The sequence below is a fragment of the Lentzea sp. genome, from assembly GCF_035525475.1.
Lineage (GTDB): Bacteria > Actinomycetota > Actinomycetes > Mycobacteriales > Pseudonocardiaceae > Lentzea.
In genome coordinates, this window is the sequence record NZ_DATLEC010000078.1 from 1 (window position 1) to 55,218 (window position 55,218).

Below are 55,218 nucleotides of genomic sequence, written 5' to 3' on the forward strand. Positions count from 1 at the left end.
GTCAAGCCGACCGCGACAACACCCCACGAGCCCCGTAATACCTGCGCACCAAGGCATCAACCACCAACGGATGCGCCCCGACAGGCCCGGCGACCACATCAGCGCCACAAGAGGCAAGCGAACCGTGAAAAGCCCCAGGCGCCAACAACCAGGAAGCAACCACAACCCGCCGCCCGACAATCCCGGCGACAACATCAGCGACCCGGGGCGAAGCGGTAGCCACGTACCCGACAGCAGAAGCCCCCACCAACGAAGCCGCCCGCCGAACGTCCGCCAACGCCCGAGCATCAGAAGACCCGGCCGCGGCCAACACAACGACATCCCCACGACGGAAACCGGCCTGACGCAACCGATCCCGAACGGCAGGCACAGCATCCAACCCCAACGGCGGGGTCACGACCACATCGGACCGCGCACCGATCTGCGCGGGAATGTCGACCCGAACGTGGTACCCGGCAGCCAGGAAAACGGGAACCACGACACAAGGTCCATCGACACCCGACCGGACATCAGGCTGCAGGACATCCGCATAGGCGACCACCACGGGAACATCCACAGCGGCGGCAACCATCGAAGCGATCTCCGAGCACACCGCGACCCCACGCGGGTCACGAGTGCCGTGAAAAGCCAGAACAAGCTTCACGCAGGCTCCATATCCAGCCGGTAACCACGCTTGACCACGGTGCACACCATCTGCGGCGATCCCAGGGCGGTCCGCAACCGCCCGATAGCGGTCTCCACGGCGTGCTCCTCACCGCCGGAAGGCAAGGCGGCCAGCAACTCCTGCCGGGACACAACCCGCCCGCGAGCGGCGACGAGCGAGCGCAACACGGCCATGGGCGCGGGAGCGACAGGCCGGAGCTCTCCATCGATCACCACGGCGGAAGCCCGCATCTCCATCTCACGCGAAGCAATCCGCAACCGGGTGGCGCGCGCGGGCAGCTCGACGGCGAGCTCCCGCACCATGGAACCGATCCGGGACCGGACAGGCTGCACGACGGGGATCCCGGCTGCGACCAGCGGGCCGGCGGTGATGGCACCGACGCCGACCACGAGAACGTTGCGCCGCAACGCCTCCACCAGCGCGGCGTGCCGAGCGCCGGCCGTCCGCAGCACCGAGACCGCGGCCGGCGCGCTGGTGAACGTCAGAGCGTCCACCTGGCCGCCGAGCACCGCGTCGATCAGGGACTCCAACGGCCGGACGTCGGCCGGTGGCTCCCACCGGTAGACCGGGATCTCCACAACCTCGGCGCCGGCGGCCGCGAGGGTGTTCACGAAGTCCGGCAACGGTTCGCCGTGCAGTTGCACGGCCACCCGCTTCCCGGCCACGCCCATCCGCAGCAGGTACTGCAGCAGTTCGGCGTTCGACTCCGACGACGGCGACCAGGTCTCCACCAGGCCCGCCGCGCGGACCGCCCCCTTGGCCTTGGGGCCGCGGGGCAGCACCACCGCCGACGACAGCGCGCGGTGCAGGCGGTTGGCCAGGCCCCAGCCCTCGGCTGCCTCGAACCAGCCGCGGAAGCCGATGGCGGTGGTGGCGACGACGACGTCCACCGGTGCGGCGACCAGTGCCGACGTGGCCTCGTGCAGCGATGCGTCGTCGGGCAGGGGCACGATCCGCAGTGCGGGTCCGTGCAGCACCGTGGCGCCTTTGCGTTCCAGCATGGCGATGAGCTCGTCGGCGCGGCGGGCCGCGGTGACGCCGATGGTGAAGCCCGCCAGCGGTCCCGTCATGTCAGCTCCACGACGCCGTCGCGCACGCGCACCCGGCGCACCGCGACGGACACCGACGGCTCTTCCAGGCACTTGCCGGTCGCCAGCTCGAAGGCCTGCTTGTACACCGGTGACACCACCACGGGGACGCCGCCGCGGTCGCCCACGATGCCGCGGGACAGCACCGCCGCGCCACTGAAGGGGTCGATGTTGTCCAGCGCGTGCACCGCCCCGTCCGCGGTCAGGAACACCGCCACCTGCGAGCCGTCGGGGAGCAGGGCCGCGACGCCCTGCTCGGGGCGCAGCACGTCGAAGTCACAGACGATCACCTGACGACCTCCGGGATGCCCAGGGAGACGGGAACGCGCTGGCCCCGTTCGTCGCGGAACGAGATCGAGGGGTCGGGGGTGCCGGGCGCGTTGACGAACGACGTGAACCGCGCCAGCTTCTCCGGGTCCTCCAGCACACCGCGCCACTCGTCGGCGTAGTCGGAGACGTGGGACTCCATCGCGGCCTCCAGCTCGGCGCAGATGCCGAGCTTGTCCTCGACCACGACCTCGCGCAGGTGGTCGAGCCCGCCGTCGAGCCCCTCCAGCCACACCGACGTGCGCTGCAACCGGTCCGCGGTGCGGATGTAGAACATCAGGAACCGGTCGATGACGCGGATCAGCTCCGCGGTGTCCACATCGGACACCAGCAGGTCCGCATGTCGCGGCGTGAAGCCGCCGTTGCCGCCCACGTAGAGGTTCCAGCCGTTCTCGGTGGCGATCACGCCGAAGTCCTTGCCGCGCGCCTCGGCACATTCGCGGGCACAGCCGGAGACGGCGGACTTGAGCTTGTGCGGCGACCGCAGGCCGCGGTAGCGCAGCTCCAGCTCGATGGCCAGCCCCACGGAGTCCTGCACGCCGTAGCGGCACCACGTCGTGCCGACGCAGGACTTCACCGTGCGCAACGACTTGCCGTACGCGTGCCCCGACTCGAAGCCTGCGTCCACCAGCCGCCGCCAGATCTCGGGCAGCTGGTCGACGGTCGCGCCGAACATGTCGATGCGCTGACCACCGGTGATCTTCGTGTAGAGGCCGTAGTCGCGGGCCACCTCGCCGATGACGATCAGCTTCTCCGGCGTGATCTCCCCGCCGGGGATGCGCGGCACGACCGAGTAGGTGCCGTTGCGCTGCAGGTTCGCGAGGTACCTGTCGTTGGTGTCCTGCAACGACACCTGCGTCTCGCCCAGGATGTGCCCGTTGCCCAGCGACGCCAGGATCGAGGCCACCGCGGGCTTGCAGATGTCGCAACCACGTCCGGTGCCGTGCTTCTCGATGAGCGACGAGAAGGTCGTGATGCGCGTCGCCCGGACGATCTCGAACAGCTCGGCCCGCGAGTGGCCGAAGTGCTCGCACAACGCCTTGGACTGCTCGACACCGCATTCGGTGAGCAGCTTCTTCAGCATCGGCACGCACGAGCCGCAGCCCGTGCCCGCCTTGGTGCACGCCTTCAGCTCGGCCACGTCGCACGCGACGCCGGCCTGGATCGCGTCGGTGATCGTCTGCTTGGTGACCGCGTGGCAGGAGCAGACCTGCGCGTCCGCGGGCATCTCGACGTCCACGGCGGCGCCCGGCTGCAACAGGGCGGCCGGAACCTCCTTGCCCACCAACGGCCGCAGTGACGGGTACGCCGAGGCGTCACCGACCAGCACACCGCCGAGCAACGTGCGTGCGTCGTCCGACACGACGAGCTTGCTGTAGGTGCCGGCGACGGCGTTGTTCACCACGACTTCCAGCGCGCCCTCGGTGGCGGCGTGCGCGTCGCCGAACGACGCCACGTCCACACCGAGCAGCTTCAGCTTCGTGGACATGTCAGCGCCCGGGAACACCCGAGTGCCGCCGGAGATCTGGTCCGCGACCACTTCTGCCATGGCGTACCCCGGCGCGACCAGCCCGTACGCCACGCCTTCCACGGAAGCGCACTCGCCGATCGCGAACACGTGCGGATCGGACGTCCGGCAGGCCGCGTCGACCAGGTAACCACCGCGCGGGCCCAGCTCCAGGCCCAGGTCGAGGTCGGTCCGGGGGCGGATGCCCGCGCTGAACACCACGACGTCGAGGTCGAGCTCCAGCCCGCTCGCGAGCTTGGCGATCAACCGCGTCCCGTCGCGTTCGATGGAGGAGGCGGAGGTCCCGGTGTGCACGGTCAGGTCGAGCTTCTCGACCAGGCGCTTGAGCAGCCCGGCACCGCCCTCGTCGACCTGGATCGGCATCAGCCGCGGCGCCAGCTCGACGACGTGCGGCGAGACTCCCATGCCGCGCAACGCGTTGGCGGCCTCCAGGCCGAGCAGGCCACCGCCGAGCACCATTCCGGACCGCCGGCCGGGCCGCGAGGCGGCCTCGACGGTGGCGCGGATGCCGTCCAGGTCGTCGACCGTCCGGTAGACGTGGCAGCCGGGCAGGTCGCGGCCGGGAACCGGCGGCACGAACGGCACCGACCCCGTGGCCAGCACCAGCACGTCGTACTCGACCTCGATGCCGGAGGCACCGACGACGACGCGGCGGTCGCGGTCGACCGAGACGGCCTTCTCGCCGAGGCGGAGCTCGCACCCCGTCAGCGGCGCCAGCTCGATGTCGGCGGTGCTCCACGTGTCCACGTAGGACGACAGCGCGACCCGGTCGTAGGCGGGGCGTGATTCCTCACCGAACACCACGATCCGCCAGGACGAGTCGCGAAGGATCTCGACGAGCCGGTGACCGACCATGCCGTTGCCGATCACGACCAGGGTCCCAGGAGTCGATTCAGCCATCGGGCATCCCTCCTTCCGCCCGGTATGCTCACCGGGCGGCGTGTCATCCCAAGGTCCGCGATATTTCGCGAGTGTTAAAGGAAACTCTCTCCGCAGATCAGAGCGGTGTGCGTCACACGCCCGCGTAGGCGAGCGACGGACGCGCCGCGAACACCTTGCGCCGCAGGTAGAACCACCACGTGGTGCCCAGGCAGAGCGCGTAGAAGACGAGGATCGCGGTCAGCGCGGGCGTCAGCGTCTTCGAGCCCTCCAGCGAGAACTTGAACACCAGGTTGACCAGCACCCCTCCGGCCGCGCCGACCGCGCCCGCGATGCCGACCACGGCGGCGGCCTGGCGCTTCGCGGACTTGTCGTCGTCCGACTGGGTGCGGAAGATCGCCGGGATCATCCGGTACGTCGAGCCGTTGCCCACGCCCGCCAGCACGAACAGCGCGATGAACGAGCCGAAGAACAGCCCGAAGTTCCGCGAGTCGACGCTGACCATCACGCCGATGGTGCCGATCGCGAGCCCGACGAACGTCCCGAGCGTCACCTTCGCGCCACCGACGCGGTCGGCGAGCCAGCCGCCGAACGGGCGGGCCACCGAGCCGATCAGCGCGCCGAGGAACGCGAGCGCCACCCAGCCCTTGTGGTCGACGAAGCTGAGCTTGATCAGCGACGGGAACGCGAACGAGTAGCCGATGAACGAGCCGAACGTGCCGATGTACAGGAACGACATCACCCACGTGTGCCTGTTCGACAGGGCGAGCTTGTACGACTGCCCGTCCGGCTTGGCCTGCGTGAGGCTGTCCATGAAGAACCACGCGAACGCCGTGGCGAGCACGATGAACGGCATCCAGATCAGCGCCGCGTAGGCGAGGTGGATCCCGGTACCGATCGTGATGACGAACGGCACGATGAGCTGCGTGATCGCGACGCCGAGGTTGCCGCCGGCGGCGTTCATGCCGAGCGCCAGGCCCTTCTTGCCCTCCGGGTAGAAGAACGAGATGTTCGCCATCGACGACGAGAAGTTGCCGCCGCCCAGGCCCATCGCGGCCGACGTGAGCAGGAAGAACCAGTACGGCGTGCCCGGCGTCGCCACCGCGTAGGCGAGCATCGTGCACGGGATCAGCAGCAGCCCGGCGCTGATGGTCGTCCACACCCGGCCGCCGAACCTCGGCACCGCGAACGTGTAGGGCACCCGCAGCAGCGAGCCGACCAGGTTCGGCACGATCAGCAGCCAGAACTGCTGGCCGACGCTGAAGTCGAAGCCGACGGAGCCGAGGCTCACGACGACGATGCTCATCAGCACCCACACGCTGAACCCGAGGTTCTCGGCGAAGATGCTCAACGCCAGGTTCTTGCGGGCGATCCGCTTCCCGGTGGACTCCCAGAACTCGGGCTTCTCCGGTTCCCAGTGGTCGATCCAGCTCATGAAACTTCCTCCGCGGGGTCGGCGACTGCGAACATCCTGGGCACCGGGCATTACCTCCCGGTTCTGGCCGGTGACGGCGGCGGCAACTCCGCCGCACATCACGCCGGCTGCGGCTGTGAGGCCCCGAGCCAGTCGAGCAGTCCGCACACCGCGTCCTTGCAGCCACCGCAGCCCGTCGTCGCGCGGGTGGCCTCCGCGATCTGGGGCATCGTCTCCGCGCCCGCGCGCCAGGCCGACACGATCTGTCCCTTGGAGACGGTGTTGCACCGGCAGATCACCGCGCTGGACGGCAGGTCGGCCGGTGACGCGGCCTCCGCGGGCAGGGCGCGGCCGAGCAGCAGCGCGAGCCGGTCGGTCGGCGCGGGGATCCCGCGGTCGTAGAGCTGGGTGATCGTGGCGGCGGCGTCCGGTGCGCCGATCACGATCGCGCCCGCCACCCGGTCGTCGCGCAGCACGAGCTTGGCGTACCGGCCGCGCGAGGGCTCCTGGAAGCACAGGACCTCCGAGTCGGGGCAGTCGACGTCGGTGTGGACGTCGCCCAACGCGGCGAGGTCGACGTCACGCGCCTTCAGCCGCGTCACGACGGACGTGCCCCGGTAGCGGGCGGCGGGGTTCGCGCCGGTCAGCCGGTCGGCGAGCACGGCGGCTTGGTCCCAGGCGGGTTGCACCAGGCCGGAGACGGTGCCGGGGTGCTGCGCGCAGTCGCCGATCGCGTGCACGCGCGGGTCGTTGGTGCGCAACGCGTCGTCGACGACGATGCCGCGGTCGACCGTCAGCCCGGCCTTCACGGCCAGGGACGTCTCGGCGCGCACACCGGCGGACACCACGACGAGGTCGGCGGGGACGTGCGTGCCGTCGTCGAGGACCAGGCCGTCGCCGGGGAGGTACTTGGCGGCCAGCGAGTTGAGCCGGAACTCGATGCCGAGCTTGCCCAGGGTGCGGGCGAGCACGCCGCCGGCGCCGGGGTCGAGCTGGCGTTCCATGAGGTGGCCGACGGGGTGGACGACCGTGACCAGGCACCCTCGTCCGGCCAGGCCGCGGGCGGCCTCGATACCGAGCAGGCCGCCGCCGAGGACGACGACGGGCATGCCCTTGCGGGCCCTGGCCTCGATCTGGGCGCAGTCGTCGAGGGTGCGGAAGGCGACGACGCCGGGCGCGAGCTTGCCGTCCTCGAGGAGGCCCTCGGCGGGCGGGACCCACGGGTTGCTGCCGGTGGCGAGGACGAGGGCGTCGTACGGAACGGTCTCACCGGCCTCGTCCGCCCTGCCGACCACGACCGTGCGCGACGCGCGGTCGATCTCCCGCACCTCGCTGCCCAGCCGCAGGTCGATGTCGTGCTCCGTTGCCCACGACTCGTCGTGCAGGCGCGTCGACTCCGGTGTCATCGCCCCCGCCACCACGGTCGAGAGCAGCACCCGGTTGTAGGCGGGGTGCGGTTCCGCACCCACGACGGTGATGGAGATGTCCGGGTCGCGGCGGCGCAGCTCGTCCGCCAGCCGCGCGCCCGCCATGCCGTAGCCAACGATCACGATTCGTCGCACACCTGCTCCAATCGCACCGCGCAGACCTTGAACTCGGGCATCCGGCTCGTGGGATCGAGCGCGGGGTTGGTGAGCAGGTTCGCCCGCCCGTCACCGGGGAAGTGGAACGGCAGGAACACCGCGTCGGCGCGCATGCTCGGCACGCACCGCACGACGGCCGTCACCCGTCCCCTCCTGGACACGACGTGCGCGGGAGCGCCGGGTTCGAGTCCCGCCCGCGCGGCCGTGTCCGGGTGCACTTCCACGTACATCTCGGGAACCGCTTTCATCAGCTCGCCGATCCGCCGCGTCTGCGCACCCGACTGGTAGTGCTGCAACACCCGTCCGGTGGTGGCCTGCAACGGGAACTCGTCGTCGGGCGGCTCGGCCGGGCCGCGGTGGTCGACCGGGACGAACCGCGCGAGGCCGTCGGGATGCGCGAACCGGTCGAGGAAGAGCCTCGGCGTGCCGGGGTGGCCGGTGGACGGCACCGGCCAGTGCAGCTGTTCGGTCTCCAGCCGCTCGTAGGTGATGCCCGAGTAGTCGGCGAGCCCGCCGGCGGACGCCCTGCGCAGCTCCTCGAAGACCTCCTGCGGCACCACGGGGAACCCGCTCGGGACGCCGAGCCGCGACGCGAGCCCGTTCAGCAGGTCGAGGTCGCTGCGGACCCCCGGCGGCGGGTCGAGCGCCTTGCGGCGGCGGAGGACCCGGCCTTCGAGGTTGGTCATCGTGCCGTCTTCCTCGGCCCACTGCGTCACCGGGAACACGACGTCGGCCATCGCGGCGGTCTCGGACATCACGAAGTCCGCGACCACCAGCAGGTCCAGCTCCTCGAACCGGTCGACGACCCCGGACGCCCGCGGCGCGGACACGACGGGGTTGCTGCCGAACACGAGCATCGCCTTGACGTCCTCGGCCATCAGCAGCTCGTACGCGCTGCGGCCCGGTCCCGGCAGCCACGAGACGCCCCAGACGTCCATGACGTGCTGGCGCGCGGCGGGATCGTCGATCTTGCGGTAACCGGGCAGCTGGTCGGCCTTCTGCCCGTGCTCACGGCCGCCCTGGCCGTTGCCCTGCCCGGTCAGGCAGCCGTACCCGGACCCGGCGCGGCCCGGCAGGCCCAGCGCCAGCGCCAGGTTGATCCACGCCGACACGGTGTCGGTGCCGGACGCGTGCTGCTCCGACCCGCGCCCGGTCAGGATGTACGACCGTCCGGCGAGCATCTCCACGGCGGCGCGCTGGTCGGCCGCCGAGACGCCCGTGACGCGTTCGGTGTGCTCGGGCCACCACTGCGCCGCGACCCGCCACGCGTCGTCGAAGCCGGTGGTGCGGGAGGAGATGTACTCCTTGTCGATCACGCCCTCGATGACCGCGGTGTGCAGCAGCCCCAGCGCCAGCGCCAGGTCCGTGCCCGGCGCGGGCTGCAGGTGCAGCGTCGCGCGCTCCGCGGTGGGCGTGCGGCGCGGGTCGATGACGATCAGCCGCGGCCCCTCCAGGTGCCGCAGGAACGGCGGCATCGTCTCGGCCGGGTTCGAGCCCGCGAGCAGCACGGTGTCCGCGGACCGCAGGTCGGTCAGCGGGAACGGCAGCCCCCGGTCCAGGCCGAACGCCTTGGTGCCCGCCGCCGCGGCCGACGACATGCAGAACCGGCCGTTGTAGTCGATCTGCGAGGTCCTCAGGGCGACGCGGGCGAACTTCCCGAGCGCGTAGGCCTTCTCGTTGGTCAGCCCGCCGCCGCCGAACACGGCGACCTCGTCGGGCTCGTAGGAGCGGATCCGCGCGGCGACGAAGTCCAGCGCCTCGTCCCACGAGACGGGCTCGCCGTGCAGGAGGGGCGTGGTCAGGCGGCCGGGGTGGCGCAGCAGCTCCCCCGCCGTCCAGCCCTTCTGGCACAGCCCACCGGGGCCAGGAGCCACCTGGCCGTCGATGACGCTCATGGAGCACTGCAGCGCGCAGTAAGGGCAATGGGTCACGCCGCTGACGCTAAGAAGCGCGCGTTAACCCGATGCTCCGCAATGTTTCGTGCCGGGAAATTGGGTCGCTCAGAGCAGGGAGGTGACGTGGTGAGCAGCTCGTTCCAAGCCCGCAAAGGACTGGGGCGTTGACAACGGGTGAAGCGCGTGCACGGCGAGGCGGAACAGCACCGCGCGCAGCAGCGACTGCTCCCACTCGGCCTGGTGGCTCCACCGGTGGAACAGCCCGGAGTCCGCGCCGCCCCACGCCACGGCGTCGACCGCGACCACGGCGGCGGCCCACTCGGCGGGACGCCAGTACGCGGTGAAGTCGATGACGGCCGGCTGGGCGTCGCCCGCGAACAGCACGTTGCCGAACAGGTCGCCGTGCACGACCTGCGGCTTGAGGTTGATCGGCTTCTGGTACTCCTTGAGCAGGTCGAACAGCCTGCCGCCGAGGTCGGCCTCGAGCGGCACGTCCTCCTCGCCCCACGCCAGGCGGTCGGCGACGGCGAACACGTCCGTGCGCGCTTCGAGGAAACGGGGCTTCGCCAGCTCGGCCGTGGCGTTGTGCAGGCGCTGGGCGACGGAGATGACCTCGTCGTGACGCGCCTCGGCACGACCGGCGAGGAACTTGGTGGCCGACCAGCCGCCGACGACGTACCGGCCGTCGGTGGATCTCAGCGGACGGCCGATGCGCACGTGCGGCACGTCGAGGCCGTCGAGGGTCTTCGCGATCCAGGTGGCCTCGGCCGGTTTGGGCGCGGGGCGGATCGTCGCGTCACCGCAACGCCACGCCGGGCCGCCGTCGATGAGCTCCGGGTCGGCGTCACGTGCCCCGAACGCCGCACGCACGTGCGCTGGGGGCGGTTCGGGGGTGCGGGTCACGGCTCGGCACGCTACCTGTTTAGGCCTTCTGGGTGGTGGACCATGACACGCCGTGATTCGCGCCGCCACCCGAAAAGCCGAACAGTTGATAGGTGCTTTCGAGTGCAACAGCACCCAAAAGCACCAGTGTTCGATGGCCACTGCTCCTCAGATGGCGGCGAGCTCGTCGAGAAGCCGGTCGTCCGGCCGAATCGTTTTCATCAAATCGGGCTACGCCGAATCCGACGAGAACGGTTGACCGGACGACCGGCACGAACTCGCGTTAGTACGTCGGCAGGCTCGGGTCCACCTCGCGGGCCCACGCCAGGACACCGCCACCGACGTGCACGGCGTCGGAGAAGCCCGCCTTGTGCAGCGCCGCGAGGGCCTCCGCCGACCGGGCGCCGGACTTGCAGTGCAGCACCAGCGGCTTGTCCTGCGGCAGCTGCGAGAACGCCTCACCCGAGAGGATCTTGTCCTTCGGGATGAGCACCGAGCCCGGGATCCTCACGATCTCGTACTCGTGCGGCTCGCGGACGTCCACCAGCAGGAAGTCCTCGCCGGACTCCTGCTTGTGCTTGAGCTCGAGCGGCGTGATCGTGTTGCCCGCCGCCGCCTGCTGCGCGTCCGTGGACACGACACCGCAGAACGCCTCGTAGTCGATCAGCTCGGTGATCTTCGGCGACTCCGGGTCCTTGCGGATCTTGATGGTCCGGTACGACATCTCCAGCGCGTCGTACACCATCAGGCGGCCCAGCAGCGGGTCGCCGATGCCCGTGAGCAGCTTGATCGCCTCGGTGACCATGATCGAGCCGATCGACGCGCACAGCACGCCCAGCACGCCGCCCTCGGCGCACGACGGGACCATGCCGGGGGGCGGCGGCTCCGGGTAGAGGTCGCGGTAGTTGAGGCCCTGGCCGTTCGGGGCGTCCTCCCAGAAGACGCTGACCTGGCCCTCGAACCGGAAGATCGAACCCCACACGTACGGCTTGCCCAGCAGCACCGCGGCGTCGTTCACCAGGTACCTGGTGGCGAAGTTGTCCGTGCCGTCGAGGATCAGGTCGTAGTCGCGGAAGATCTCCAGCGCGTTCTCGGAGTTCAGGTGCGTCTGGTGCAGGACGACCTTGACGAACGGGTTGATCTCGGCGACCGAGTCCCTGGCGGACTCCGCCTTGGGACGGCCGACGTCGGACTGACCGTGGATGACCTGGCGCTGCAGGTTCGACTCGTCCACGACGTCGAAGTCGACGACGCCGAGCGTGCCGACTCCGGCCGCGGCCAGGTAGAGCAGTGCCGGGCTGCCCAGGCCGCCCGCGCCGACGACGAGCACCTTCGCGTTCTTCAGCCGCTTCTGCCCGTCCACCCCGACGTCCGGGATGATCAGGTGACGGCTGTAGCGCGCGACTTCTTCCTTGGTCAGCTCCGCGGCTGGCTCAACGAGCGGCGGAAGCGCCATGCTGGTCCTCCTCGACGAATGTCTCCGTGTCCGAGACAACGTCTACCCTGCCTCGGCTCTTCCCGGTTGGAAAGCCGTCTCAGCCTGCGGGAAACGCGTTCGGCGTGCACACCTTGCCGTCGGTCGGCACGACGTCCTGGCCCGCGTTGAGCTGCGAGACGAAGTCGTTCGAGACGCCGAACGTCTGCTGCATCATCACCGGTGCCGGAGCGCCGGCCTCCGCGCAGGCCGCGTGGCCGCTGCCCAGGGCGTGGCCGACCTCGTGGTTGATCACGTACGTCCGGTATCCGGCCAGGTCGGAGCCGTAGACCATGGCTCCGCGCACCCAGCGGGCGACGTTGATGACCACGCGCTTCTGACCGGGGTTGAAGCAGGAGGTCTCGAACGGGATCTCCTTGCCGCAGAGCGTGTGCGTCGTCTTCGTGGTGGCCAGCGTCACGACGAAGTCGGGGTTCTGGTTCGCCTCGACCCTCTGCAACGCGACCTGCTTGGTGCCGATCCAGCTGCGCGGGTCGGACAGGATTCCCTCGACCGTGCGCCCGAACGCCGCCGCGTCGTCGTTGTAGTCGGCCGGCTTCACGCCGTCCTCGATCGCGATCGCGTACTTGCGGAACTTCGGCGCGTTCCCCTCGCCGACGCGCTGTCCGCTGCCACCGATCACCTTGAACGTGCCGACGCCGTCCTGCGAGAACTCGGGCCCTGCGGGCAGCTCGGCGGTCGGGATCTTCAGGTCCGGCTTCTTGCGCGGCAGCTCGGACGGGGGCGCCTCCGGCGTGCTCGCGGGCGTCTCGGCGGCGTTCGTGCTGCCGTTGTCACCGCCGATGCCCGGCGTCTTGGGCTGGACCGTGTCGAGGACCACGAGCGCGGTCAGCACGAGCAGCACCGGGATCGCGTAGATCCGCCAGCCGTAGCTGGCGACGAGCCGCTTCACGCCGCGGCGCTGCCGGGGCTTGCGCAGCGCGGCGGTGGCGTCGGGTTCCCAGGCGGCCGCGAGTGGTTCCGCGCTGGTCCGGCGCTCGCCGCGGCGGTAGCGGTCAGCGGGCGGAGCAGGACGTCCTCGCTCGGGGGCGCGATTCACGCCCACCAGGGTCCCACACGCGCCGTACGGCCTTCGTTCGTCACCATGTGCGCTCGTCCACCGCCTCCCACATGCCCAGCACCGCCCTGGCGACGGTCGCGGGCCGTTCCATCTGGGCGACGTGCCCGGTCCTGGGCAGCACGAGCAGTCGTCCCTTCGGCAGCAGCCGCGCCGTGCGCGGGCCCTTCCGCACGCTGACGAGCCTGTCGTTCTCGCCCCACAGCACCAGCGTGGGCGCCTTGACCAGCGGCAGCATCCGCCACAGCGACCTCGGGCCTGGCACGAGCCAGCTCTGCATGAGCCCGAACGTGCTGCGGTTGAGCGCCTGCCCCGCCCACCTCTGCCGGGCGCGCTCCTCGTTCTCGGCGATCGACTCCTCGATGCGGTTGTCGGGCACCACGCCGGGGTCGGCGAAGCACAGCTCGAGCATCTGGCGGGTGCGGTCGTGGGGACTCAGCTTGGCGAGCTCGCGGCGGACCCTGGCCCCGATGACAGGGAGGACCGTGAGCGCCATCCGCGGGTCGGACATGCGGTCGAGGCGCGGCCTGAGGTCGGGAACGGCCGGGCTCACGAGCGTGAGCGTCCTGACGAGGTCCGGCCTGGTGGCGGCGACGATGACGGAGATCGCGCCGCCCATCGAGTTGCCGAACAGGTGCACGGGCTCGCCGAGCGTCTCCAGGTACTTGACCACCGTGCGGGCGTGCGTGGTGAGGCTGAAGTCGTAGCCGGGGATCGGCTCCGACCGCCCGAAACCGGGCAGGTCCAGCGAGTACCCGCGGACGTGGCCGGTGAGCTGGGCGGCGAGGTCGGTCCAGTTGGTCGCGGAGCCGCCGAGGCCGTGGACGTAGACGGCGATCGGCCCGTCACCAGGCGTGACCCTGACGTGGACCTCGTGGTCGTCGATCCGGTGGAACTCGCCTGGCCACGGCGGCTGCGAGGTGTCCAGCGGCGGGAGTTCGGCCTGGGACAGCGGGGCGGGGATGAACGTGCTCACCGGACCAGGATGCGGGAAAGAAGGCTCGGATGGTTCCCGGATGTCGGCTACCAGCGAGTAAGGTTGGCTCACGCCCCGGTCCGGCAACCCCGCACCGACGGCCGGATCGATCGTGCTGGAGGCACCATGACGGAGACGGCGCAGAGCGCACCCGCTGGCAGGGGCGTTCGACTGCCGCGCACCGCCCGCCGTGCGCAACTGCTCGCGGCGGCGCAGGACGTGTTCGTCACCAACGGCTACCACGCCGCGGCGATGGACGAGATCGCGGAACGCGCGGGCGTGTCGAAGCCGGTGCTGTACCAGCACTTCCCCGGCAAGCTCGAGCTGTACATGGCCCTGCTCGAGTCCCATGTGGACGAACTGGTCGGCCGTGTCCGCACCGCCATCGGCTCCACGTCGGACAACAAGCTGCGCGTGCGCGCCGCCGTGGCCGCGTTCTACGACTTCGTGGACGGCGAGGGCCAGGCGTTCCGGATGGTCTTCGAGTCCGACCTGCGCTCCGAGCCCGCCGTGCAGCAGGCCGTCGAGCGCGCCACCACCGACTCCGTCGACGCCATCACCGACACCATCACCGCGGACGCCGGCCTGGACCCCGAACGGGCCCGCCTGCTGGCCGTCGGCCTCGTGGGGCTCTCGCAGGTCACGGCGCGGTCCTGGCTCGCCGACAACCGCCGGGTGCCGAAGGAGGACGCGGTCGCGCTGATCTCGAACCTCGCGTGGCGCGGCATCGGTGGCGGTTTCCCACTCCAGCACTGACGTTCCACGACGATGAGTAGCGTCTCCCCCTTGGCTCATCAGCCCGAGGGGGAAGCATGATTCTCGTTACCGGTGCCACGGGGAACGTCGGCGCGGAAGTGGTGGCGGCGCTCATCGCCGCCGGTGAGCCGGTGCGCGCACTCCAGCGCAACGGGGAGGCGCCGGCGGGCGCGGAGACCGTCGTCGGCGACCTGAACGAACCGGAAAGCCTCGAGCCCGCCCTCGACGGGGCCGGTGCGGTCTTCCTGCTGCCCGGCTACCGGAACATGCCGAAGTTGCTCGAGCTGGTGCGCCGGGCGGGGGTGGCACGGGTCGTGCTGCTGTCCGGTGGTTCCGCGGGCGACGGCGATCCGGACAACGCGGTTTCCCGTTACATGGCCGAGTCCGAGGCCGCGGTACGGGAGTCCGGTGTGCCGTGGACGTTCCTGCGGCCGAGCGCGTTCATGTCGAACACGCTCCGCTGGGCCCCGCAGGTGCGGGAGGGCGACGTGGTGCGGGAGCCGTTCGCGGACGTGCGCGTCGCGAACGTCGATCCGCACGACATCGCCGCGGTCGCCGTCCGGGCCCTGCTCACGTCCGCCCACGAGGGACGGATCCACCGCCTGAGCGGTCCGGAGTCGTTGCTGCCCGCCGACCGGCTGCGGGTGCTCGGCGAGGTGCTCGGCCGTGACCTCGTCCTGCACCCGCAGACGAACGACGAGGCGCGGGCCGAGATGAGTGCGGCGATGCCCGCCGAGTACGTCGACGCCTTCTTCCGCTTCTACGTCGACGGCACGCTCGACGAGTCGGAGGTCCTGCCGGCCGTCGAGGAGATCACCGGCCGGCCGCCGCGGACCTTCCGGCAGTGGGCCGCCGACCACGCGGGGGCATTCGCCTGAGGTCGAGGAGGGAGCTTTCCCCGACCTCAGGTCGGGGAAAGCTCCCCCGTCTCACATCAGCGCGGCGATTCGCCGGGCCACGTCCTCCGACCGCTCCAGCGGCAGCATGTGCCCGGTCTTCGGGTAGATCACGAACTGCGCGGACGGCAACGCCTCCGCCAGCACCCGCGAGTGCCGCATCGGCGTGAGCACGTCCCACGAGCCGGCCATCACGACGGCCGGGATGTCGGACAGCACCGCGAGAGCCTCCTTGCGCTGGTGCAGCGTCAGCTCCTCGCGGATCCCGACGAACGCGGCCCCAGCCGTGTTGCCCGCCATCGCCGCGGCTGCCCGCACGTCGGCCCACCGCGGCCGGCGGCCGAACGTCACCCGCAGGCCCGGCGCGATCACCCGGCCGAACCCGACCTTGGGCCGCTTGGCCAGCCACCGCGCGGCGAGCCGCTCCACCGCGCTCCGCGCGGGGAGGTTTCCGCACGACGTGGCGATCAGGGCCACGCCGGAGACGCGCGAGAAGATCTCGGGGTGCTGCTCGGCCAGCGCCATGATCGTCATGCCGCCCAGCGAGTGCCCCGCCAGCACGATCCGTCCTGTGGGAGCGTGTTCCTCCAGCACCGCCGCCAGGTCGTCGGCGAGGTCGGCGATCGTGCCGGTGCCGCCTTCCGACTTCCCGTGGCCGCGCACGTCGTAGCGGACCACGCGCCCCGGCAACGCCGAGGCCACGCGGTCCCACGTCGTGAGGTCCATGGTCCAGCCGTGCAGCAGGACCGCGGTCACGCCGGAGCTCTCCTGCCCCGACGTGACGACGTTCAGCCGATCAAGAACGAGCGGCGCCACGAGCGCATCCCCGGCTTTCCGACGAGTCCTGCCTCATCCAGGAACGACATGATCCGCTCCCCCGACCAGCGGATGGTCTCCTGGAACTTCGGGTTGGCCAGCGCCTGGCGGTGCGCCTCGCGCACGTCCAGCCCGACGGCCGCGTACACCCGCGGGTTGATGATCGCGCGCGTGATCATCATCGACACGAACCCGATGAGCCACTTCTGGTACGGCTTCTCGTACCCCTTCAGCTCCGCCATGCCGCGCTGCAGCTCCTCGCGGGCGAACCGCACGTGACGGGCCTCCTCCAGCACGTGGATGCGGTTCACCATCCGCACGAGCGGCTGGACGGTGTCGTCGTTCATCGCCTCGCGCTGCAGGCGGTCGAGGATCTCCTCGGCGACCAGGATCGAGCCGTACATCGCGGGGCCGTAGCCGATCACCGGCAGCAGCTTCCCCAGGCGGTGCGTGCTCTTCGACGGCCCGTACGCCGGGCAGCCGACGCGTTCGACCAGGCGCGCGAACATCGTCGAGTGGCGGCACTCGTCGGCGACCTCGGTCAGCGCGTACTGGGCGTGCCGCGTGGTCGGGTCGGTGTTGTAGACGACCTTCACCAGCATCTGCATGAGCAGCAGCTCGAACCACAGCCCCACCGACGCGATGGACGCCAGCTCGTGCTTCGACAGCTCGATGCGCTGCTCGCGCGTCAGCGAGTCGTAGAGGGGCGTGCCGTAGAGCGAAATGCGCTGTTCAGGGATGTAGAAGAGATCGTCGGCCAGAGGTGCGGACCAGTCGATGTCCACTTCGGGGTCGTAGAACTTCTCCGCGGACGACTTGAGCAGCCTCTCCGCTGTCTTCTCCCGATCGGCGACCCTCATCGGTTGCCCTCCCCGGTAAGTGTTACTTGAGGTAACGGTTACTTCTGGTAGCGTGCGTCACATGGCACGTACTGTCAAGGGGCCGGACGCGCGACGTGAGCGGTGGAAGGGTCATCGCGAGCAGCGCAGGGCGGAGTTCGTGGAGGCCACGATCGCCGCCGTCGCCAGGAAGGGCCCCGACGTCGGCATGGAGGACGTGGCCGCGGAGGCGGGCGTCAGCAAGCCCGTGCTGTACCGGCACTTCACCGACAAGTCCGACCTGTACCTGGCGGTCGGCCAGAAGGCCACCGAGCTGCTGATGGACCGCATGGGTCCCGCGCTGATGGCCGAGGGCCCGATCCGCGGCCGCATCGAGGGCATCGTCGACGCCTACCTGTCGGTCATCGAGGAGAACCCGAACCTCTACCGGTTCGTCGTGAAGGGCTCCTTCGTGGACCGCCCGGTGGAGAAGGACGTCGTCGCCGAGGACAAGAACCTCATCGCGACGACCCTGGCCCGCATCCTCGGCGACTACCTGCGCGCGTTCGACATGGACTCCGGCGGCGCCGAGCCGTGGGCGCACGCGCTCGTCGGCATGGTGCAGAACGCGGGCGACTGGTGGCTGGACCGCCAGACCATGTCCCGCGCGAACCTGAGCGACTACCTCGCCACGATCATCTGGCACGCCATCGACGGGCTGCTGCGCTCGGCCGGCGTCCAGGCAGACCCGGAAATGCCCCTCACCCCGCTGCGATTGGTGGACTGATGAGCGAGCACGAGCACGACGAAGAGGGCTACACCGGTCCGGCGACCCTCGTCTTCGGCACCGACGAGGTCGCGGTGGAGGTCGAGCTGCGGGGCTACTTCCAGCCGATCGACGGCCGCTACCACTGGTACGGCCGGGTGAAGAAGAACGACGAGGTCACGACCCGTGTCGAGGCGGGCGCGCGGACCGCGGTGCTGCGCACCCCGACCGGTGAGGCCGAGGGAACGCTGACCGACCAGGACCCGTGGGGCCGCTACCGGGTGGGCGGCATCTCGACGCCGCCGTACAAGATCGAGGAACCCGTCGAGCACTGATCATGAGGAGAAGCCCCGGCCGGAACTCCCGGCCGGGGCTTCTCGCTGTGCGAACCTCAGGCGCCGAACCCGACCTTGCGCGAGTCCTGCGGGCCGATCTCCACGTACGCGACGCGGCCAGCGGGCACGACGAACCGCGCACCCTTGACGTCCACCAGCGTCAGCACGCTGGACTTGCCGGACACCGCGTCCGCCACCAGAACCTCGACCTCGGACGGGTTGAGCTCACTGGTCACGACGATTTCCCGCGGGCTGTCCGCGACGCCGATCCTGACCTCCACGCTGACCTCCGTGCTCAAGAGAAAAATCTACGGCCGAGCCTACCTAGCCCAAGCCGAGCTGCGTCATGCGCCGCGCGTGCGACTGCTGAAGCCGGCGGAACAGCTGGCCGATCCCGGCGAGGTCGCCGGACCCCCGGATGATCAGCTCCGACAGCCCGTCCCGCTCCGCCACCACGTACTGGGCCTGCGTCAACGCCTCGCCGAGCAGCCTGCGGCCCCACAGCGCGAGCCGGTCGCGGACCCGCGGATCGGACTCGACGGCGGCCTGGACTTCGCGCTCAGCGAACGCGGAGTGACCCGTGTCGGCGAGCACGTGGAGCACCAGCTCCTTGGTCGGCTCGTCGAGCCACTCGGCGATCTCGCGGTAGAAGTCGGCGGCCAGCCCGTCGCCCACGTAGGCCTTCACGAGCGACTCGAGCCACGACTTGGGGCTCGTCGACTCGTGGAACGCGTCGAAGCCCTTCACGAACGGGGTCATCGCGTCCTCGACGGTGATGCCCTCCGTCGCGAGGTGCTTCTGCAGCAGTGTGAAGTGCCCGATCTCGGCCGCCGCCATCTGCGCCAGAGCGGCGCGGCCCGCCAGCGTCGGCGCCGAACGCGAGTCCTCCGTCATCCGGTCGAAGGCCGAGAGCTCGCCGTATGCAAGCGCTCCCAGAAGATCGACAACACCCTCCGCAACACCCATGAGACCGAACTCTAGTGGTCAAAAGTGTCTTGCCAGGTAGAATGGGGGCGGACGCCCGGCGTGACGAGTGTGACGAACCGCCGCGAGGCGCACGAAATGGTGCGCGTACACCTTTCCCGCAGCTGCTCGTCGAGCGCGGTCGAGAGGCCCGGCAGGGCTCGTACGCGCTTGGTACGAGAGAGGCTGATCACCCTGACCGCTGAAGTAGAAGCACATCTGGACCCGGTACTGCTGGAGCACAGCGAGGCCGGAGTCCCCGAGGACGACATGTCGCACCCGTTGCTGGCAGACGCCCCGGTGCAGTCCGAGTCCCCCACGTTCGCCGAACTCGGCGTGCGTCACGAGATCGTCAAGGCGCTCGGCGAAGCCGGCATCGAACGCACCTTCGCCATCCAGGAGCTGACGCTCCCCATCGCCCTCGCCGGTGACGACCTCATCGGCCAGGCGCGCACCGGCATGGGCAAGACCCTCGGGTTCGGCGTGCCGCTGCTGCACCGCGTCGACCTGCCCGGCGACGGCACCCCGCAGGCCCTGGTGGTCGTGCCCACCCGTGAGCTGTGTCTCCAGGTCTCGCACGACCTCACCGACGCGGCGCGCCACCTCGGCGTGAAGGTCGCCGCCATCTACGGCGGCATCCCCTACGAGCGGCAGATCGCGCAGCTCCGCAAGGGCGTCGACGTCGTCATCGGCACGCCCGGCCGCCTGCTCGACCTGGCGGAACAGCGCCACCTGGTGCTCGGCAAGGTCCGCATGCTGGTGCTGGACGAGGCCGACGAGATGCTCGACCTGGGCTTCCTGCCCGACATCGAGCGCATCCTGAACATGGTTCCCGACGAGCGGCAGACCATGCTGTTCTCGGCGACCATGCCGGGCCCGATCATCACGCTGGCCCGCACGTTCCTGAACCAGCCGACGCACATCCGTGCCGAGGAGAACGACGCCGGCCAGACGCACGAGAACACCTCGCAGTTCGTCTACCGCGCGCACTCGATGGACAAGCCGGAGATGCTGGCCCGCGCGCTGCAGGCCCGCGACCGCGGTCTGACGATGGTCTTCGCGCGGACCAAGCGGACCGCGCAGAAGGTCGCGGACGACCTGACCGAACGCGGGTTCGCCGCGGCCGCCGTGCACGGTGACCTGGGCCAGGGCGCACGGGAGAAGGCGCTGCGTGCGTTCCGCGCCGGCAAGGTCGACGTGCTGGTCGCCACCGACGTGGCGGCACGCGGTATCGACATCGACGACGTGACGCATGTCATCAACTACCAGTGCCCCGAGGACGAGAAGACCTACGTCCACCGCATCGGCCGCACGGGCCGTGCCGGCCGCACGGGTGTCGCCGTCACGTTCGTCGACTGGGACGAGACGCACCGCTGGGCGTCCCTCAACGACATGCTCGGTCTCGGCCAGCCGCTGCCGGTGGAGACCTACTCCACCTCGGAGCACCTGTACAACGACCTGGGCATCCCGTCCGGTTCGACGGGCCGGTTGCCGATGAGCCACCGCACCCGCGCCGGTCTCGACGCGGAAGAGGAGGAGAACCTCGACGCCGGCAAGCGCAAGCGCCGTCGCCGCACGGGTTCCGGTTCCACTCCCGGCGGTGCCGAGCAGGCTCCCGAGTCGAGCGAGGAGACCCGCCCGAAGCGCTCCCGGTCGCGCACGCGCAGCCGCGCCGGCGTCACGCAGGAGGGCCAGCAGGCCGAGCCGGCCGCGTCCGAGCCGTCCGACGACGGCGCCTCCGACAAGCCGCGCAGGCGCCGTCGTCGCCGAACCTCTGCCGAACAGGCCGCTCCTTCGGCAGACTGATCACCATGTCGTCCCCCGGTTCCGACGTCACCGAGGTCGAGGACGTCCTCGACGAGCCCGCGCACGAGTCCGCGTCCGATCCAGGGCCTGTCGGGGAACGTCCGCCCGCCCGGTCCTGGCGCACGCGCGCCGACTTCCTCGCGGTCGCGGTGATCGCCGTCGTCTCGCTCGTCGCGTCCGTCCTCACCTGGGCGTTCAGCGATGCCCGCGCCACGACGTCGGTCACCGGGCCGTCGTCGTGGGAGCCTCTGCCCGAGGTGACCGCGCTGCCCCCGTCGCTCGCCGAGGTGTGGCGCGCGCCGAGCGGGGCGACGCAGTCCCCCGCGGTCGTGCTCACGCCGTCGGCCCAGACCGGCGAGGAGAAGCCGTCGGCGGTCGTCACCGGCGACGGCGGCGCGGTCCACGGGCGCGACCCCCTGACGGGTGACGTGCGGTGGACGTACGAGCGCGACCTGCCGCTGTGCGTGGTGAGCACGGGCTGGGGCCGGGCGATGGCCCTGTACTCGAAGGGCACGAACTGCTCGGAGCTCACCTCGCTCGACGGTGTCAGCGGTGAGCGGCGGGCGCAGCGCAACGGCGACGCGGAACCGGGCACGGCACTGCTCAACGAGGGCTCGCACCTCATCACGACCGGGTCGAAGTACACCGAGGTCTACCGGCGCGACGACCTGGTGAAGTCGCTCGAGTACGGCGCCCTTCGGGCGATCGTGAACCCCGGCAAGCAGCCGCGCGCCGGCTGCGCGTACGGCTCGGTCGCGGTGACGTCCGGCAGGTTCGCGATGATCGAGCGCTGCCCCGACGACTCCTCCGACCGGGTCTCGGTGCTCAAGCCGAACCCGGACAAGTCCGATGAGCCGAAGGTGTTCGCGAGCGTCCTGACCGGCGGCAGGAACGTGCAGGTCGTGGCCGTCACGGACAAGCTCGTCGCGGTCGCGGTGCCGGACTCGGGCCGTCTGGTCGTGTTCGACGCCGAGAGCGGCACGCAGATCAGCGACGTGCCGCTCGACGTGCCCGCCGACGACTTCACCGACCCGCCGAACCACGTGGCGCGCACGTTCTCGACCAAGACGAACGTCTTCTGGTTCTCCGGCAGCAGGACGATCGCCCTGTCGCACGACACGCTCACTCCACTGTGGACCGCGGACGGCACGCTGGGCGCCGGCACGACGCTCGCGGGCCGCGCGGTCATCCCGGTGAAGGAGGGCCTGCGGGTGTACGAGCAGGCCACCGGCGCCGTGGTGGGCACGATCAAGGTGAACCGCGAGGGCCACACGGGCCCCGTGCAACTGGCCACAGCCGGTCCCGTCGTCCTCGAGCAGCGTGGCGGAACCCTGGTCGCGCTGCGATAGTTCAGCTCGTGTACTCGCAGATCAGCCCGCACCGGGCGCACCGCGTCGACCTCCCGGGCCGTTACGGCACGATCGCGGCGTTGCGCGCGCCCGCCGCGGGCGACGACGCGGTGCGCACGACGGCGCTGCTCGTGCCTGGCTACACGGGGTCCAAAGAGGACTTCGCGCCGATGATCGACCCGATCGCGGACGCGGGGTTCGAGGTCGTCGCGATCGACCTGCCCGGCCAGCAGGACTCGCAGGGCCCCGACGACGAGGCGCTCTACCGCCCGGGACCGCTGGGGTCGGTGATCGCCGAGCTGATCGGGAAGATCGCCGCGGACGGCCGGAAAGTCCTTCTGCTGGGCCACTCCTACGGCGGTCTGGTGTCACGGGCCGCGGTGTTCGCGGGCGCGCCGATCGCGGGCCTCACGCTGATGTCGTCGGGCCCGTCGGAGCTCCCCGGCGGCGACCGGCGCATGGTGCTGGAGGTCGGCGAGCACGTGCTGGCCGAGCAGGGCGTCGAGGGCACGCAGAAGCTGAACGAGCTGCGGTCGTCGCAGAACCCGGCGTGGGTGGCGCTCCCGCAGGAGCTGAAGGACTTCTACCGCACCAGGTTCCTGAAGTCGCCCGCCGCGGCGTTGCTCGGCATGGGCAACGGCCTGCGCTACGAGCCGGACCAGGTCGCGAAGCTGGCCCGCGCGCTGCGGTCGTCGGGCACGCCGTGCCTGGTGGTGTGCGGTGACTCGGACGACGCGTGGAGCCCAGCCGCTCAGCGCGACATGGCCGAACGGCTGGACGCCGACTTCGCGGTGCTCCCCGGCGTGATGCACTCCCCGAACACCGAGGCACCGCACGAGCTCATGGCCACCCTGCTCCCGACGTGGCGAGCCTGGCTGACCTCCTGAGCTCGTGACCGTCTCGAACCCGCCGGTGCGGTCGAGGCCGTCCCCGATCTACGCCCACCAGAAGAACCACAGCGTCGCACCGGCAACCACCAGCACGACGAAGGAAGCCACCGGCGCCCTCCAGTCCGCGTACCGGTCCGCCACGATCTGCGCACCGACCGCCACCAGCGCTGCCGCCACGTGTGCGATGACCGAGAGCATGCCGGGGCCCGGGAGGTCGCGGGAGTTCGCGTAGAACTGGACGCCGATGTTGCCCAGCGCCAGCAGCACCAGGCCCACCGCCAGCACGCCGCTCACAGCGCGCAGGAATCCGTAGGTCCGCGACGGCCGTTTTGCTGCTTCCACTTCCACGCGCGCCACCCTACCGACGGCAAACACGGCCGCCACGGAGAACGCCACGGAGGACCTACGGAGCCAGCAAGGCCCACGGGTCCAGTGACGGTGCGGCCGCCTGGCCCTCGGGGCAGCTTCGGCGGAAGTCGCACCACTGGCATTGGCGACCGGTGACCGGCGGGAACAGAACTTCCCGGTCGCCGCCCGCTTTCAGGGTCTCGGTGGCCAGGTCGATCTCGTCGGCCGCCTCCTCCGCTCGCCGGACGTGTCTGGCCAGCGACTCCTCCGTGTGTTCCCACACCGCCACCGAGCCGGACGGCAGGTGGTGCAGTTCTACTCGGCGGCACGGTTTGCGCAGTGTTCTGCGGGCGGCGAGGGCGTACAGCGCCAGGGCTTGGGAGCCTCGGGCGTCGTCCGAGGTGAGGACGTGGCGGCCGGTCTTGTAGTCGACGATGACCAGTTCGCCGTCGCGGTGGTCGATGCGGTCGACCCTGCCTTCGGCGACGATGCGGTCTGTCGGGGACGACACCCAGCGTTCTACGCCCAGTGGTTCGAAGTCGACGTCCAGCGACGAGACGTACTCGTGCACCCAGCCGCAGGCTCGGGAGCGGTACTCGGCGGCCTGGTCGACGTCGCGGAAGCCCTCGGACTTCCACTGCCTGTTCACCAGTGCCACGGCCTGGTCCGGGGTGCGGCGGTCCGCCGGCAGGTCGAAGAGGGCCTTCAGCGCGTTGTGGACCACGGCGCCCAGGGTGTTGTGCGCCCAGGCGCCGCCCCGCGGTGGTGAGGGGCGGTCCAGGTACGTCATGCGGAAGCGGCGCGGGCAGTCCGTCCACGTCGCGAGCTTCGCGGGCGTGACGCGCACGAGCCGACGCGGTGCCGCGCCGCCGAAGTCGAAGCCGAGTTGTTCCACCCCGTTCAAGTTACTCAGCACCCCTGACAGTGTTCGACGCCCCTGCTCCGCAGAGGGCGGTTGACCGGACGACCGGCACGAACTCGCTAGATTCCCCGCATGGAGATCTGGCACAACCCCCGCTGTTCCAGGAGCCGCGCCGCCAAGCAGCGCCTCGACGACGAAGGCGTCGACTACACCGAGCGCCGCTACCTCGACGACGCCCCGACCGCCGAGGAGCTGGACGACGTGCTCACGAAGCTCGGCAAGGAGCCGTGGGAGATCGCCCGCACCAAGGAACCCGCCTATCCCGCGCTGCTGGAGCACGACCGCGCCCAGTGGATCGAGCACATGGTCGCCAACCCGAGCCTGATCGAGCGGCCGATCATCATCGACGGCGACAGCGCGCGCATCGAGCGTTAAGCGGCCGAGATGAAGCCCTCCACCGACGACGCCACCAGCTGCACGGCGATGGCGGCCAGGAGCAGGCCGGCGATCTTGGCCATCAGCAGGATGCCGCTCTCCTTGAACACCTTGATCAGCAGGCCGGCGGACCTCAGCGTTCCCAGCAGGACGAGGTGCACGGCCACGATCGCCGCGGCCAGGGCCAGGTAGGAGTCCCAGGCGCCGTTGGCCTGGCGCACGAACACGATCGTCGCGGCGATGGCGCCGGGCCCGGCCAGCAGGGGTGTTCCGAGGGGCACCAGGGCGATGTTGACGTCCTCGACCTCGGGGTGGTTGGTCGTGCCCTTGCCGGTCAGCAGGTCGAGGGCGATCAGCAACAGCAGCAGCCCGCCCGCGCCCTGCAGGGCGGGGATGCCGATGTGCATGTACGCGAGGATCGAGTTGCCCGCGACCGCGAACAGGGTGATCACCAGGAACGACACCAGCACGCCCTGCCGCGCGGCGCTCTTGCGCGCCTCCCGCGACTTGCGGCCGACCAGTCCCAGGAACACCGGCACGGTGCCGGGCGGGTCCATGATCACCAGCAGCGTGATCGAGGCCTCGATGAAGAGCCGCACGTCGAACACGGTGACACCGCCCTATCCGACGAGGATCTCGGCGCCCGTCGCCCTCGCGGCCAGAGCATCCAGCATCTCGGGCGCCGTCGTCTCCGCGCCGAGCCGGACCGTCTTGTTCGTGCCGTGGTAGTCACTCGACCCGGTGACGATCAGGCCGAGCTCGTCGGCGAGCGCACGCAGGGCCCGGCGGGTCTCCAGGTCGTGGTCGGGGTGGTCGACCTCGACGCCGGCGAGGCCGAGTGAGGCCAGCGACCGGAGAACGTCGGGCGCCACGACGGGGCCGCGGGACCGGGCGAAGGGGTGTGCGAGCACGGTGACGCCGCCGGCCTCGGTGATCATCTCGATCGCGCGCTCGACGGGGGTGTCCGTGCGGCCCACGTAGTACTGGCCGCCGGTCAGGAACGTCGCGAACGCCTCGTCGACGGACGACACGACGCCGGCACGGATCAGCGCCTGGGCGAGGTGCGGGCGTCCGGCGGGCGCGTCGAAGGGCAGCCGGGACATCAGGTCGACCGGGTCGATGGGGAAGCCGTCGGCCTGCATCATCTCCGCCATCTTCTGCAGCCGGTGCCGCCGCTCCTCGCGCAGGCGGGACTGCTCCTTCATCAGCATGGCGTGCGTCGGGTCGTACAGGTACGCCAGGAGATGAACGGTGATGGTGCGGCCGTAGCCGTCAGCCGACGAGCACGACAGCTCGGCGCCCCGCACCAGCCGCAGGCCGGGAGGCAGCGACGCGACGGCCTCGGCCCATCCGGCCGCGGTGTCGTGGTCCGTGATCGCCACCGCGTCGAGTCCGGCCAGCGCCGCCGCTCTCACCAGGTCTGCGGGGCTGTCGGTGCCGTCGGACTCGGACGAATGGGTGTGCAGATCGATGACCACGTCGTCCAGTGTGGACGACGTGGAAACCGGCTCCGCTACGGGACCATCTTCTTGCCGCGGGCCGCCCGCTGCGCCTTGATCATCGAGAAGCGCTCGGCCTGTGCCTTCTTGTCGCCGAAGGTCAGCTCCGAGATGGCGTCGTACACCTCTTCGGGGTCCGGCAGGAACTCCAGGCGGTTGAGCGCCTGGATCTGACCGGCCGACTCCACGATGAGCGTGCCGTAGCCGAACATGCGTCCGCCGACGGTGCGCTCGTAGGTGAGGTCGGTGACCTTGCTGATGGGCATCATCGCGACCTTGGTCTCGAAGACGCCCGATGTCAGCATGAACCGCTTGTCGGTGACGACGATGCGTTCGACCCACCACTCGATGATGAAGTACGAGAGGCGCAGCAACACGATCAGCGCCCCGTACCACAGCAGGTTCTGGATCAGGCCCGCCTCGGCGGGGGCCAGGTACGAGATGAGCATGAAGCCGGCGAGCAGTGCCGCCGCCTCCAGGACGTCCCAGATCAGGTAGGACCAGTGCCTGCGCACCCGGATGACCCGACGCTCGCTCGACAACAGGTAGTCGTCCGGATCACGTGGTGCGAACATGCGCTACCAGCCCTTTCTGGTACCAGCCAGTGCCCCTGTCCCTGCCCCGCGCCGTTCCGCGGAACTAGAACAATTGTCGCACGAAGGTGATCAGGGCCTCAGCCGCAGTCCGCAGCGAGTTGAGGATGTTCTGGACCAGTTGGGCCGCCTGCTGTGGCTCCGCGATGAGGAAGAACAGCAGCAAGGCGATTCCGGCGAAAGTGAGAATCTTCTTCAAGTTCACGGTGTCCACCCCGTCCGCGTTCGCACCCGTTTGGCGCCGTTCGTGACCGTTGTACAGCACGATTCAGCACCTTGGGAGATTTGTACCGCAGCCGGGGTAGTGGACAGCACCACCATTCCGGTGTGACTACGCTTCGTGATCGTGACGGCCAGCGATGAGAGCACCATCCGTTGCGTGGGAGCGATCGTGCATGACTCGGATGGGCGACTGCTGCTCGTGCGGCGCTCGAATCCGCCTGGTGAAGGCATGTGGTCGATACCGGGCGGGCGCGTGGAGTCTGGCGAGGCGGACGAGGCCGCTGTGACGAGGGAAGTCGCCGAGGAGACGGGACTCTCCGTCACCGTCGGCAGGCTCGTCGGCAGCGTCGAGCGGCCGGCCCCGGACGGGATTTTCGCCATCTTCGACTTTGAATGCCAGGTCACATCGGGTGTGCTCCGAGCGGGCGACGACGCATCGGATGTCGCGTGGGTCGACAGTGCGACCTTGGCCACACTTCCGACGGTCGACGGGCTGCTGGGAGCGCTCTCAGACTGGAACTGCCTGCCCAGGGCCTGATCACGGTTCATGCGATCGAGGACGGGCGCTCAGTGCCAAACGAGACGTCCGCCGTGGGCCTCGGTCGTCGCCAAAGTGGTCCTCGAGACCTCGGATTCACGCACTTGGACCAACGTCAGCTCACCGTTCTCGTGGGCGGCCCACCACACCGGCCTGCCCAAAGCCGACAAAGCGGGCACGAGGTCGAGCCCGGAGCCGCTCGTGATGACGACGACCGGGGCGTCGATCGGCTCGACCGCCTTGGCGAGGTCCGCGACCGGGTCGCCGGCGACCAGCCGGGGCGGGTTCTTGCGCAGCACCCCGGACGCCACGCCGAACAGGCGCAGCCGCTCCGGCTGGTCCGCCCACACGCACGCCTCGAGCCACGCGTAGGCGTCCTCGTCGGTCAGGTCGGCCGGGGCGGCGCCGATGCCCGCCTTGGCGGCCACCTTGACGGTCTTGGGCAGCTTCGGCAGCACCGCGCCCGGTGCGAGCTCCAGCGCGCAGTGCAGGCCCAGCGCGGCCTTGGCGGGCCCGGCGACGACCTGGCCGGCCTCGGCGGTCTGGTAGCGGTACGAGTACTGGTCGAGCCCGAGCAGCAGGCCCGCCGTCGTCGCGGCCTCCACGAGCCCGATCGGCCCGCCCGCCTGCTTCGCCGCGGCGGCCACCGCCGGGTAGAGCAGCGCGGCTCTGCGGACCTCGTTGGTCTGGACCACCTGCGAGCTCACGAGGGCCCGCACGCGGTCGCCGCGTTCGAGCAGGAAGTCCCGGAACATCGGCCAGGCGCTCTCGTCCGCGCCGTAGGTGCCGCCGAGCGACGGGTAGTAGTTCGAGAGCTGGTGGAACGGTTCGGCTTGCACGAGGCGATGCGCCGCCGCCAGCAGGAGCTCGCCCGTGGCGTTGTCCTCGCTGGCGGCGGTCAGCAGGCCGGCGACCTCCGGATCCTCGGCTGCACGCGACGCGAGGTGCTCGTAGAGCGGCGAGGTGGCCGCCGCCTCCACGGCGAACTCGCGCAGACGTTGTTGTGCCAGATCCAGAGAAGTCACTTCACTCCTTGGGTTCAGGGCGTCCCGGCTGCTCGCCACCGCGGGCCTCGCCGTAGGACTGCTTCGGCACCATGACCTTGCGCCTGAAGATGCACACGACCGTGCCGTCCTGCTTGTAGCCGCGAGTCTCCACGTAGACGACGCCCCTGTCGTCCTTGGACTTGGACGGCGTCTTGTCGAGCACCTCGGTCTCACCGTAGATCGTGTCACCGTGGAACGTCGGCTTCACGTGCCGCAGCGACTCGATCTCCAGGTTGGCGATGGCCTTGCCGGAGACGTCGGGCACGGACATGCCGAGCAGCAACGAGTAGATGTAGTTGCCGACGACGACGTTCCTGCCGAAGTCCGTCGTGTTCTCCGCGTAGTTCACGTCCATGTGGAGCGGGTGGTGATTCATGGTGAGCAGGCAGAACAGGTGGTCGTCGTACTCCGTCACCGTCTTGCCGGGCCAGTGCTTGTAGACCGCGCCGACCTCGAACTCCTCGTAGTACCGACCGAACTGCACCGCGCCTCCTGCTACGTGTGATCGAGATCTGTCACGGGTGGGGAGACAGTCTTCACACGGAGGGAGTACCCTCGGCAACCGGTGTGTGAGGATTTCCACCACCGGTGACCTTCGCCCCGAGGAGGTGAGGACCCCTAAATGAGCAAGGACCCCCACCCTGCCAGTACCAAGCGCGTCCTCGCCGAGGTGGCTTTCTAGATCCGTCTGGAACGTTTGAGCTCTTCTCGGTCAGGGCGCTCGTCGTGCTTTCGCACTTTCATGCCGACGTGTGTACCTGGAGGAACTCACCATGCCCAGCCTGCCCTCGATCCGCGGACGGGGATCCCAGCGCGGCCCCGCAGGGCACGTTCCGCACGTCCCCGTGCCGTTGTCGCACTACGTGGTCGACTGCGCCGTCTACGTGGACGGCAAGCGCTTGCCCGGCCGGTGGACGCACACCGACGCCGTCAAAGAGGTGCGCAGGCGCAAGGACGGGTTCGTCTGGATCGGCCTGCACGAGCCGGACGCGGAGCAGATCGAGGGCATCGCCGAGACGTTCGGGCTGCACGAGCTCGCCGTGGAGGACGCGGTGCACGCGCACCAGCGCCCGAAGCTCGAGCGGTACGACAACACGCTGTTCATGGTCTTCAAGACCGTCCGCTACGTGACCAACGAGTCCCCGGACACCGCCAACGAGATCGTCGAGTCCGGCGAGATCATGGTGTTCCTGGGCAAGGACTTCGTGATCACCGTGCGGCACGGCAACCACTCCGGCCTGTCGAAGCTGCGCCACGTGCTGGAGGACGACCCGGAGCGCCTGGAGATCGGCCCGTCCGCGGTGATGCACGCGATCGCCGACCAGGTCGTCGACAACTACCTCGAGGTCACCGACCACATCGAGGACGACATCGACCGCATGGAGGAACGGGTCTTCGCGCCGCGCACCGAGGTGAGCGCGGAGCAGATCTACATGTTCAAGCGCGAGGTCGTGGAGCTGCGCCGCGCGGTCATGCCGCTCGCGAACCCGTTGCGCCGCTTGGCCGAGGGCTACACGCCGCTCATCCCCGAGCAGGTGCGGGCGTTCTTCCGCGACGTCGACGACCACCTCACCGAGGTGTCCGAGCGCGTCACGGCGTTCGACGAGCTGCTGACCACGCTGGTCGACGCGACGCTCGCGAAGATCACGCTGCAGCAGAACACCGACATGCGCAAGATCACCTCGTGGGTCGCGATCATCTCCGTGCCCACCATGGTCGTCGGCGTGTACGGCATGAACTTCGACTACATGCCAGAGCTGAAGTGGAAGTTCGGCTACCCGCTGATCATGAGCCTGGTTCTCGTGGCCTGCCTCACGCTCTACCGAATACTGCGCCGAAATCGCTGGCTCTAGTCCGATTTCGCTCGCTTCGTTCGTCGTAGAAGGGCTTCGTCATGACCAGAATGCTCACCAACATCCGCTTCTGGATCCTCGCGTTCCTGCTCTGCTGGATCACCACCGTGTTCGTGCTGATCAGCGGAACGCCCTGACGTGTACGAGCGGCTGACGAACCTCAGGTTCTGGCTGCTGGTGTTCCCGATCGGCTGGCTCGCGATGGTGTTCGTGTGCATCGCGGCCTGGCCCAGTCCGGGCGCCGAGTCACCGGACGAGCTCGCCTCCGAGGTGACGAACGCCTTGCGCGCACACGACTTCCACCGGCTGCAGCCGTTGCTGGCGGTCGGTGGCGAGGACGTGGCGAAGTCGACCGCGGACCAGTTCCGGACCGCTCAGGTGGAGCGCGGCTACTACCGCGACGGCGCCGTCGTCGTCGAGTACGCGCACGCCGGCACCCGCGCGGAGTTCCGGCTGCCCGTCGAGGTGCGGGAAGGCCGGTACGTGGTGAACCCGGTGGTCACTCCCACGGGGTGACGTTCCAGGTGAACGGCGTGCCGTGGCCCTGTCCGTGGCCGAGGTTCAGCGAGATCCCCGCGGGCCAGAGCTTGAGCAGCAGCTCGAACCGGTACTCGTCGGGGCCGTCCACGCGGCGCGGCTCGAACACCAGCAGTGCCAACGGTGTCGTGGGCGTCGCCTTCGCCGCCGCGTCCGCCAGCACGGCCCTGCCCATCGCGCGGTCGGCGGGCGAGACGTACTGCCACACCACGGAATGCCACACGACGGTGAGCACGTCGCGTTCGGCGCGGGCGAGCTGTCCCGCGAGCCACTCGGGGCCCGGCGACCGGTCGACCCCGACCGGGTCGGTCGCGGCGAGGTCGAGCGCGTCGCGCAGCCGGTTCCACCGCTCCAGCTGATCCGCCCAGACGAACGAGCTCAGGTGCAACCGTCCGTCCTCAGTGGACACGTCGACGGGGTGGAGGTCGCAGCCGGCCCGTCCGACGACGCGCAGCCGGTGGGAGAGGTCGGCGGGCGGTCTTCCCGTCCACTCGGGGTCGAGCACGAGGAGGCTGTCCGGGTCGCCGAGGACCGTGTCCTCCAGCCGGTAGCCGACGTGGTGCGGACGCAGGTTCAGCCCGCCGCTCGCCCCGACCTCCAGCAGCCGCACGCAGAACGGCACGGTCCTGTTCGCGGCCTTCGCGGCCTCCTGCGCGGCGACCACCAGGCCGCCGTAGAGGGGCGCGCTGCGGCCGGGTTCGTTGGTCTGCACGACGGTGGCCAGGACGCGGTGCCTGAGCAGGTCCGCGTGCTCCTCGAGGGCGGGCAGGGCGTCCTGCCACAACATCGGCAGGTGCGGCTGGCCGCCGACGGACGGGTAGTGCTTCGCGAGACCCGGCGCGCGGCCTTCGAGCACGAGCCGGTGCACGGCGCCCGCGAACCGCAGCCCGGGCATGGTGCCCTCCCGGTCGCGTTCGGACCCCGCCATGACCCTGGCGGTGACACCGCCCCGCCCGAGGTCGTCCGCGGCGTCGTCGAGGAGCCGCTGGGTCAGCGGACTGCGGTCGCGGCACGCGCGGGCGGCCGCGGCGAACAGCTCGGCAAGCACGGCGTTGACGCTAGTGGGAGAACTGTCCCGCGTCATCCGGAGACGACCTCATTACGCTGCTGGAATGGTTCGAGTGCTCGCGGTGGCGGACGAGATCGTCGAACAGCTGTGGACGGCGCGGGTTCGGTCGTTCGACGTGGACCTGGTCCTCGCGGCCGGCGACCTCCCGTTCGACTACCTGGAGTTCCTGGCCAACGCGCTGGAGAAACCGCTGGTGTTCGTGCCCGGCAACCACGACGCCGACCTCTCCGGCTACTCGAACGTGCGCGGCCTGTGGACCAAGGCGGGCGTCCCGGTGCGCTGGCCGGGCCCCACCGGTGCGGTGAACGCGGACGAACGCGTGATCGACGTCGCCGGCCTGCGCATCGCGGGCCTCGGCGGTTCGATCCGCTACAACAAGGGCCCGAACCAGTGGACGGAACGGCAGCAGGCCCGCCGTGCCCGCCGGGTGTCCCGGCTGGCGGCGTGGCGCAGGCTGCGGGACGGACGGGGCGTGGACGTGCTGCTCACCCACTCACCACCGTTGGGGTGCGGCGACGAACCCGACGCGCCGCACCGCGGGTTCTCCTGCCTGCACGGCCTGGTGTCGCGCCTGGAACCCGGCTTTCTGCTGCACGGCCACATTCATCCGCACGGCGTACCGCGCCGGGACCGCGCGTTGGGTTCCACGCGCGTGGTGAACGTCGTCGGGTACAAGCTGCTGGACATCTCGGGAGCTCGCGATGAGACGTGACACCGGTTTCCCCGTCGCCGACGCGGAGAACGACTTCCTGCGGGCCCGCCGCCGCCAGGTGATGTCGCGCCTGGCGGCGTGGCTGCGCCGCGAGCCGGACGACGTGAACATCATGCTGCCGTTCCACGAGGTCGTGGACGCACTGGGCATGGTGTCCGAGAAGCGCCTGGGCCTGCAGTCGATCCGCCTGGACTCGATCGTGGGCAGCGTCGACCGCACCCGCGACTTCGACCGCCGCTTCCGCCCGACCTCCGGCCGGGTCCGCGAACGCTGGCAACGCCTGGCCCTGGCCACCCGCCGCGGCGAGAACGTGCCGCCGATCGAGGTCTACCGCATCGGCGAGCTGCACTTCATCATCGACGGCCACCACCGCGTCTCGGTCGCGCACGCCCTCGGGCTGTCGGTGATCGACGCCTACGTGACGCAGGTGATCACGCGGGTCAACTCCTCCGGCATCCGCTACCGCGGCGACCTGATCGTGAAGGACTACCGGCGCCTGTTCCTGGACCGCGTGCCGCTGAGCGGCGAGACCCGCGCCGCGGTCGTGCTGTCCGACCCGTGGGACTACGCCGAGCTCGGCGAGCACGTCGAGGCCTGGGGGTTCCGGCTGATGCAGGACACCGGCGCCTTCCTGGACCGGTCGGAGATCGCCCGGCGGTGGTACGCCGACGAGTACAAGCCCGTCGTGGCGATGCTGCGGCAGGCGGACATGATCGGCGACCGCACCGAGACCGAGGCGTACATGTGGGTGGCGGCGGAGCGCTACCGGTTGATCCGGACGCACCGGTGGGACGCCGAGGTGATCAACGCCGTGCGGGAGGAGACGCAGGCGCACGGCCGGGGGCCGCGGGTGTAGCGGGCCGGCAGGCGTGGTGGGGCGGTCGGCGGGAGTTGCGCGGCGGTTTCAGGGGTGACGGCGGCACGACGACGGGCGGCCGGGCCGATGCAGCCGGACCGAGACGCCGGACCGAGACGCCGAGCCGGGGCGGCCGGGGCAGGGCAGCCGGGTCAGGGCAGCGGTTGAGCGGACACAAGGCCGGGCCGAACCCGCGCGGCAGCGCCGCCGGACCCCACGCGGTGGCGGCAAGGCTGTCTGGGCCACGCCACAGCCACGCCACAGCCGCGCCAGAGCCGGGCGGACCCGCTCTTCAGCACGGCAGAGCCGACCGCGGCCGGGACCGGGATCCGGTGAAGCCGGAACCGGCGCGGTGAAGCGCGGCAAGGCCCGGTCAAGCGGTACACCGCACCCTCGCCCGGGCAAGGCGAGCACAACCCGCCGGGCAGGGCGCCGCGAAACTCGGTCGCGCCACCCGACCGCTCGTCGTTAGCGTGCACGGGTGCCTGATCTTGTCACCGACATCGTCACCGACCGCCTGATCCTCCGCCCGTGGACGTCCGCCGACGTCCAGGCCGTGGTCGGCGCCGACCGGCAGCCCTCGTGGGCCGACGACTTCCCCGCCGAGGGCGACACCGTCATCGCGGGACTCATCGACTCCCACCCCGACTGGCTCTCGCCGTTCGGGCACCGGCTGATCATCGAGCGGTCCACGTCCGAGGTCGTGGGATCGCTGGGGCTGTTCTGGCCTCCTTCCGACGGGCGGGTGGAGATCGGGTACGGCGTGGTGCCGTCACGCCAGGGACGCGGTTATGCCTCCGAGGCGACCGCGGCGCTGACGGCGTTCGCGCTCGGGTCGGAGGACGTGCACACCGTCCACGCCAACGTCGAACCGTCCAACCCGGCCTCCGCGCGCGTGCTCGAGAAGGCCGGCTTCGAGAAGACCGGCAGCACCGACGAGCTGATCAGCTACCAGCGCCCGGCCTGAGCGGACGCGCTCACCGGGGCGCGACGCGCGGGCCGTCCGCCTCGGGCAGCGGGCGCGCCTGGTCGAGGACCTCGTCCGTGTACTCGTCCAGCAGCCGCGTCCCGATCTGTTGCGCGTAGCCGAAGATGACGGCCCACAGCAGCAGGGCCGCGGCCGACGGTATGCCGATCAGCCCGCTCGTGACGCCGGCTCCCAGGGCCAGGATCCCGACCACCGCCAGTGCCGCACCGAGCATGATCTTGATCAGCGCCTGGTAGCCGATCATCACGTACGGCGAGAGCGATGGCCGGCGGCGTAAGAGCAACACCACGGCGGCCAGCACCGCGCCGAACGCGCCGAGCACCTGCACGAGCCAGACGTCCACACCGGACGCCTTGACGGTCCCGCCGGGGCACACCGTCGGCAGCGCGTTCTCCTTCGGATCGACGCAGAGCGGGATGATGCCCGGCTTCACGATGCCGACGACGCCCAGCACCGTGTTGATCACGAACAGCACCAGCGACGCCGCGATCAGCTTGTTGCGCAACGCCCTTGAGCCCGCGTGCGCGAAGTCCGAGTTGTCGTAGGCCGCCCGCAGCGCGTCCACGACGATCGCGCGCTCCACCGCGGGCGCGAACTCCCCCGGCCGCAGCTCCTCCAGGGCACGGCGGCGCGGGTCGTCGTCGTCGAGGTACTGCGCCACGCGCGCCTGCAGACCGGGCAGCCGCCCCAGGAAGCCGCGTTCCGCCGAGATCGTCGCCACCTCGGCCTCGTGCAGGGCGCGCCAGGCCCGTTCGATGTACCAGCCCGACCACCAGGACGGCACCATGCGCCACCACGGCTCGCGGTCGCTCAGCATCGCCTCCACCACCGCCGCCTGCTCCTCGGCGGTGCGGCGCCACACGTCGCCCTCGGGATCGACCGGGTCGCACGGTCCGAGCGCGGCCAGATCCGCGCGGACCCGGTCCAACCGGGACTGCACGACGAGTCTCCAGTCGGTGACTCTGGGTTTGCGCTCGGCCATGTCCCGATGGTGACAGGCACCACCGACAATTTCGGCATCCATCCGTGTGACGTGCGAAAACGTCACCAGAACGCTTACATCCACTTGCGCTTATATACACAGCAAGTTATAAAACTCTCCGTGGACGTCTTCGAAGCCGTGGCCGAACCGACCCGCCGCCACCTGATCGGCCTGCTCGCCGAACGGGAGCGCACCGCGGGCGAGCTCGTCGACAGCCTGCCGGCGCTGACGCAGCCCGCCGTGTCCCGGCACCTCCGCATCCTGCGGGAGACGGGACTGGTCGAGGTGAGGCCGGACGGCCAGCGGCGCATCTACGCCCTCAGACCCGATGGCCTGCAACGCATCGACGACTGGATCACCCCGTACCGCCGCTTCTGGCGCGACCACCTGGCAGCACTCGAGCAGCACCTGGAGGACCGGTGAACGACCTCGGCACCGTGACCCTGACCGGCACCCACGCCATCCTCACGTTCGAGCGCAGGCTCGCGTTCCCGATCGACCGCGTCTGGACCGCGATCACCGACCCGGACGAACGCGGAGCCTGGCTAGGCACAACGCACCACGAGTGGCGGCAACGGATCGTGGAGGACAGCGTCGTCCGCTACGAGCTCACGGCCGACGGCGACGCGACCCTGCTGACCTTCACCCACACCGGACTGTCCGAACGCAACGCACTGGGCTTCGCGCCCGGCACGCACGCGTTCCTCGACCGGCTGCGGGCGCACCTCGACGCCGGCAGCCTCCCGAACTGGGGCGAGCGCTACGCGCCGGCGTACCCGGCGTGGCGAGACGCTTCTTGAACCGGCCCTGTTCGCCTGGCCCGTGGTGACCGTGTCCGGCAACACCTCGAAGGCATTCCTGGACAGAAGGGTTGCCAGCTTGGAGTCATCTGGCAACACTTCTATCCACTACACGCGGACTCAGGCGGTCTGCGAGGGCTCCACCAGCGCACGGAGCCGGGGAGGCATCCTCTTCTCCAACCCGTACGGTTCGAGGTGCGCCTGCAGCACGCCCGTGAACGCCCGCTCCACCGAAGCGGTGTCCCAGTTGTCGCTCTCCAGGATCGGCTGCTTGAAGTACGGCTGCCCCACGATGTGGAGCTGACGCCCGTTGCAGCGGACGACCTGGCCGGTGATGCCCTCCGCGCGGTCCGACAGCAGGAACAGCACCAGCGGTGCCACCTTGCCCGGCGTGCGGTCCGCCGGGATGGCGCGCAGGGACCGTTCCGACTTCCACACCATCCGCGTGTGCGCGACGGGGCACACGGCGTTCACGCGGATGCCCTCGGACTCGAGGTCGAGGGCCCAGGAGTAGCTCAGCGACGCCACGGCGCCCTTGGTCGCCGAGTACGTGGCGAGCTTGCGCTGGCCGAAGGAGGCGCCGGAGGAGATGTTGATGATCGAACCGCCGCCGGTCGTGCGCATCGCCCTCATGGCGGCGATGCCGACGTAGATGACGCCGAGGACGTTCACCTCGACTACGTGCTTGATCGTCTCCGGGTCGTCGTCCCAGGGCGCGGTCTCGTAGTTCAGGCCCGCGTTGTTCACGAGGCCGTCGACGCGGCCGAACTCGTCGACGCACAGGTCCACGATCTTGGCCGCCTCGCTGGGGTCGGCCACCGTGTGGTTCGAGGCCACGGCGCGGCCGCCGTAGCCCCTGATGTGTTCCGCGACCCGTTCTGCCAGGTCACCATCGTTGTCGTTGACCACCACCGACGCGCCCGCGAGGGCCGCGTGCATCGCGTAGGCTTCGCCGAGTCCTCGGCCGGCCCCCGTGATGACGACCGCTTTGCCGTCCAGGATCCCCATTGCACGCTCTCTTCCTCATCCAGCGGCGGTTCGAGGCCCCCCTGTGGCCCTGTTCCCGCCTTCGACAAGCGTGCGGACGATCCGGAGCGGCGCAGTACATGGTTTCGATGAGATGACGCTGCGGAGCGCCCAGTGGCGAACGGAGTTCGGTCGGGCAGTTTGTCCGACCGATCGGCCCTAGCAGCGCGAAGACCTTTGCCCTCACTCGACCGGGTGACGAAAACGGGCCGTCCTCCCGTGTGGGAAGACGGCCCGCTTCAAAGGGATTTCACCGTTCCGTGTAGGTCAGGTTCTTTCCGCTGGACGGATCGAAGAGCTGCACCTTGTCCGCGTCGAACCAGATGTCCGAAGTGGCCCCTTCGACCGCGCCGGACGCCGACGACAGACGCGTCACCAGTCCGATGCCGTCGCCGGGCACGTCGTCCGCTCCCGCGTCCGCCGCGAGCTCCTGCAGCTCCGCCGAGGCCGCCTGCTCGCCCGTGAGGTTGAAGTAGGCGTACTTGTCGGACCCCATCGACTCCAGCACGTCCACCTGGTGCGTGAACTTGCCGCCGGCCGACAGCGCCGCCGCGTCGACCAGTGCCGCGTCCTCGAAGTGCTCGGGGCGGACGCCCATGATCACCTCGCGGGGCGCGTCGGCGCCCTCCACCAGCTGCCGCACCCGGTCCGTCAGCGTCACGTCGCCGAGCACCGAGCGCAGCGCGCCGTTCTCCAGCGTCGCCGGCACGAAGTTCATCGACGGCGAGCCGATGAAGCCCGCGACGAAGAGGTTGGCCGGGTTGTCGTAGAGGAACTGCGGCGCGCCGATCTGCTGCACGATACCGCCGCGCATGACCACGACCCGGTCGCCGAGGGTCATCGCCTCGGTCTGGTCGTGCGTCACGTACACCGTGGTCGTGCCGAGCTGCTTCTGCAGGCGCGACACCGAGGTGCGCATCTGCACGCGGAGCTTGGCGTCCAGGTTGGACAGTGGTTCGTCCATGAGGAACGCCTTGGGGTTGCGCACGATCGCGCGTCCCATCGCCACGCGCTGCCGCTGGCCACCGGACAGGTTGGACGGTTTGCGGTCGAGGTGCTGCGAGAGGTCGAGGATGTCCGCGGCCTCCTTGACCTTCTTCTCGACCGTGGCGTTGTCCACCTTGGCCAGCCGCAACGGGAAGGCCATGTTCTCCTTGACCGTCATGTGCGGGTAGAGCGCGTAGGACTGGAACACCATGGCGATGTCACGGTCCTTGGGCGCCTTCTCGTTGACGCGCTGCCCGCCGATGCGCAGCTCGCCGTCGGTGATGTCCTCCAGGCCCGCGATCATGTTGAGCGTGGTGGACTTCCCGCAGCCGGACGGCCCGACCAGGATGATGAACTCGCCGTCGGCGATCTCGAGGTTGACCTCCTGCACGGCCAGCGCGCCGTCGGGGTACCTCTTGGTCACCTTGTCCAGAACGATCTCTGCCATTGGTCAACTCACCCCTTGACGGCGCCGGAGGTCAGGCCGGCGACGATCCGGCGCTGGAAGAACAACACGAAGAGGATGATCGGGATGGTGATCACGACGGCGGCCGCCGCGATCGACCCGGCCGGGTCCTCGAACTGCGAGCTGCCGGTGAAGAACGACAGCGCCACCGGCACGGTCCGCGACTGCTCGGTCGAGGTGAGCGAGATCGCGAACAGGAAGTCGTTCCAGCAGAAGATGAACACCAGGATCGCCGTCGTGAACACGCCGGGCGCGGCCAGCGGCGCGATGACGCGGCGGAACGCCTGCCCCGGCGTCGCGCCGTCCATCTTGGCCGCCTTCTCGAGCTCCCAGGGGATCTCGCGGAAGAACGCCGAGAGGGTGTAGATCGCGAGCGGCAGCGCGAACGTGATGTACGGCAGGATCAGGCCGGGCCACGTGTCGAAGAGACCGAGCGAGCGCTCGATCTCGAACAACGGGGACACGAGCGAGACCTGCGGGAACATCGCGATCAGCAGTGAGACGCCCACCAGCAGGCTCTTGCCGGGGAAGTCCAGCCTGGCGATGGCGTAAGCGGCCATCGTGCCGAACACCACGGCGATCGCGGTCGCGATGATCGCGATGCCGATGGAGTTGAGCAGGGCCCGCGTGAACTCCGACGTCGAGAAGATGTTCTGGTAGTTCTCCAGACTCCACTCGCGCGGGATGAAGTTGCCGTCCGCCAGCGTCGCCGACGACTTGAACGACAGCGACACGATCCACAGCACCGGGAACAGCGCGTAGATCACGACGACCGCGTTGAGGACGCCCCAGCCGACCTTCTTGCCGGTGGTCTCAGCTCCTCCGATGCCTGCCATCAGCGCTTCCCCCCGTCGTCGCTGCCGGGGGCAGCGGTGCCGAAGAGCTTGATGAACACGAACGCGATGATCGCGACCATGATGAAGATCAGCACGGACATGGTCGATCCGATACCGAGGTTCAAGCCCTTGATGAGGTTGTTGTAGGTCAGCATCGACACCGACGACGTGCCCTGCGAACCCGCGGTGAGCACGAAGAGGTTGTCGAAGATGCGGAACGCGTCGAGCGTGCGGAACAGCAACGCCACCAGGATCGCCGGCTTCATGATCGGCACGGTGATCCTGATGAACCGCTGCCAGCCGCTCGCGCCGTCCATCGCGGCGGCCTTGAGCAGGTCGTCCGGCACGAGTGCCAGACCGGCCATGAGCAGCAGGGCCATGAACGGCGTGGTCTTCCAGATCTCCGCGATGCTCACGACGATCAGCGAGGGGATCTTCTCCGTCAGCACCGGGTCGCCGCCGAGGGCCTCTGCGAGGTAGCCGGTGCCGGGCGTCCAGGCGAAGCGCCAGGAGAACGCGGCCACGACCGTGACGATGCCGTACGGGATGAGCGTCGTCGTGCGGACGATGCCGCGGCCGACGAGTGCGCGGTGCATGATCAGCGCGAGCGACATGCCCAGCACCAGCTCGATCGCGACGGTGACGACGGTCAGCACGACCGTCACCCACACCGCGTTCCACCAGTACGGGCTGCTGAGCACGGTGACGTAGTTGTCGAACCAGATCCACTCGGTCCGGTCCGGGAACTTCAGGTCGAACCTCTGCATCGACAGCAGCAGCGAGTAGAGGATCGGCCAGCCCGTCACCGCGATCATGGTGATGGCGGCGGGGGCGCAGAGCAGCCAGCCGAGCTTGCGCTCGGCCCTCTTGCCCTCGCTCAGCGCCGCCTTCTTCTTCGGGGCAACGGGAGCCGGTGAGGCACCGGTCGTCGCCGTGTCCTCTGTCGTCGTCTGACTCACGGCAGCACCCCCTTGGAGTCGAGCGCGTCCTGCAGTTCCTTGCGCAGCCGGTCCGCCGTCGCCTGCGGGTCGATGCTCGCGGGCGGCGACAGGATCGTGGAGATCACGGTCGACACGTTCTGGTACGCGGGCGTGCGCGGCCGCACACTCGCGTTCTCGAGCGTCTTCTTGATGTCCTCGCGCATCGGGTACGCCTCGGCCATCTCCGGCTCGTCGTAGACGGTCCGGATGGTCGGCGGCACACCGTCCTTGAGCGCGGCGAACTTCTGGTTCTCCGCGTTGCGCAGGCACGACACGGCGTCGAACGACTCGTCCGGGTGCGTGGTGTAGTTGCTGACGGCGTAGTTGATGCCGCCGACGGTGACCTTCGCCTGGTCACCGCTCAGGGTGGGGAACGGAGCCCACTTGAAGTTCTTCGCGAAGTCCGGCTTCTTCTGCGCCGCCGCGTAGACGTACGGCCAGTTGAGCTGGAACGCCGCGTTGCCGCCCTCCATGGCGAGGCGCGCGGTGTCCTCCGACGCGTTGGAGAACGACGGGTCGATCGCCTTCGACGTGGCGAGCTTCTTCAGCGCCGCCAACGCTTCCACGGCCTTGTCGTCGACGATGGCCTTGGTGCCGTTCTCGTCGAGGATCTTGCCGCCGTTCGAGCTGACGAGGGTGTTGTACAGCACGACGAGCCCCTCGTACTGCTTGCCCTGCCCCACGATCTGGCCGGGCTTCCCCTCCGCCACCAGCGCCTCGGCCATGGAGATCATCTCGTCCCACGTCTTCGGCGGCGTGGGCACGAGGTCGGAGCGGTACCAGAGCAGCTGGACGTTGGTGTTGTCCGGAGCCCCGTACAGCTTCCCCTCGTACATCGCCGTCTGGAGCGGCCCAGGCAGCGTCTCGCTCTCGATCCGAGACCTCACCGAGGCGGGGAACTCCTTGATCCAGCCCGCTTTGGCGAGTTCCGCGGTCCACGTGACGTCGAGCCCCAGGACGTCCATGCTGTCGTCCTCGGCCGCGAGTCTGCGCACCATCTGCTCGCGCTGACCGTCCGCCTCACGAGGCAGCTTGTTGTAGACCAGCTTGTAGCGACCGCCGGCCTTCGCGTTGCAGTTGTCGACGATGGCCTGGAAGTTCTCCTGCGGATATTTGTAAACGTTGACGGTGATGCCGCCGCCGCTGGACCCGCACGCCGTGACGGTGGACGCCGCGAGTATCGCGGCCCCCACGCCGGCGGCGAGTCGATAGCGCCGTGTCGCACCCATCGGCCCAGCCTCCTTCCCGACTGCACGGAGGAGCCAGACCGCAGCGCCTGGCACCTCGTCGTGCCACCGGCCGCACCGGGCGGACCGGTCAGACGAACCTAGGCCCGATGATCACGAGTCGCAACCAAAGGAAGCAACGATTCAGAACCAATGCGCCGACCTGCGTCTCAACTGCCGGGGTTCGACGGGCGCATGGCGAGCTTGGCGAGCAGGTCACGGCCCTTCTCGGCCGACTTCGGCTGGCAGAGCACGTCGTACCTCCCCGCGACCAGCTGGCTGGCCGACTGGAAGTCGCGCTTGCCGCGCGCCGACCCGTAGCCGACCGCCGCGAACACGAGCCCGAAGAACACCCCGGTGATGAGACCGGTCAGAACAGGGCCGACCGTCACGCCCGGCTCCGGGCTGAACAGGGTGAGCAGCAGACCGACGAACAGGCCGAACCACGCACCGCTGGCGGCGCCGGTCATGAGCACGCGGCTCCAGGTCAGCTTGCCGGTGACCCGTTCGACGAGCATGAGGTCGACACCGACCACAGTGATGTCCTGCACCGGGAAGTCTTCCAGTGCAAGGAAGTCGACCGCGCGCTGCGCCTCCTCGTACGTCTCGTACGAGCCGACCGGCCACCCCGTCGGCGGGGTGGGCAGGCGGGGCGGGACTCCGGGCCGGTTCTGGCTGGCGAACGGACTCGTCACAGGAACCACCTCTGTCGGACGCGCTGATCGTTCCATCCTGCCAAAGCCCGGTCCGCCGTGCTCAGACGCCTACGGGTGTTTTGCCGGGTTCAGCCGGGGAAGGCGAGCTCGAACCGGTGAGCGAAGGCCCGGTACGACCGCGCGTAGGCGTCGGTCTCGTCCGCGACCCGCTCCCGCTCCTTGCTCAGCACCTCACCGGCGGCACCGGCGTTCCCGGCCAGCAGGTGGATGATCGCGAGCTTGCGCGCCCGTTCGAAGTCGAGCAGCGACTCGGGCTTCGCCACCAGTGCCTTCGCGACCGCGTCCCACTTCGCGTGCCGGTCGATGTACGGCTTGCCGAACTCCAGGAACGCGCTCACCAGCGACGCGGCGACCGGCCCGTGGTTCCCGCCGGGCGTGAACGCCCACCGCCAGACCGGCTTCTCCCCCATCAGGAAACCCAGCGGCGTGGAGAGGAACGGCATCGTCGGGATGCCGACCCCGAGCGCCCGGCACACCTCGTCGTACCGGCGGAAGCAGACGCCGGCGAGAGGCGTGAGCTCCACCGACCCGGTCACCCCGAACCCGAGCCAGCCGGAGACGCCGTCACCGCGGTCCTCCAGCCAGACGTGCCCGCGGCGGACGAACCCGGTCGAGCACAGGGCGGTGTCCACGGCCACGAGCACGTCGGTTTTCGGTGAAGGCCTCACGGACGACAGAGTCCCACCGATGCCCTGCCGGTGCAGCGCGGATCAGTGCAGGACGGGACCGAGGAACTCCGTCAGCTTGCGCATCGCGTCGTCCGGCACGTCGTCGAGGTGCTCGGTCAGTTGCAACAGGATGCGTCCGCCTCCCAGGTCCTCCACCGAGAAACACGGTGCGGACGCGAGAACCTCTTGCACACCACCCAAAGCAGCGACTTGACGTGGTCCGAGCAACGTCGCCCAGTGCGGGCCGCGCGCCAGTTCCGCTGCCATGAACAGGGATTCGTCCAGTCCCACGCCGACGGCGACCTCGTGCGCGGTCCGCACACCGACGCGGTCCAGCGTGATCCAGCCGCCGCAGGCACGCGTCAGCGAAGCGCCGGAGCGGAACATCGACAGCCAGTTCTGTTGCGTGACAAGGAAAATCCAGCCGCCGAACAGAGAGCGCGACGCGGTGACGACGATCTGGTGCGGGAACGCGGGATCGTCCTTCAGCAGGACTTCCGCGGACCAGCCGTCCTCGACCAGCGGCAGGCCCTGCGAGTCGAGCTGGACCAGCTGCACGCGCAGGAACGACGGCAGGTCCGCCAGTGCGGCCGACCACGACGGAAGGGTGAACTCACCCGAGGAGAGCAGCAGACGGGCGTAACCCGGTGGGCCCCAGGGAGTTGCGTCAGATGGCATGTAGTCGCGCGCCACCGCCACGAGCTCCTCGATCGAGGCCGGGCAGAGGGGCGCGAGCAGGTCGGTGAACACGGCGCCGAACCAGCCGGCCAGCGCGGGGCGGTCGGCACCGGAGAACGTGTCCAGTTCCAGGCGGACCACGTGCGGCGCCGACACGGGTCTCGGAAGCGTCAGGTCGGTGCTCAAAGTGAGCGAACCTTACGACTTCGGAACCCCTGCCGTTAGGGGCCAGTCCCGTGAAAGATCGGCCCCGAACGGAGGACCCCCTACCCCCGCGACCGGTAGTCGCGCAGCAGGCCGCGGGAGATGATCGTCTTCTGGATCTCCGACGTGCCCTCGCCGATCAGCAGGAACGGGGCCTCGCGCATCAGGCGCTCGATCTCGTACTCCTTGGAGTAGCCGTAGCCGCCGTGGATGCGGAACGCCTCCTGCGTCACCTCGGCGCAGTACTCCGACGCGAGGAGCTTGGCCATGCCGGCCTCGACGTCGTTGCGCTGACCCGAGTCCTTGAGCCTGGCCGCGTTCACCATCATCAGGTGCGCCGCCTCGACCTTGGTGGCCATCTCGGCGAGCTTGAACGCGATGGCCTGGTGCTCGGCGATGGCCTTGCCGAACGTCCTGCGCTGCTGCGAGTACTCGATGGCGAGCTCGAACGCGCGGATCGCGATGCCGCACGCGCGGGCGGCCACGTTCACGCGGCCCACCTCGACGCCGTCCATCATGTGGCGGAAGCCCTGGCCGGACGCGCCGCCGAGGATCTGATCAGCGGAGATCTCGAAGCCGTCGAACACCATCTCGGTGGTGTCGACGCCCTTGTAGCCCATCTTGTCGATCTTGCCGGGGATCGTGAGGCCCGGCAGGACCTCGCCGTAGCCCTCGGGCTTCTCGACCAGGAACGTCGTGAGGTTCTGGTGCGGCTTCTCGGCGCCCTCGTCGGTCTTCACCAGCACGGCGGTGAGGTTCGACGTGCCACCGTTGGTCAGCCACATCTTCTGGCCGTTGATCGTGTAGCCGCTGGAGCCCTTGACGGCCTTGGTGCGGATCGCCGCCACGTCGGAACCCAGCTCGGGCTCGGACATGGAGAACGAGCCGCGCACCTCGCCGGCGGCCATGCGCGGCAGGTACTTCTGCTTCTGCTCGGGCGTGCCGTGCTGCTTGAGCATGTGCGCCACGATGAAGTGGGTGTTGATGACACCGGAGACGCTCATCCAGCCACGCGCGATCTGCTCGACGACCAGCGCGTAGGTCAGCAGCGACTCGCCGAGCCCGCCGAACTCCTCCGGGATCGTCAGGCCGAAGAGGCCCATCTCCTTCATGCCGTCGACGATGTCGGCGGGGTACGTGTCGCCGTGCTCCAGCGTCTGGGCGTGCGGGATGATCTCCTTGTCCACGAACGTGCGAACGGTCGCGAGGATTTCTTCCTGGATGTCCGTGAGACCCGCGGTCTGGGCGAGGCGCGCCATCGCACTTCCCTTCCGAAGCAAGAGTTACCGGCGAGTATGGACCGGTTAACGCTCGTTTGCGACCGCGGTGTGCTCTCCGCAACACGGCTGCGGGACCTGTACCGAAACAGCACCGCTGACAGGTGTAATCGCGCACCCACGCAGGACGAAAGGGAGGTGCGGACCTTAGGATCGCGGCTCACACATCTAGGGGGACCAGCGATGACTCACGACCCGTACAACCCGAAGCAGCCGGGCGACCCGTACGGCCAGCCCGACCCGTACGCCCAGCAACAGCCCTACGGCCAGCAGCAGCCCTACGGACAGCCCGGCACCTACGGCCAGCCGATGCACGGCGGCTACGGCTACGCGCCGCCCAAGCCGCAGACCAACGCGATCCTCGCGCTCGTGCTGTCGTGCGTCGGGTTCGTCACCTGTGGCGTGACGGCCATCGTGGGCGTGATCTTCGGCCACATCGCGATGGCGAAGATCAAGCGGGGCGAGGAGGAGGGCCACGGCATGGCGGTGGCGGGCCTGATCGTCGGCTACGTCGTCATCGCCGGCTGGCTGGCGTACCTGGCGTTCATCATCATCGCGGTCATCGCGGCCGCGAACAACACCTACTAGCGGCGGGGCTCAGCCCGCCAGGGCGATCTCCAGGGCGCCACCGCAGTGGCGGCAGACATCGGCGAACACGTGGACATCGGCGGCGCATCCGGGGCAGCTGCGGAAGCTGCGCTCGAGCAGGTCGTCCTCGCGGCGCTTGAAGAGCCGCAACCGCCTGCCCGCCTTGCCGTTACTCGAACGTGACATGCCCCAGAGCATGCCCCTGCACGGGGGCGAGATCGCAAACCCTGGTGACGGATTGTGCGTCACCTCACCCATTTTGACTGCAACCCGTGACGGTCGAACACGTCCGGTGACATCGAGGGTGAAATGACGCACAATCCGTGACAGCTACTCGAGCGAGCGGAGCCAGTCGTCCAGGTGCGGGCAACGTGCCCGAAGCGCGGTCACTCCGAGATCCTCGATGGCGATCGGCCCGTCAGACGTCTTCATGTAGCCAGGGCAGTACCGGAGGATCCGTTTGGACGGAGCGGTCGTCGGACCGTCGTTCACGAGTTCCGGCCCACCAGCCGCTTGCTCGTCGGCTGTCAACCGGTCCGAGACCCACCAGCCGAGAGACTCCGGGTACGGCTTCAGCACGGTGTTGACCACGGCCTCTTCTGTCTGCCCTTCGACAAGCAGGTGCAGGCTGCGACAGACGTGACTCATGAGTTCCCGCTCGGCCTGCCGCCGAGGACGTTCTTCTCCCAGAGCTCACCCAGCGAGTACTCGGCAAGCCAGTCCTGCAGCTGCGCTGGATCACGCCGTCCGAACTCGGAAGCACCGTTCTGCCGCTCGACAACGATCAGCTCGTCCAGCGCGAACTGGTTCATCAACGTCACCGACTGGGTTGCGATGAGCACCTGGCTGCGCATTGCCGCCTGCCTGAGCAGGCTCGCCAGCTGAACGATCGCACAGGGGTGCAACCCCAGCTCCGGCTCGTCGAGCACGACCAGCGAAGGCAGCCGGGGATGCAGCAGGAGCGTGACCAGACAGATGAACCGCAGAGTGCCGTCGGACATCTGGTTCGCCGAGAACACGAGATCCGACTCGTTCTGCCGCCACCTGAGCCGTATCAGATCATTCCGCTCGGGTTCGAGGACGAAGTCGCGGAAGAACGGTGCCACCAACCGGATCGTCCGGACGATCCGCCGGTAAGCCGGGTGGTCGGCCTCGCGCAACGCCAGCAGCACCGCGGCGACGTTGCCGGCGTCATTCCTCAACGAGAGGTTGTCCGCTGTCGACACCAGGCTTTTGACGGGCGCGTTGGCACTCGTGTCGTGGAAGTGGAAAACACGGCATCCACGGAGGAGATCCACCACCGGCTCGGCGATCGAGTCCTCGCCCTCAGGCACAGGGACGTACTCGTGCAGCCTGGTCTCGCGATGACCGCGGCCGATCTCCTGACCACGGTTCAGGTGGCCGATCCACTCGGATTCGAAGATCAGCTCATCTCGCGCGGCCGGCACCAGCGTGGCCTTGTACGAGGTGTCACCGTGCACGGCCACAGTCACGTGCCCCATGGCCGAGTTGCGAAGCGTGTTGGCGCCGCCGTTGAGGCCCACGAAGAGGTTGAGCTCGTCGTCCACGATCCGCCCGAGCAGCTCGAACACCCGGATGAAGTTGCTCTTACCGGCACCGTTGGGCCCGACCAGCACGTTGATCCGGCCGAGTGTGACGGATGCTGAGCGGATCGACGTGAACCCGTCGATCCCGATGGATTTCAGCTCCCTGTCGGCCATGCGCTCACCTTACGGCGCACGGCCGACAGAAGGCCGGATTGATCAATCCTCCGGCGGCGTCCACACGTTCGCGCGGGACATGCCCGCCGCGCGGCCCTTGCCGGAGATCACCAGCGCCATCTTGCGCGACGCCTCGTCGATCATCTCGTCGCCGAGCATGACCGCGCCGCGCTTCCCGCCCGCCTCGGACGTGTAGTACTCGTAGGCGTCGAGGATGTTCTCGGCGTGGTCGTAGTCGTCCTGCTTCGGGCTGAAGACCTCGTTGGCCGCGTCGATCTGGCCGGGGTGCAGCACCCACTTGCCGTCGAAGCCCAGCGCCGCGGACCGGCCGGCGACGCGCTTGTAGCCCTCGACGTCGCGGATCTGCAGGTAGGGGCCGTCGATGGCCTGCTTGTCGTGGGCACGCGCGGCCATCAGGATCCGCATCAGGATGTAGTGGTAGGCGTCGCCGACGTCGTAGCCGGGCGGCTGCTCGCCGACGACCAGCGACTTCATGTTGATCGACGCCATGAAGTCGGCCGGGCCGAAGATGATCGTCTCGACGCGCGGGGACGCGGTGGCGATCGCGTTGACGTTGTTCAGGCCCAGGGCGTTCTCGATCTGCGCCTCGATGCCGATCCTGCCGACCTCGTAGCCCATCGTCTTCTCGATCTGGGTGATCAGGAAGTCGAGCGCGACGACCTGCTCCGGCGTCTGGACCTTCGGCAGCATGATGCAGTCGAGGTTCGCGCCGGCGCCCTCGACGACCTCGGTGACGTCGCGGTAGGTCCACTCCGTCGTCCAGTCGTTGACGCGCACGACTCGGGTCCTGTCGCCCCAGTCGCCCTCGTTGAGCGACGCGACGATGGTCTTGCGGGCGTCCGGCTTGGCCAGCGGGGCGCAGGCGTCCTCCAGGTCCAGGAACACCTGGTCCGCCGGCAGCGTGCGGGCCTTGTCGATCATCTTCTGGCTCGAGCCGGGGACCGCCAGACACGAGCGACGGGAACGCTGCTGGTCGACCACTGGAGTACCTCCTTGTACCGGCCGGTAACTATGAGCGCCACAGTGGCACGCATCATCTCCGGGCGCATATTCGCTGAGTCCCGTCTCACAAAGCCTGGCAGGCTGAACCGGTGGAGATCACCCGAGTACTCGACGCGGCGCTGCGGAAAGCGGCGGCTGTCTGGATCACCTCACCCGGTCATGAACCACGTCTCGTGCACGCTCACTGGCGTGACGACGCGCTGTGGGTGATCAGCGGCGGCACCGAACCGCAGGCGCCCCTGACCGACGGAGCACAGGTCACCGTCACCGTCCGCTCCCCCAGCACGCACTCGCACCTCATCGACGCGAAGGCCACCGCGCAGCTGACCGAGCCCGACGAGGAGACGGCGCAAGCCCTGAGAACCGCGCGCCTCAACACCAAGCCGGAGTGGGATGCGGTGTACCGCCTGGAGTTCAGCGCATGATCACCGTGCCGGACGGTTTCGGCGCCGAGCTCGGCGAAGGCGCGCCGGAGTGGGTCGCGAAGCTGCCGAAGCTCGCCACCAAGGCCTGCGCGCGCTGGCAGCTCACTCCGGACGGCGCGCTGATGAACGGCTTCTGCGCCGTCGTGCTCCCGGTCCGCCGCCCCGACGGGCATCCCGCCGTGCTCAAGCTGACCTGGATCGACGAGGAGACCGAGCACGAACCGCTCGCGCTGCGGCTCTACGACGGCAACGGCGCGGTCCAGCTGCTCGGCCACGACGAGGAGCTGGGCGCGTTGCTGCTGGAACGCCTCGACCAGCACTCGCTCGACGACGAGCCGCTCGACCTCGCCATCGGCGTGATCGGCGACCTGCTGCGCCGCCACCGCGGGATCCAGGCCCCCGACGAGATCCGCCGGTTCCGGAACGAGCTGAAAGACCACCCAGCCATCCCCGCGAAGCTGCTCGACGCGGCCCGTGAGGCCGGGACCCGGCCGATGGGCACGACGCTCGTCAACGAGGACCTGCACTACCAGAACGTGCTGCGCGGCGACCGCGAACCGTGGCTGGTGATCGACCCGAAGCCGCTGTCCGGTGATCCCGAGTACTGCGTGATCCCGTTGCTGTGGAACAGGTTCGACGAGCTGGACGGCCGCAGGGGGCTCACCGACCGGTTCCTCGCCGTCTGCGACGCGGGCGAGCTCGACGTGGCGAAGGCGCGCGACTGGACGCTGCAGCGGGCCGTGGCCAACTGGATCTGGTGCCTGGAGGAGGATCTCGCGGACATGGCAGTGATCTGCGGCGAGATCACGCTGTGGGCGGCCCGGACCTGATCTAGCCTGGTCCTGTGGTGTCTGTGAACCGGGTTTTCATCGCTCAGCTGGCCGGACTACCCGTGTTCGGGCCTGATGGAGAACCCATCGGCAAGGCACGTGACGTCGTGATCAGCCTCCGCATCGACCGGCAACCGCCGCGCGTGCTCGGCATGGTGGTCGAGCTGGTGACGCGCCGGCGGATCTTCGTGCCGATGCTGCGGCTCACCTCCATCGAGCCGAACGCGGTGACGCTCGCGACCGGGTCGGTGAACCTGCGGCCGTTCCACCAGCGCGTCAACGAGGTGCTGGTGATCGGCGAGTTGCTCGACGCCAAGATCCAGCTCGACGACGGCGGCACCGCGGTCGTCGTGGACGCCGCGATGGAGCTCACCCGCACCCGCGACTGGCGCATGGTCCGCGTCGCCGGGCGGGAGCGCACCGGCCGGTTCAGCCTCAAGGGCCCGGTCCAGGTGTGGGACTGGGAGGACGTCGGCGGCCTGGGCGTCAACGAGATCGCGGGCCAGCCGCAGGGCGCGCAGCAGCTGGTCGCGGTGTTCGAGGGCATGCGCGCGGCCGACGTCGCGCACGCGCTGCACGAGCTGCCGCCCAAGCGCCGCCACGAGGTCGCGGACGCGCTCGACGACGAGCGGCTCGCGGACGTCATCGAGGAACTGTCCGAAGAGGACCAGAAGGACGTCCTGTCGCACCTGGACGAGGAACGCGCCGCGGACGTCCTGGAGGCGATGAACCCGGACGACGCGGCGGACCTGCTCGGCGAGTTGTCCGAGGGCACCAAGGACCGGCTGCTCGCTCTGATGGAACCCGAGGAGTCCGAACCGGTCCGCCGGCTGCTGGAGTACTCCTTCGACACCGCCGGTGGTCTCATGACACCGGAGCCGATCATCCTCACACCGGACGCGACGATCGCGGAAGCGTTGGCACGAGTGCGAAATCCCGACCTCACGCCGGCGTTGGCGTCGATGGTCTTCGTGTGCCGCTCGCCCTCCGCGACGCCGACCGGCCGCTACCTCGGCTGCGTGCACATCCAGCGGCTGCTGCGCGAACCGCCGTTCGACCTCGTCGCCGGAGTGCTCGACACCGACCTGGCACGGTTGCCGCCGAACGCCTCGCTGAGCGACGTGACGCGCTACTTCGCCACCTACAACCTGGTGTGCGCCCCGGTGCTCGACGAGTCAGAGCACCTGCTCGGCGCCGTCACCGTGGACGACGTGCTGGACCACCTGCTGCCGAACAACTGGCGCGAGACGGGACTGAGCCATGCCTGAACTGCTGCCGCGGCGCAGACTCGACCTGCCGCGCGAACCGCGGGGTTTCCGCTTCTCGATCGACCCCGACACGTTCGGCCAGCTCTCCGAACGGCTCGCGCGCTTCCTCGGAACCGGCAAGTTCCTGTTCTGGCAGACGCTGCTCGTCGTCGCGTGGATCACGGTGAACCTCGTCGCGGTGTCGCTGCGGTGGGACCCGTACCCGTTCATCCTGCTGAACCTGGCGTTCTCGACGCAGGCCGCCTACGCCGCGCCGTTGATCCTGCTCGCGCAGAACCGGCAGGACGACAGGGACCGCGTGTCGCTGGAGGAGGACCGGGCGCGGGCGGCGCAGACGAAGGCGGACACCGAGTACCTGGCCCGCGAGCTGGCCGCGGTGCGGCTGGCGCTGGGCGAGGTGGCGACGCGCGACTTCATCCGCAACGAGCTGGAGAAGCTCGTGAAGGAGCAGAACAACCGCAAGAAGGTCAGGCCGTGACGAGTCCGCTCGCGACCAGGTCGTCCAGGACGTCGTGGATCGCGGGAGCGGTCTCGGCGTGCTCGCGGTACTCGTCACGCGTCACGTAGGTCAGTTCGGCGATCTCGCTCGTCGGCCGCGGGGTGCCCTGGAGCCGTGCCGTGAAACAGGTCATGTCGACCATCGCGCCCGCACCCTCGCCGTAGGCCGGGGCGACGTAGCGCTGGAGTTCAGCTGGTGCCTCGAGCTCGACTCCGAGCTCTTCGCGGACCTCCCGGCGAAGCGCTTCGACGGGCGTCTCGTCGGGTTCGATCTTGCCGCCGGGGAGGTAGAAGGCCTTCTTGTTGCGTGAGCGCACAACGAGGAGGCGGCCAGCCTCGACGTGCACGAGTCCCACCACCACGATCACGGGTACAGGTCGTCCGCGGCCAGGCGGTCGCACGTGCGCCCGAAGGTCTCGAGCTCACCGGGGCCGAAGCTCTCCCCGAAGTGCTCGGCGACGCCGGCGAGGTGGGTGGTGGAGGCACTGCGCAGACGTTCGGCGCCGAGCGGTGTGAGCACGGCCACGATGCCGCGTCCGTCACCGTCGGCCCGTTCGCGTCCGACGAGGCCCGCGCGTTCCAGCCGGTCCACCAGGCGGGTCACGCCAGAACGGGACAGCAGGACGGCGTCGGCCAGCTCGGTCATGCGCATGCGCAGGGAAGGCGTCTCGGCCAGTTGGACCAGCACGTCGTACGCCGCGAGCGAAAGGCGCTGCTCAGCAATCAGTTCGGCCTCGAGGACCCTCGTGATCCGTGCATGCGCGCGGAGGAACGATCGCCACACCCCTAGCTCGACACGGGTGGGCAACCGGGAACTACCCGATTCCGGCACGGGCGTCGATGTTACGGACAGCTCCCCATCGGCTACGACCTGGCCCTGTGCTGGAAAGTGACCGGCCGGTAGGACGGGGACGATCCGGACGTAGCATGGATCGGTGACCACCACGCAGCCCCTCCCCACGGTCGAGGACGTCCGCAAGGCGCTCTCCGGCGTGCAGGACCCGGAGATCCGCCGTCCGATCACCGAGATCGGCATGGTCAAGGACGTCGAGGTCGGTGCGGACGGAGCCGTGGTCGTGGGCGTCTTCCTGACCGTCGCCGGCTGCCCCATGCGCGACAAGATCACGTCCGACGTGACCGCCGCGGTGTCGGCGCTCGAAGGCGTCTCGTCCGTGCGCGTCGACCTGGACGTCATGAGCGACGCCCAGCGGACCGAGCTCCGCAAGACGTTGCGCGGCGGAGCCGAGGAGCCGGTCATCCCCTTCGCCCAGCCGGGCTCGCTGACGCGCGTGTACTGCGTCGCGTCCGGCAAGGGCGGCGTGGGCAAGTCCTCGGTCACCGTGAACCTCGCCGTGGCGATGGCCGCGCGCGGCCTGTCCGTCGGAATCGTCGACGCCGACATCTACGGCCACTCGATCCCGCGCATGCTCGGCGCGGACGGCCGCCCCACCCAGGTCGAGAAGATGATCATGCCGCCGCAGTCGCACGGCGTGAAGGTCATCTCGATCGGGATGTTCACGCCTGGCAACACGCCTGTCGTGTGGCGCGGGCCGATGTTGCACCGGGCTTTGCAGCAGTTCCTCGCGGACGTGTTCTGGGGGGATCTGGACGTGCTGCTCCTCGACTTGCCGCCTGGTACCGGTGACGTGGCCATTTCCGTGGCTCAACTGGTGCCCAATGCCGAGATTCTCGTGGTGACCACGCCTCAGCAGGCTGCTGCTGAGGTGGCTGAGAGGGCTGGGTCCATCGCGTTGCAGACTCGGCAGCGGATCGCTGGTGTCATCGAGAACATGTCCTGGCTGGAGATGCCGGACGGGTCGCGGATGGAGATCTTCGGTTCTGGTGGTGGCGCGGCTGTCGCCGAGTCCTTGACCAAGGCCATCGGGTCTGAGGTGCCGTTGCTCGGGCAGGTGCCGTTGGATCCTCGGTTGCGGGAGAACGGGGACTCGGGGACGCCTATCGTTCAGGCTGTGCCGGACTCGGCGGCGGCCAAGGTGCTGACCGATGTGGCGACGAAGCTGAGCGTGCGATCGCGCGGCCTGGCCGGGCGGCTGCTGAACGTCTCCCCCGCCGGCCGCTAGAACTTTCCCGAACACGAAGAAGGGGCCCTTCCCCGCTCCTGGTGAGCCGGGAAGGGCCCCTTGTCGTCAGGGCCTCAGGTCGCGTCCGGGTCGTACGGCGGGCGCTCCCCCGGTGCCAGCGGCCGTTGTTCCGGCGCGGGCGGGGTCGGTGGGGTCGGGTAGCCGTTGGCCTTGGTGGGCTCCGGGTCGTCGAAGAGGTGCTTGGTGACCGCGCGCTTCGGGTCGAAGTTGCGCAGTTCCCGCAGGTCTTCCAGGGGTTTGCGGAGTTGCTCGAACTCCGGGCCCATCTCCTGCTTGAGCTGTTCGCGGGCGCCGGTCGCGTACTCGCGGACCTGGCGGGCGGTCTTGCCCAGCCAGGCTGCCGCTGACGGCAGGCGTTCCGGGCCCAGGATGAAGAGACCCGCCACGACGATGATGAGGATCTCTACCCATCCGATGCTGTCGAACACGGGCCCCAGCCTACTTGTCAGTCGCTCTTCAGTGTGACGTCCAGCGTGAGTTCACGGCCCTGTCGTGCCAGCACTACCTGCACGGTTTCGCCGATTTCGCGCTCGCGGACCGCTACGACCAGTTCGGCGGCGTTGCGGACCATGCGGTTGCCGACCTTCGTGATCACGTCGCCCTCCTGGATGCCGGCTGCTGCCGCCGCGCCTCCCGAGGGGACGTTCTGCACCTGGGCGCCTTCGGAGGTTTCCGCGGACACGGACTTCACGTTGACGTTCATGTCCGCGTGCTTGACCTGACCGTTGCGGATCAGCTCCTGGCTGATCTTGCGGGCCTGGTTGCCGGAGATCGCGAAGCCGAGGCCCACCGAGCCGCCCGTTTCGGTGCGGATCGACGAGTTGATGCCGATCAGGGCTCCTCGCGAGTCGACCAGCGCGCCGCCCGAGTTGCCCGGGTTGATGGCCGCGTCGGTCTGGATCGCGTCGTAGGTGACCTGGGGGCCGCCGTTCTCGCCCGCCGCCGTGACCGGGCGGTGCAGGGCGGAGACGATGCCCTCGGTGACGGTGTTGGAGAGCTGCAGGGGGGAGCCGATGGCGATCACGCTGTCACCGACCTCGAGCTCGTCGGAGTTGCCGAACTGCAGGACGGTCGGGTTGGTGACCTCGACCTTGATGACCGCGAGGTCGGTCTTCGGGTCGCGGCCGACCACGCGGGCCTGGGCTCGGGTGCCGTCGGTGAAGACGGCGCTCAGCT

Annotated in this window: 64 protein-coding genes (1 of these 64 only partly in view); 22 read left to right on the top strand and 42 right to left on the bottom strand. The window is 69.4% G+C overall.

Annotation, left to right across the window (positions count from 1 at the left end):
- Nucleotide 1: 1 nt before the first annotated feature.
- The 11 genes from VM306_RS13895 to VM306_RS13945 all read right to left on the bottom strand — a co-directional run bounded on the left by VM306_RS13895 (nt 2) and on the right by VM306_RS13945 (nt 13,788).
- A complete protein-coding gene (locus tag VM306_RS13895; protein ID WP_325514990.1) occupies nt 2-688 on the bottom strand; it encodes a sirohydrochlorin chelatase in 687 nt (228 codons plus the stop codon).
- Nucleotides 640-1,734: a uroporphyrinogen-III synthase gene (locus VM306_RS13900; protein ID WP_325514992.1), complete on the bottom strand. Its 1,095-nt coding sequence runs from the start codon at nt 1,732-1,734 to the stop codon at nt 640-642. Before VM306_RS13900 ends, VM306_RS13895 begins: the two co-directional genes overlap by 49 nt.
- On the bottom strand, nt 1,731-2,042 hold the full coding sequence (gene nirD / locus VM306_RS13905) for a nitrite reductase small subunit NirD (protein WP_325514994.1): 312 nt from the start codon (nt 2,040-2,042) through the stop codon (nt 1,731-1,733). The genes VM306_RS13900 and nirD overlap by 4 nt, the downstream gene beginning before the upstream one ends.
- Nucleotides 2,039-4,507: a nitrite reductase large subunit NirB gene (nirB, locus tag VM306_RS13910; protein ID WP_325514997.1), complete on the bottom strand. Its 2,469-nt coding sequence runs from the start codon at nt 4,505-4,507 to the stop codon at nt 2,039-2,041. Before nirB ends, nirD begins: the two co-directional genes overlap by 4 nt.
- A 112-nt stretch (nt 4,508-4,619) precedes the next feature.
- Nucleotides 4,620-5,921 (bottom strand): nitrate/nitrite transporter, encoded by a 1,302-nt coding sequence (locus VM306_RS13915; RefSeq protein WP_325515000.1) that lies wholly within the window; start codon nt 5,919-5,921, stop codon nt 4,620-4,622.
- A 98-nt stretch (nt 5,922-6,019) separates the two neighbouring features.
- On the bottom strand, nt 6,020-7,432 hold the full coding sequence (locus tag VM306_RS13920; RefSeq protein ID WP_325515116.1) for an FAD-dependent oxidoreductase: 1,413 nt from the start codon (nt 7,430-7,432) through the stop codon (nt 6,020-6,022).
- A 14-nt stretch (nt 7,433-7,446) separates the two neighbouring features.
- Nucleotides 7,447-9,378 (bottom strand): molybdopterin oxidoreductase family protein, encoded by a 1,932-nt coding sequence (locus VM306_RS13925; protein WP_325515118.1) that lies wholly within the window; start codon nt 9,376-9,378, stop codon nt 7,447-7,449.
- Nucleotides 9,379-9,483: 105 nt separating this feature from the next.
- The gene (locus VM306_RS13930; RefSeq protein WP_325515002.1) at nt 9,484-10,281 is read right to left on the bottom strand and encodes a TIGR02569 family protein; all 798 of its coding nucleotides are present in this window, start codon (nt 10,279-10,281) and stop codon (nt 9,484-9,486) included.
- Nucleotides 10,282-10,543: 262 nt separating this feature from the next.
- Nucleotides 10,544-11,716: an adenylyltransferase/sulfurtransferase MoeZ gene (gene moeZ, locus VM306_RS13935; RefSeq protein ID WP_325515004.1), complete on the bottom strand. Its 1,173-nt coding sequence runs from the start codon at nt 11,714-11,716 to the stop codon at nt 10,544-10,546.
- A gap of 79 nt (nt 11,717-11,795) precedes the next feature.
- A complete protein-coding gene (locus VM306_RS13940) occupies nt 11,796-12,794 on the bottom strand; it encodes a DUF3152 domain-containing protein (RefSeq protein ID WP_325515006.1) in 999 nt (332 codons plus the stop codon).
- A 40-nt stretch (nt 12,795-12,834) separates the two neighbouring features.
- Nucleotides 12,835-13,788, bottom strand: a complete 954-nt coding sequence (locus VM306_RS13945; RefSeq protein WP_325515008.1) for an alpha/beta fold hydrolase — start codon at nt 13,786-13,788, stop codon at nt 12,835-12,837.
- Between the two features lie 126 nt (nt 13,789-13,914).
- Between VM306_RS13945 and VM306_RS13950 the strand changes: the two genes are divergently transcribed.
- Entirely contained in the window at nt 13,915-14,544 is a 630-nt protein-coding gene (locus VM306_RS13950) for a TetR/AcrR family transcriptional regulator (protein WP_325515010.1), read from the top strand.
- 56 nt (nt 14,545-14,600) lie between these two features.
- A complete protein-coding gene (locus VM306_RS13955) occupies nt 14,601-15,422 on the top strand; it encodes an NAD(P)H-binding protein (RefSeq protein WP_325515012.1) in 822 nt (273 codons plus the stop codon).
- 51 nt (nt 15,423-15,473) lie between these two features.
- Here the strand turns inward: VM306_RS13955 and VM306_RS13960 are convergent, their stop codons facing one another.
- Together VM306_RS13960 and VM306_RS13965 are read right to left on the bottom strand one after the other, a co-directional pair.
- The gene (locus tag VM306_RS13960) at nt 15,474-16,256 is read right to left on the bottom strand and encodes an alpha/beta hydrolase (protein WP_325515014.1); all 783 of its coding nucleotides are present in this window, start codon (nt 16,254-16,256) and stop codon (nt 15,474-15,476) included.
- Complete coding sequence (locus VM306_RS13965; RefSeq protein ID WP_325515016.1) at nt 16,229-17,116, bottom strand: diiron oxygenase; 888 nt, start codon at nt 17,114-17,116, stop codon at nt 16,229-16,231. Before VM306_RS13965 ends, VM306_RS13960 begins: the two co-directional genes overlap by 28 nt.
- A gap of 61 nt (nt 17,117-17,177) precedes the next feature.
- Here VM306_RS13965 and VM306_RS13970 point away from each other — a divergent pair, with 61 nt between their 5' ends.
- Nucleotides 17,178-17,861, top strand: a complete 684-nt coding sequence (locus tag VM306_RS13970; protein WP_325515018.1) for a TetR/AcrR family transcriptional regulator — start codon at nt 17,178-17,180, stop codon at nt 17,859-17,861.
- Nucleotides 17,861-18,175, top strand: coding sequence for a DUF4873 domain-containing protein (locus VM306_RS13975; protein WP_325515020.1), 315 nt, complete (start codon nt 17,861-17,863; stop codon nt 18,173-18,175). Before VM306_RS13970 ends, VM306_RS13975 begins: the two co-directional genes overlap by 1 nt.
- Nucleotides 18,176-18,231: 56 nt before the next feature.
- Here the strand turns inward: VM306_RS13975 and VM306_RS13980 are convergent, their stop codons facing one another.
- Both VM306_RS13980 and VM306_RS13985 read right to left on the bottom strand, forming a co-directional pair.
- On the bottom strand, nt 18,232-18,456 hold the full coding sequence (locus VM306_RS13980) for a DUF3107 domain-containing protein (protein ID WP_325515120.1): 225 nt from the start codon (nt 18,454-18,456) through the stop codon (nt 18,232-18,234).
- Nucleotides 18,457-18,499: 43 nt separating this feature from the next.
- Nucleotides 18,500-19,141, bottom strand: a complete 642-nt coding sequence (locus VM306_RS13985; RefSeq protein WP_325515022.1) for a ferritin-like fold-containing protein — start codon at nt 19,139-19,141, stop codon at nt 18,500-18,502.
- A gap of 267 nt (nt 19,142-19,408) precedes the next feature.
- Here VM306_RS13985 and VM306_RS13990 point away from each other — a divergent pair, with 267 nt between their 5' ends.
- From VM306_RS13990 to VM306_RS14000, 3 genes are read left to right on the top strand one after another with little or no spacing between them, the layout of a single operon-like run.
- The gene (locus VM306_RS13990; protein ID WP_325515122.1) at nt 19,409-20,944 is read left to right on the top strand and encodes a DEAD/DEAH box helicase; all 1,536 of its coding nucleotides are present in this window, start codon (nt 19,409-19,411) and stop codon (nt 20,942-20,944) included.
- A 5-nt stretch (nt 20,945-20,949) separates the two neighbouring features.
- On the top strand, nt 20,950-22,293 hold the full coding sequence (locus tag VM306_RS13995; RefSeq protein ID WP_325515024.1) for a hypothetical protein: 1,344 nt from the start codon (nt 20,950-20,952) through the stop codon (nt 22,291-22,293).
- Between the two features lie 8 nt (nt 22,294-22,301).
- A complete protein-coding gene (locus VM306_RS14000; protein ID WP_325515026.1) occupies nt 22,302-23,180 on the top strand; it encodes an alpha/beta hydrolase in 879 nt (292 codons plus the stop codon).
- A gap of 48 nt (nt 23,181-23,228) precedes the next feature.
- Here the strand turns inward: VM306_RS14000 and VM306_RS14005 are convergent, their stop codons facing one another.
- Nucleotides 23,229-23,531, bottom strand: coding sequence for a hypothetical protein (locus VM306_RS14005; protein ID WP_325515027.1), 303 nt, complete (start codon nt 23,529-23,531; stop codon nt 23,229-23,231).
- A gap of 55 nt (nt 23,532-23,586) precedes the next feature.
- The gene (locus VM306_RS14010) at nt 23,587-24,426 is read right to left on the bottom strand and encodes a PD-(D/E)XK nuclease family protein (protein WP_325515029.1); all 840 of its coding nucleotides are present in this window, start codon (nt 24,424-24,426) and stop codon (nt 23,587-23,589) included.
- A gap of 99 nt (nt 24,427-24,525) precedes the next feature.
- On the opposite strand from VM306_RS14010, the gene VM306_RS14015 reads away from it, so the two are divergent.
- On the top strand, nt 24,526-24,828 hold the full coding sequence (locus VM306_RS14015) for an ArsC/Spx/MgsR family protein (protein WP_325515031.1): 303 nt from the start codon (nt 24,526-24,528) through the stop codon (nt 24,826-24,828).
- Here VM306_RS14015 and VM306_RS14020 read toward each other — a convergent pair.
- The 4 genes from VM306_RS14020 to VM306_RS14035 all read right to left on the bottom strand — a co-directional run bounded on the left by VM306_RS14020 (nt 24,825) and on the right by VM306_RS14035 (nt 27,185).
- A complete protein-coding gene (locus VM306_RS14020; RefSeq protein WP_414672376.1) occupies nt 24,825-25,436 on the bottom strand; it encodes a MarC family protein in 612 nt (203 codons plus the stop codon). The genes VM306_RS14015 and VM306_RS14020 overlap by 4 nt on opposite strands.
- A 12-nt stretch (nt 25,437-25,448) precedes the next feature.
- Nucleotides 25,449-26,306, bottom strand: coding sequence for a PHP domain-containing protein (locus VM306_RS14025; protein ID WP_414672377.1), 858 nt, complete (start codon nt 26,304-26,306; stop codon nt 25,449-25,451).
- Nucleotides 26,307-26,341: 35 nt separating this feature from the next.
- Nucleotides 26,342-26,902, bottom strand: a complete 561-nt coding sequence (locus VM306_RS14030; protein ID WP_325515033.1) for a PH domain-containing protein — start codon at nt 26,900-26,902, stop codon at nt 26,342-26,344.
- 64 nt (nt 26,903-26,966) lie between these two features.
- A complete protein-coding gene (locus tag VM306_RS14035; protein ID WP_090053152.1) occupies nt 26,967-27,185 on the bottom strand; it encodes a hypothetical protein in 219 nt (72 codons plus the stop codon).
- A 114-nt stretch (nt 27,186-27,299) separates the two neighbouring features.
- Here VM306_RS14035 and VM306_RS14040 point away from each other — a divergent pair, with 114 nt between their 5' ends.
- Nucleotides 27,300-27,680 (top strand): NUDIX hydrolase, encoded by a 381-nt coding sequence (locus tag VM306_RS14040; RefSeq protein WP_325515035.1) that lies wholly within the window; start codon nt 27,300-27,302, stop codon nt 27,678-27,680.
- A gap of 29 nt (nt 27,681-27,709) precedes the next feature.
- Here VM306_RS14040 and VM306_RS14045 read toward each other — a convergent pair whose 3' ends face one another.
- Nucleotides 27,710-28,705: a DUF2332 domain-containing protein gene (locus tag VM306_RS14045; RefSeq protein WP_325515037.1), complete on the bottom strand. Its 996-nt coding sequence runs from the start codon at nt 28,703-28,705 to the stop codon at nt 27,710-27,712.
- Between the two features lies 1 nt (nt 28,706).
- Nucleotides 28,707-29,210, bottom strand: coding sequence for a MaoC family dehydratase (locus VM306_RS14050; RefSeq protein ID WP_325515039.1), 504 nt, complete (start codon nt 29,208-29,210; stop codon nt 28,707-28,709).
- A gap of 289 nt (nt 29,211-29,499) precedes the next feature.
- On the opposite strand from VM306_RS14050, the gene corA reads away from it, so the two are divergent.
- Both corA and VM306_RS14060 read left to right on the top strand, forming a co-directional pair.
- Entirely contained in the window at nt 29,500-30,579 is a 1,080-nt protein-coding gene (gene corA / locus VM306_RS14055; RefSeq protein ID WP_325515042.1) for a magnesium/cobalt transporter CorA, read from the top strand.
- Between the two features lie 138 nt (nt 30,580-30,717).
- Nucleotides 30,718-31,095 carry a hypothetical protein gene (locus VM306_RS14060; protein ID WP_325515044.1) on the top strand — a complete coding sequence of 126 codons (378 nt, stop codon included), beginning with the start codon at nt 30,718-30,720 and terminating at the stop codon, nt 31,093-31,095.
- On the opposite strand, the gene VM306_RS14065 is transcribed toward VM306_RS14060, so the two are convergent.
- Nucleotides 31,079-32,164, bottom strand: coding sequence for a DUF2332 domain-containing protein (locus VM306_RS14065; protein ID WP_325515046.1), 1,086 nt, complete (start codon nt 32,162-32,164; stop codon nt 31,079-31,081). The genes VM306_RS14060 and VM306_RS14065 overlap by 17 nt on opposite strands.
- A 64-nt stretch (nt 32,165-32,228) precedes the next feature.
- Here VM306_RS14065 and VM306_RS14070 point away from each other — a divergent pair, with 64 nt between their 5' ends.
- The 3 genes from VM306_RS14070 (at nt 32,229) to VM306_RS14080 (ending at nt 34,720) form a co-directional block, all read left to right on the top strand.
- Nucleotides 32,229-32,897, top strand: coding sequence for a metallophosphoesterase family protein (locus tag VM306_RS14070; protein ID WP_325515048.1), 669 nt, complete (start codon nt 32,229-32,231; stop codon nt 32,895-32,897).
- Nucleotides 32,887-33,753 (top strand): chromosome partitioning protein ParB, encoded by an 867-nt coding sequence (locus VM306_RS14075; RefSeq protein ID WP_325515050.1) that lies wholly within the window; start codon nt 32,887-32,889, stop codon nt 33,751-33,753. Before VM306_RS14070 ends, VM306_RS14075 begins: the two co-directional genes overlap by 11 nt.
- A 481-nt stretch (nt 33,754-34,234) precedes the next feature.
- Nucleotides 34,235-34,720, top strand: coding sequence for a GNAT family N-acetyltransferase (locus VM306_RS14080; protein WP_325515052.1), 486 nt, complete (start codon nt 34,235-34,237; stop codon nt 34,718-34,720).
- 10 nt (nt 34,721-34,730) lie between these two features.
- Here the strand turns inward: VM306_RS14080 and VM306_RS14085 are convergent, their stop codons facing one another.
- Nucleotides 34,731-35,723 carry a hypothetical protein gene (locus VM306_RS14085; protein WP_325515054.1) on the bottom strand — a complete coding sequence of 331 codons (993 nt, stop codon included), beginning with the start codon at nt 35,721-35,723 and terminating at the stop codon, nt 34,731-34,733.
- Nucleotides 35,724-35,843: 120 nt separating this feature from the next.
- Here VM306_RS14085 and VM306_RS14090 point away from each other — a divergent pair, with 120 nt between their 5' ends.
- Both VM306_RS14090 and VM306_RS14095 read left to right on the top strand, forming a co-directional pair.
- Complete coding sequence (locus VM306_RS14090) at nt 35,844-36,146, top strand: metalloregulator ArsR/SmtB family transcription factor (protein ID WP_325515057.1); 303 nt, start codon at nt 35,844-35,846, stop codon at nt 36,144-36,146.
- A complete protein-coding gene (locus VM306_RS14095) occupies nt 36,143-36,523 on the top strand; it encodes an SRPBCC domain-containing protein (RefSeq protein WP_325515061.1) in 381 nt (126 codons plus the stop codon). Before VM306_RS14090 ends, VM306_RS14095 begins: the two co-directional genes overlap by 4 nt.
- Before the next feature lie 120 nt (nt 36,524-36,643).
- On the opposite strand, the gene VM306_RS14100 is transcribed toward VM306_RS14095, so the two are convergent.
- From VM306_RS14100 to VM306_RS14140, 9 genes are all read right to left on the bottom strand, one after another.
- On the bottom strand, nt 36,644-37,531 hold the full coding sequence (locus VM306_RS14100; RefSeq protein ID WP_325515064.1) for an SDR family oxidoreductase: 888 nt from the start codon (nt 37,529-37,531) through the stop codon (nt 36,644-36,646).
- Between the two features lie 268 nt (nt 37,532-37,799).
- Nucleotides 37,800-38,984 carry a sn-glycerol-3-phosphate ABC transporter ATP-binding protein UgpC gene (locus VM306_RS14105; protein ID WP_325515067.1) on the bottom strand — a complete coding sequence of 395 codons (1,185 nt, stop codon included), beginning with the start codon at nt 38,982-38,984 and terminating at the stop codon, nt 37,800-37,802.
- Between the two features lie 8 nt (nt 38,985-38,992).
- On the bottom strand, nt 38,993-39,838 hold the full coding sequence (locus VM306_RS14110; protein WP_325515070.1) for a carbohydrate ABC transporter permease: 846 nt from the start codon (nt 39,836-39,838) through the stop codon (nt 38,993-38,995).
- On the bottom strand, nt 39,838-40,797 hold the full coding sequence (locus VM306_RS14115; protein ID WP_414672378.1) for a carbohydrate ABC transporter permease: 960 nt from the start codon (nt 40,795-40,797) through the stop codon (nt 39,838-39,840). The genes VM306_RS14110 and VM306_RS14115 overlap by 1 nt, the downstream gene beginning before the upstream one ends.
- Nucleotides 40,794-42,047 (bottom strand): ABC transporter substrate-binding protein, encoded by a 1,254-nt coding sequence (locus tag VM306_RS14120; protein ID WP_325515073.1) that lies wholly within the window; start codon nt 42,045-42,047, stop codon nt 40,794-40,796. Before VM306_RS14120 ends, VM306_RS14115 begins: the two co-directional genes overlap by 4 nt.
- A 167-nt stretch (nt 42,048-42,214) precedes the next feature.
- Nucleotides 42,215-42,775, bottom strand: a complete 561-nt coding sequence (locus VM306_RS14125) for a general stress protein (RefSeq protein ID WP_325515075.1) — start codon at nt 42,773-42,775, stop codon at nt 42,215-42,217.
- A 53-nt stretch (nt 42,776-42,828) separates the two neighbouring features.
- Nucleotides 42,829-43,428 (bottom strand): hypothetical protein, encoded by a 600-nt coding sequence (locus VM306_RS14130; RefSeq protein WP_325515078.1) that lies wholly within the window; start codon nt 43,426-43,428, stop codon nt 42,829-42,831.
- Between the two features lie 42 nt (nt 43,429-43,470).
- Nucleotides 43,471-44,292 (bottom strand): hypothetical protein, encoded by an 822-nt coding sequence (locus VM306_RS14135; RefSeq protein ID WP_325515080.1) that lies wholly within the window; start codon nt 44,290-44,292, stop codon nt 43,471-43,473.
- A gap of 80 nt (nt 44,293-44,372) precedes the next feature.
- Nucleotides 44,373-45,569 (bottom strand): acyl-CoA dehydrogenase family protein, encoded by a 1,197-nt coding sequence (locus VM306_RS14140; protein WP_325515082.1) that lies wholly within the window; start codon nt 45,567-45,569, stop codon nt 44,373-44,375.
- A gap of 201 nt (nt 45,570-45,770) precedes the next feature.
- Here VM306_RS14140 and VM306_RS14145 point away from each other — a divergent pair, with 201 nt between their 5' ends.
- On the top strand, nt 45,771-46,175 hold the full coding sequence (locus VM306_RS14145; protein ID WP_325515084.1) for a DUF4190 domain-containing protein: 405 nt from the start codon (nt 45,771-45,773) through the stop codon (nt 46,173-46,175).
- Nucleotides 46,176-46,184: 9 nt separating this feature from the next.
- Here VM306_RS14145 and VM306_RS14150 read toward each other — a convergent pair whose 3' ends face one another.
- From VM306_RS14150 to VM306_RS14165, 4 genes are all read right to left on the bottom strand, one after another.
- Entirely contained in the window at nt 46,185-46,361 is a 177-nt protein-coding gene (locus VM306_RS14150) for a hypothetical protein (RefSeq protein WP_177220969.1), read from the bottom strand.
- A gap of 144 nt (nt 46,362-46,505) precedes the next feature.
- Entirely contained in the window at nt 46,506-46,823 is a 318-nt protein-coding gene (locus tag VM306_RS14155; protein WP_325515087.1) for a DUF4276 family protein, read from the bottom strand.
- Nucleotides 46,820-47,896, bottom strand: coding sequence for an AAA family ATPase (locus VM306_RS14160; RefSeq protein WP_325515089.1), 1,077 nt, complete (start codon nt 47,894-47,896; stop codon nt 46,820-46,822). The genes VM306_RS14155 and VM306_RS14160 overlap by 4 nt, the downstream gene beginning before the upstream one ends.
- A 42-nt stretch (nt 47,897-47,938) precedes the next feature.
- Nucleotides 47,939-48,898 carry a CoA ester lyase gene (locus VM306_RS14165; RefSeq protein ID WP_325515091.1) on the bottom strand — a complete coding sequence of 320 codons (960 nt, stop codon included), beginning with the start codon at nt 48,896-48,898 and terminating at the stop codon, nt 47,939-47,941.
- Nucleotides 48,899-49,008: 110 nt separating this feature from the next.
- On the opposite strand from VM306_RS14165, the gene VM306_RS14170 reads away from it, so the two are divergent.
- Genes VM306_RS14170 through VM306_RS14185 form a run of 4 tightly spaced genes read left to right on the top strand, consistent with a single transcriptional unit; the run spans nt 49,009 to nt 51,920 of the window.
- Complete coding sequence (locus VM306_RS14170; protein ID WP_325515093.1) at nt 49,009-49,344, top strand: hypothetical protein; 336 nt, start codon at nt 49,009-49,011, stop codon at nt 49,342-49,344.
- Complete coding sequence (locus VM306_RS14175) at nt 49,341-50,174, top strand: aminoglycoside phosphotransferase family protein (protein WP_325515094.1); 834 nt, start codon at nt 49,341-49,343, stop codon at nt 50,172-50,174. Before VM306_RS14170 ends, VM306_RS14175 begins: the two co-directional genes overlap by 4 nt.
- 14 nt (nt 50,175-50,188) lie before the next feature.
- The gene (locus VM306_RS14180) at nt 50,189-51,442 is read left to right on the top strand and encodes a magnesium transporter MgtE N-terminal domain-containing protein (RefSeq protein WP_325515096.1); all 1,254 of its coding nucleotides are present in this window, start codon (nt 50,189-50,191) and stop codon (nt 51,440-51,442) included.
- A complete protein-coding gene (locus VM306_RS14185) occupies nt 51,435-51,920 on the top strand; it encodes a DUF1003 domain-containing protein (RefSeq protein ID WP_325515098.1) in 486 nt (161 codons plus the stop codon). Before VM306_RS14180 ends, VM306_RS14185 begins: the two co-directional genes overlap by 8 nt.
- Here the strand turns inward: VM306_RS14185 and VM306_RS14190 are convergent.
- Nucleotides 51,910-52,287, bottom strand: a complete 378-nt coding sequence (locus tag VM306_RS14190; RefSeq protein ID WP_414672379.1) for an NUDIX hydrolase — start codon at nt 52,285-52,287, stop codon at nt 51,910-51,912. The genes VM306_RS14185 and VM306_RS14190 overlap by 11 nt on opposite strands.
- A gap of 17 nt (nt 52,288-52,304) precedes the next feature.
- Nucleotides 52,305-52,772 carry a MarR family winged helix-turn-helix transcriptional regulator gene (locus VM306_RS14195; RefSeq protein WP_325515102.1) on the bottom strand — a complete coding sequence of 156 codons (468 nt, stop codon included), beginning with the start codon at nt 52,770-52,772 and terminating at the stop codon, nt 52,305-52,307.
- A gap of 103 nt (nt 52,773-52,875) precedes the next feature.
- Here VM306_RS14195 and VM306_RS14200 point away from each other — a divergent pair, with 103 nt between their 5' ends.
- Nucleotides 52,876-54,021: an Mrp/NBP35 family ATP-binding protein gene (locus VM306_RS14200; protein WP_325515104.1), complete on the top strand. Its 1,146-nt coding sequence runs from the start codon at nt 52,876-52,878 to the stop codon at nt 54,019-54,021.
- 74 nt (nt 54,022-54,095) lie between these two features.
- Here VM306_RS14200 and tatB read toward each other — a convergent pair whose 3' ends face one another.
- Entirely contained in the window at nt 54,096-54,470 is a 375-nt protein-coding gene (gene tatB / locus VM306_RS14205; protein ID WP_325515106.1) for a Sec-independent protein translocase protein TatB, read from the bottom strand.
- Nucleotides 54,471-54,487: 17 nt separating this feature from the next.
- Nucleotides 54,488-55,218 carry the final stretch of a S1C family serine protease gene (locus tag VM306_RS14210; protein WP_325515108.1) on the bottom strand. Its footprint extends 790 nt past the window's final position, so 731 of the gene's 1,521 nt are visible here — the last part of the coding sequence; its start codon lies beyond the right edge, outside the window; its stop codon occupies nt 54,488-54,490.

What these genes read in the sequence shown, in the direction of transcription:
- VM306_RS14100 (WP_325515064.1), bottom strand. Translation starts at nt 37,531, where the DNA reads ATGGGGATCCTGGACGGCAAAGCGGTCGTCATCACGGGGGCCGGCCGA.
- VM306_RS14185 (WP_325515098.1), top strand. Translation starts at nt 51,435, where the DNA reads ATGCCTGAACTGCTGCCGCGGCGCAGACTCGACCTGCCGCGCGAACCG.
- VM306_RS14145 (WP_325515084.1), top strand. Translation starts at nt 45,771, where the DNA reads ATGACTCACGACCCGTACAACCCGAAGCAGCCGGGCGACCCGTACGGC.
- VM306_RS14110 (WP_325515070.1), bottom strand. Translation starts at nt 39,838, where the DNA reads ATGGCAGGCATCGGAGGAGCTGAGACCACCGGCAAGAAGGTCGGCTGG.
- moeZ (WP_325515004.1), bottom strand. Translation starts at nt 11,716, where the DNA reads ATGGCGCTTCCGCCGCTCGTTGAGCCAGCCGCGGAGCTGACCAAGGAA.
- VM306_RS14070 (WP_325515048.1), top strand. Translation starts at nt 32,229, where the DNA reads ATGGTTCGAGTGCTCGCGGTGGCGGACGAGATCGTCGAACAGCTGTGG.
- VM306_RS14030 (WP_325515033.1), bottom strand. Translation starts at nt 26,902, where the DNA reads ATGTTCGCACCACGTGATCCGGACGACTACCTGTTGTCGAGCGAGCGT.
- VM306_RS13965 (WP_325515016.1), bottom strand. Translation starts at nt 17,116, where the DNA reads ATGAGGGTCGCCGATCGGGAGAAGACAGCGGAGAGGCTGCTCAAGTCG.
- VM306_RS14150 (WP_177220969.1), bottom strand. Translation starts at nt 46,361, where the DNA reads ATGTCACGTTCGAGTAACGGCAAGGCGGGCAGGCGGTTGCGGCTCTTC.
- VM306_RS13990 (WP_325515122.1), top strand. Translation starts at nt 19,409, where the DNA reads ATGTCGCACCCGTTGCTGGCAGACGCCCCGGTGCAGTCCGAGTCCCCC.
- VM306_RS14105 (WP_325515067.1), bottom strand. Translation starts at nt 38,984, where the DNA reads ATGGCAGAGATCGTTCTGGACAAGGTGACCAAGAGGTACCCCGACGGC.
- VM306_RS14155 (WP_325515087.1), bottom strand. Translation starts at nt 46,823, where the DNA reads ATGAGTCACGTCTGTCGCAGCCTGCACCTGCTTGTCGAAGGGCAGACA.
- nirB (WP_325514997.1), bottom strand. Translation starts at nt 4,507, where the DNA reads ATGGCTGAATCGACTCCTGGGACCCTGGTCGTGATCGGCAACGGCATG.
- VM306_RS14125 (WP_325515075.1), bottom strand. Translation starts at nt 42,775, where the DNA reads ATGGAACGATCAGCGCGTCCGACAGAGGTGGTTCCTGTGACGAGTCCG.
- VM306_RS13975 (WP_325515020.1), top strand. Translation starts at nt 17,861, where the DNA reads ATGAGCGAGCACGAGCACGACGAAGAGGGCTACACCGGTCCGGCGACC.
- VM306_RS13985 (WP_325515022.1), bottom strand. Translation starts at nt 19,141, where the DNA reads ATGGGTGTTGCGGAGGGTGTTGTCGATCTTCTGGGAGCGCTTGCATAC.
- VM306_RS14085 (WP_325515054.1), bottom strand. Translation starts at nt 35,723, where the DNA reads ATGGCCGAGCGCAAACCCAGAGTCACCGACTGGAGACTCGTCGTGCAG.
- VM306_RS14175 (WP_325515094.1), top strand. Translation starts at nt 49,341, where the DNA reads ATGATCACCGTGCCGGACGGTTTCGGCGCCGAGCTCGGCGAAGGCGCG.
- VM306_RS14075 (WP_325515050.1), top strand. Translation starts at nt 32,887, where the DNA reads ATGAGACGTGACACCGGTTTCCCCGTCGCCGACGCGGAGAACGACTTC.
- VM306_RS13950 (WP_325515010.1), top strand. Translation starts at nt 13,915, where the DNA reads ATGACGGAGACGGCGCAGAGCGCACCCGCTGGCAGGGGCGTTCGACTG.
- VM306_RS14160 (WP_325515089.1), bottom strand. Translation starts at nt 47,896, where the DNA reads ATGGCCGACAGGGAGCTGAAATCCATCGGGATCGACGGGTTCACGTCG.
- corA (WP_325515042.1), top strand. Translation starts at nt 29,500, where the DNA reads ATGCCCAGCCTGCCCTCGATCCGCGGACGGGGATCCCAGCGCGGCCCC.
- VM306_RS14015 (WP_325515031.1), top strand. Translation starts at nt 24,526, where the DNA reads ATGGAGATCTGGCACAACCCCCGCTGTTCCAGGAGCCGCGCCGCCAAG.
- VM306_RS13920 (WP_325515116.1), bottom strand. Translation starts at nt 7,432, where the DNA reads ATGGCGGGCGCGCGGCTGGCGGACGAGCTGCGCCGCCGCGACCCGGAC.
- VM306_RS13970 (WP_325515018.1), top strand. Translation starts at nt 17,178, where the DNA reads ATGGCACGTACTGTCAAGGGGCCGGACGCGCGACGTGAGCGGTGGAAG.
- VM306_RS14120 (WP_325515073.1), bottom strand. Translation starts at nt 42,047, where the DNA reads ATGGGTGCGACACGGCGCTATCGACTCGCCGCCGGCGTGGGGGCCGCG.
- VM306_RS14140 (WP_325515082.1), bottom strand. Translation starts at nt 45,569, where the DNA reads ATGGCGCGCCTCGCCCAGACCGCGGGTCTCACGGACATCCAGGAAGAA.
- VM306_RS13955 (WP_325515012.1), top strand. Translation starts at nt 14,601, where the DNA reads ATGATTCTCGTTACCGGTGCCACGGGGAACGTCGGCGCGGAAGTGGTG.
- VM306_RS13915 (WP_325515000.1), bottom strand. Translation starts at nt 5,921, where the DNA reads ATGAGCTGGATCGACCACTGGGAACCGGAGAAGCCCGAGTTCTGGGAG.
- VM306_RS13925 (WP_325515118.1), bottom strand. Translation starts at nt 9,378, where the DNA reads ATGAGCGTCATCGACGGCCAGGTGGCTCCTGGCCCCGGTGGGCTGTGC.
- VM306_RS13900 (WP_325514992.1), bottom strand. Translation starts at nt 1,734, where the DNA reads ATGACGGGACCGCTGGCGGGCTTCACCATCGGCGTCACCGCGGCCCGC.
- VM306_RS13995 (WP_325515024.1), top strand. Translation starts at nt 20,950, where the DNA reads ATGTCGTCCCCCGGTTCCGACGTCACCGAGGTCGAGGACGTCCTCGAC.